We start from the raw sequence: 57671 nt of genomic DNA, 5'->3' as shown, positions 1-57671 counted from the left end.
TCGCCGCGGCGGCCATGGCGGGTGTCCCCTTGCTCAACGGCTTCCTGTCCAAGGAGATGTTCCTGGCCGAAGCGATCGCCCACACCGGCGGCCGCCACCTGAACCTGGCCCTGCCCGTCCTGGCCACGGTCGCCAGCCTGCTCAGCGTGCTCTATTCCGTGCGCTTCATCCACCAGACCTTCTTCGGCCCGCCTCCGGTCGATCTGCCCAAAGAGCCGCATGAGCCGCCGCGCTGGATGCGCTTTCCTATCGAGGTGCTGGTTGGCCTGTGCATCCTTGTCGGCGTCCTGCCGGCGATCACCATCGGGCCGGTGCTGGCCGTCGCCGTGCGCTCGGTGCTGGGCGAGGACGTCCCCTACTACAGCCTCGCCCTGTGGCACGGTTTCAACCTGCCGCTGCTGATGAGCGCCATCGCCCTGATCGGCGGGGTGGCGGCCTACAAACTGCTCGGCCCGCGCATCAATCGCAGCCATCGTCCCTGGCTGGTCGGCCGCTTCAACGGCGCGCGCGCCTATGACCGGGTCATGCGGGCGTTCAAGGGCGGCGCGGAATGGATCGTGCGCCGCTTAGGCGCCAGCCGCCAGCAGGCGCGCCTGCGCGCCGTCATCCTGACCTGCATGCTGGCCGCTGTCCTGGCCAGCGGCCTGGCGGGACTGGGCTTCAGCGAAGTGGGCATGACCATCCAGCGCCCCGGTCTGGGCTTCACCCTGCTCTGGATCATTGGCGCGTCCTGCGCCCTGGGGGCGGCCTGGCAGGCCAAGTATCATCGGCTGGCGGCCGTAGTGCTGGTCGGCGGCGCCGGTCTGGTCAGTTGCCTGACCTTCGTCTGGTTCTCGGCGCCGGATTTGGCGACCACCCAGATGCTGGTCGAAATCGTCACGACCGTCCTGTTGCTGCTGGGCCTGCGATGGCTGCCCAAGCGCCTGCCCGACCTCGCCTCGCCTCAACAGGAAGCCAAGGCGCGGCGACGGCGTTTGGCGGATATGGCGATCGCCGTCGCGGCAGGCGCCGGCGTCGCGCTGATCGCCTTCGCCGTCATGACCCGGCCTGCGGACTCGCCCTTGGCGCGCTACTTCCTCGACCATGCCTATTCGGAGGGCGGAGGGCGCAATGTCGTCAACGTCCTGCTGGTCGATTTCCGCGCCTTCGACACCCTGGGCGAAATCACCGTCCTGGGCATCGTGGGTCTGACGATATGGGCCCTGCTTCGGCGGTTCCGTCCGGCCGCGGACAGTCTCGGCGACACGGTGCAGAAGCAGGATCAGGACGACAGCGACGACCGTCACAAGGATCGCTCTGTCGGCGACACCCTGCCCGAGACCATGCTGATCCCGCGCGTGGTGATGCGCTGGCTGTTCCCCTTCATCGTCCTGCTGGCGGTGCATCTGTTCTTGCGGGGGCACGACCTGCCCGGCGGCGGTTTCGCGGCGGGCGTCACGCTCTCGATCGCCTTCATCCTGCAATATATGGCGTCCGGGGCGCGCTGGGTCGAAGAACGGCTGGAGATCCGGCCCCTGGTCTGGATCGGCGGCGGACTGCTGATCGCGGCGCTGTCGGGCGTCGCCTCCTGGCTGTTCGGCTATCCCCTGCTGACCTCGTGGTTCCGCTATGTGGACCTGCCGCTGATCGGCAAGACGCCGCTGGCGTCGGCGGTGGTGTTTGACGCCGGGGTGGCCCTGCTGGTGGTCGGCGCGACGGTCCTGATGCTGGTCGCCATCGCTCACCAGTCGTTGCGGAAGTCTCGCCCCGTGGCCCCCATCGCAGCAAAAGTCGCCGCAAAAGAGGAGACCTTCTGATGGAACTGGTTCTCGCTCTCGGCATCGGCGTCCTGACCGCCGCCGGCGTCTGGCTGCTGCTGCGCCCCCGCACCTTCCAGGTCATCATCGGCCTGTCGTTGCTGGGCTATGCCGTCAATCTCTTCATCTTCGCCATGGGGCGGCTGCGCAGCGGTTCTCCGCCGGTGCTTCGTGGCGAAGGTCACGTTGATCCCGCCGCCTATGCCGATCCTGTGCCTCAGGCCCTGGTCCTGACCGCCATCGTCATCAGCTTCGCCCTGACCGCCCTGTTTCTGGTCGTGCTGCTGACCAGTCGCGGCATCACCGGCAGCGACCACATCGACGGACGGGAGCCGGGCGAATGACCGACTGGCAAGACCACCTGATCGTCGTTCCCGTCGTCCTGCCGCTGATCGCGGCGGCGAGCATGCTGCTGCTCAAGGAACAGCGCTATGGCCTGAAGGCCATGATCAGCCTTTGCTGCCTGATCGCCCTGGTCGGCGTCGCCTTCGTCCTGTTGCATGAAGCTTCGGTGGGCGGGCCTGCGGGCGACGACACGGCGCGCATCTATAACCTTGGCTCATGGTCGGCGCCGTTCGGCATCACCCTGGTGGCGGACAGGCTGTCGACCCTGATGCTGGCGCTGACGGCGACGCTGGCCGCCGGCGGCCTGCTGTTCGCCTTCGCCCGCTGGGATCGGGCCGGGCCACGCTTCCACGCCCTCTATCTACTGCTGATCATGGGGGTGAACGGCGCGGTCCTGACCGGCGACCTGTTCAACCTGTTCGTCTTCTTCGAAGTCATGCTGGCCGCGTCATACGGGCTGTTGCTGCATGGATCGGGTGAGAGGCGGGTGCGGGCGGGGCTCGGCTATGTCGCCATCAACCTGACGGCGTCCCTATTCTTCCTGATCGGGGTCAGCCTGATCTACGGCGTCACCGGCGCCCTGAACATGGCCGACATCGCCGATCGGATCGCAACGATCCCGAGCCAGGATCGCGCTATGTTTCATATCGGCTGCGCCATTCTGGGCGTGGCCTTCCTGGTCAAGGCGGCGGCCTGGCCGCTCGGCTTCTGGCTGCCCGGCGCCTATGCCGCGGCCAGCGCCCCGGTCGCCGCCGTGTTCGCCATCCTCAGCAAGGTCGGGGTCTATGTGATCATCCGCCTGTCGACGCTGCTGTTCGGCGCCGAGGCGGGGGCTTCGACCGGGTTCGGCGACCTCTGGCTTCTGTCTGCGGGCGTCGCCACGGTCGTCTTCGGCGCGGCAGGCATGGTGGCGTCACGGCGCCTGGAACAGGCGGCGGGCTATGCCGTCATGGTTTCGTCTGGAACGGTTCTGGCCATTGCGGGGACCGCCAGTCCCGACGCCCTCGGCGGCGCCCTCTTCTATATGGCGGCGTCCACCCTGGCGGCGGGCGCCCTGTTCCTCATCGCCGAGATCCTGGCCAGAGGCGAAGATCAGGCCGTATCGCCAGAGGACGCCGTGTTTGACGACGAGTATGATGATCCCTTCGCCGCAGACGATGTGCATGAGGTGGGACGTATTCTACCCGCCTCGACCGCCTTCCTGGGCGGCGCCTTTATCCTGGCCGGTCTGGTGACGGTGAGCCTGCCCCCTCTGGCTGGGTTTGCCGGAAAGCTGAGCATCTTTGTCGCCCTGTTGTCTGGCGACGGCGTCCTGTCGGGCGCCAGCTGGACGCTGGTTGGGGTGCTGACCCTGTCCAGCTTCGCCGCCCTGATCGCGCTGACCCGGTTCGGCGTCGCGGGTTTCTGGCGCAGGGAAGACGCCGCTCCGCACAAGGTCAGAAGCCCCGAGTTCCTCGCCATCGGCGGTCTGGTTCTGTGCTGTCTGTGGCTGAGCATCGGCGCCGCAGCCGGTCTGACCTATGGCGAGAAGACGGGGGAATGGCTGGCCTCTCCGCGCACCTACATCAATGAAGTGCTGGGAGCCGGATCATGATCCGCGCCGTCCTTCCTCACCCCCTGCTCGCCGCCGGGCTGTTCGCGACCTGGCTCTTGCTCAACGGCCCCCTCTCGGCGGGCGACATGGTCGTCGCATTCCTGGTCGCCCTGATTATCCCGCAGGTCATGCGTCAGCTGGAGCCCGACCGATCGGGCGTGCGGTCTCCCGGTGCCATTCTGCGGCTGGCGAGCTATGTGGCCGTGGACGTAGTGCGCTCGAACTACGCGGTGGCGGCCATCATCATGGGGCGTCGCCGACACATCCGCCGGTCGGGCTTCATCCATGTGCCGCTTGATCTTCGCAATCGTTACGGACTGGCGGTTCTGGCCATCATCCTGACCAGCACGCCCGGAACCCTGTGGGTGCAATACGACCGCGCGACCGGCAGTCTGCTGCTGCACGTCCTCGACCTGATCGAGGAAGGCGAATGGATCGACCTGATCAAGGGTCGGTATGAACGTCTGTTGCTGGAGATCTTCCCGTGACCGCCTCGACCGTCCTGTTCTGGGGACTGGGCGTGGCCCAGGCGCTGCTGTTGCTGGCCATGCTGCTGGCGGCCTGGCGAATGATCCGCGGCCCGCGGGCGCAGGATCGTATTCTCGGCCTCGACACCCTCTACCTGAACGCCATGCTTCTGATCCTGGTTCAGGGGATGCGCAGCGGCGTCGGCCTCTATTTCGAAGCGGCGCTGATCATCGGCATGCTGGGCTTCACCGCCACGGTGGCCTTGGCCAAGTTCCTGATGCGCGGCGAGGTGATTGAATGAACCCCCTGATCGAACTCCCGCTCTGGGCGGCCTGGCTGGTCGTCGCCCTCGCCTTGTGCGGCGGCTTGCTGGCACTGACCGGATCAATCGGCCTGGTCGTGCTCAAGCGCTTCTATGAGCGCGTCCATGCGCCGACCCTGGGAGCCACCCTGGGCATGACCCTGATCGTCCTCGCCTCGATGGTGTTCTGGTCGCTTTCAGAGGGGAGGTTCGCGCTCAGAGACCTGCTGATCGGCGTCTTCCTGACCGTCACCACACCCGTGACCCTGATCCTGCTGGCCCGCGCCGCCGCCTATCGCGACCGCATCGAGGGCGACGCCCAGGTTCCACCGGAATAGTCGTGCAGCGGTCGGGCGACGCACCTGAACCTCTGCGATAGGGCGCTTTTTACGCAGGAGAGGCTTTCAGGCGAAGGCCGGGGTCGGCGCCCGCCTTGACCCGACCGTGTCGCCGCCCGAAGCTGCACGAAAGCGCAATACGAGAGAGTGCGATGAGCAAGCGAGTCACAGTGATCACCGGCGCCTCAGGCGTGCTCGGACGGGCCATCGCGGACGCCGCCCTGGCGCGCGGCGACGCCGTCGCCGCCATCGACTTCGGTCCCGTTGAGCGCGCTGACGGCGACGACTGGATGGGTCTGGGCGGCGTCGACCTGACTGATCCCGCCGCCGCCGGGAGCGCCATCGACGCCGTGGTTCAGCGGTTTGGCCGCATCGACTGCCTGCTGAACGCGGTCGGCGGTTTCGTCTGGCAGATGACCGACGGCCCGCTGGAGAACTGGGACCGGATGCACCGGATGAACCTGACGACGGTGCTGAACGCCTGTCGCGCGGCCCTGCCCCATCTGTCGCAATCGACCGCCGGACGCATCGTCAACGTCGGCGCCCTGGGCGCGCTTCAGGCCGGCGCCGGCATGGGCGCCTATGCCGCTTCAAAGGCCGGCGTGCATAAGCTGACCGAAGCCCTGGCCGAAGAGACCAAGGCGACCGCCCTGACTATCAACGCCGTCCTGCCCTCCATCATCGACACGCCCGCCAACCGCGCCGACATGGCCGACGCCGACTTCTCGACCTGGGTCCAGCCGAGTGAGCTGGCGGCGGCCATGCTGTTCCTCGCCAGCGACGCCGCCTCGGCGGTGACGGGCGCGCTCCTGCCGGTCAAGGGGCGCGTCTAAAGAGACCGGTCACCCACCTCTTCTCGGTCCCCGCAATACGGTACGGGTCCGACGACGCAAAAACAGAAACAGTTTCCTTTTCTCCTTGCGAGAACGCCAGCCATATGAAAATCTCCGGTTGGGGAAACACTCACAGGCGTTCTGGAGGGGGAAATCATGAAAATGCGCACATGGCTGCCGGTCGCAATGATGCTGATGCTGGGCGCCTGCGGGACGAAGCCGACCGAGAAGGGCACGGACCTCTCGAAGGCGAACACCACCTACCAGAATGAGCTGATGGAGCAGCTGATCGACGCCAAGCCAGGTACGGTGATCGAAATCCCAGCGGGCGTCTTCACTATCGACACGAGCCTGAGCCTGGCCGTCGACGGCGTGACCATTCGCGGTCAGGGCATGGACAAGACCATCCTGAACTTCCGCAATCAGGCGGCCGGCGCCCAGGGCCTGCTGGTCACGGCCAGCAACTTCACCATCGAGGACCTGGCGCTTGAAGACACCAAGGGCGACGCCCTGAAGATCAACGAGGGCGAGAACATCATCGTGCGCCGTATCCGCACGGAATGGACGCAAGGCCCCAAGACCGAGAACGGCGCCTATGGCATCTATCCGGTGCAGACGAAGAACGTCCTGATCGAGGACAGCGTGGCGATCGGCGCCTCCGACGCCGGCATCTATGTCGGCCAGTCGAAGAACGTCGTGGTCCGCCGCAACCGGGCCGAATTCAACGTCGCCGGGATCGAGATCGAGAACTGCATCGACGCCGACGTCTATGAAAATCTGGCCACCAACAACACCGGCGGCATTCTGGTCTTCAACATGCCCCAGCTGCAGCAGGCGGGCTATCGCACGCGCGTGTTCAACAACCGCGCCATCGCCAACAATACGCGGAACTTCGGCCACGCCGGCACCCCGGTCGCCAGCGTGCCGGCGGGGACCGGCGTGATCGTAAACTCCAATGATCAGGTCGAGATTTTCGACAATGAGATCGCCGACAACAAGACCGGCAACATCATCATCTCCGCCCTGTTCTCGGCCGGTTACTCCGACAGCGCCATGAGCGCCGATTTCGACCCCTATCCTGAGAGCATCCTGATCAAGGACAACCGCTTCAGCGGCGGCGGAAACGCGCCTGACGGCATGGATTTCCAGGCGCTGCGCATCGCCAAGTTCGGTCCCACGGGCCGCTTCCCCGACATCCTCTGGGACGGATATGTCAACCCCAAGCGCCTGGTGAACGGCCAGTTGCCCGCCGCTCTGCGCATCTGCATCGACAATGGCGAGGCCGGTATTCTGAATGTGGACGGACCGAACAAGTACGCCAATCCGAACACCGACATGACGCCGCACAAATGCACCCTGCCGCGCCTGTCGCCCGTCGTCCTGCCGGGAGCCTGACGCGGCCTCATGTCCCGGTTCACTCTGCTTACCCTTTGCCTGTCGCTCGTCGTCGGAGCGGCGGCCTGCACCAGGGCGCAACCTCCACAGGCCATGGTCGATCCGACCTATTTCGCCACCGAGAACCCCAAGTCTCTGCGCGACTGGGGCATGGTGCAGGTGTCCGGCGACGCCCTGGTCCTGGGCCAGCGTGTCACGCCCTATGACCTGACGACGCCGCTGTTCACAGACTATGCGCAGAAACTGCGGACCATCTGGATGCCGCCCGGCGCCGCGGCGGACTACAAGCCGGATCAGCCGGACGACGCTCTGGCCTTCCCGGTGGGAACCGTCATCACCAAGACCTTCTTCTATCAGACCGGACGCGGCGGTCGGGTGCTGCAACAGGCCGACCAAGCCGTGATCCATGACGGCGAAGGGCTAAACCTGAAGACGGTGCGCATGGTCGAGACCCGGCTGCTGATCCATCGGCCAGAGGGCTGGGCCGCGCTGACCTATCTGTGGAACGAGGCTCAGACTGAGGCGGTCCTGCACCGGGTCGGTGCGGTGGTCCCGCTGAAGTTGGCGCGCGAGGACGGCAAGGACCAAGCCTTCTCCTACATCGTGCCGAACGTGACCCAGTGTTCGGCCTGTCACGCGACCAATGTGGCCACGCGCGTCATCCAGCCGATCGGCCCCAAGGCCCGGCTGCTCAACCGCGAATTCGCCTATGCGGACGGGTCCGAGAACCAGCTGACGCGGCTGACCAAGACGGGCTATCTGCGCGGCCTCGCCGATCCGAAAGAGGCCCCGGCGGACGTGTCGTGGACCGACAAAAGCGCCTCGCTTGAGGCGCGGGTACGGGCCTATCTCGACGTCAACTGCGGCCATTGCCACAACCCGGAAGGTCCAGCCGACACCTCGGGCCTGTACCTGAACGCCGCCACGCCGGTGTCGGGGCCGTCCGGCGTCTGCAAGCTGCCGGTCGCCGCCGGCCCCGGCACCGGCAACCTTCGTTTCGACATCGTGCCAGGAGACGCCAAGGCGTCGATCCTGTCCTACCGCATGGCCTCTACGAACCCCGCCGTGATGATGCCCGAGATCGGCCGCTCGACCGCCCACGCCGAGGGCGTGACCCTCGTCGGCTTCTGGATCGATTCAATGGAGGGATCATGCCGGTAGAAACTGCGCTGCCCCCTGCCCCCGATGTCGCTGCGGTGGTCCAGACCCTGCGCGCAGCCTTTGACAGCGGCCTGACGCGCGATCTGGCCTGGCGAAAGAGTCAGCTCGCCGCGCTCGAACGGATGATGGTCGAGAACGAGCCCGAGATCGCCGGGGCCCTGAAGGCCGACCTGGGCAAGCCCTTCGGCGAGGCCTGCACGGCCGAGATCGATTTCGTCCGCAAGGAAGCGGCCCACGCGCAAAAGCACCTGCGTCGCTGGACCCGGCCGCAACGGACCGCGTCGCCGATCGCGATCCAGCCCGGCAAGAGCGTCATCGAGGCCGCGCCCTATGGCGTGACCCTGATCATCGGGGCGTGGAACTATCCCTTCCAGCTGGTGCTGGCGCCGCTGGTCGGGGCCATAGCCGCGGGCAACTGCGCCGTTATCAAGCCTTCGGAAATGACGGCCCAGTCGTCGGCCCTGCTGAAGCAACTGGTGGCGCGGTATCTGGACCCGCGCGCCGTCACCGTGGTCGAGGGCGATGCCGACGTATCGACCGCCCTGCTGGCCCAGAAGTTCGACCTGATCTTCTACACCGGCGGCGAACGCGTGGGCCGGGTCGTGATGGCGGCGGCGGCCAGACATCTGACCCCGGTCGTGCTGGAGCTGGGCGGCCAGAACCCCTGCATCGTCGATGAGACCGCCGACTTGGCGGTCGCCGCCCGGCGCATTGTCTGGGGCCGCTTCCTCAACGCCGGCCAGATCTGCGTGGCGCCCGATCACGTCTATGTCGCCGCCTCGGTCGAGGCCCGGCTGCTGGAAGAGCTGACGCGGGCGGTGACGACCATGTTCGGTCCCGATCCCAAGGAGAGCCCCGACTACGGCCGCATCATCAACCCGCGCCATGCCGCGCGGCTGCAGGCCCTGCTGGCTGATGGTCGCGCCGTCACGGGGGGCGTGGCCGATATCGACGCCTGCTATGTCGCACCCACCATCCTGACCGAGGTCTCGGCGGATGCGCCGGTGCTAGCCGAGGAAATCTTCGGGCCCATCCTGCCGGTCCTGCCCTATGACAGACTGGATGCGCCGCTGGCGGCCATCAACGCCCGGTCGCCGGCCCTGGCCCTCTATGCCTTCACCAGGAACAAGGCGACTGCCGACCGGATCATCGCCTCGACGCGATCAGGCTCCGTGACGATCAACGATGTCGTGGTCTTCATGGCCAACCCCAACCTGCCCTTCGGCGGCGTCGGGGCCAGCGGCATGGGCGCCTATCATGGACGCTACAGTTTCGAGACCTTCAGCCACCGCCGCGCCGTGCTGAGGCGCAGCTTCGCCCTGGACGCCAGCGTCCGCTATCCGCCCTTCTCCAAGTCCAAGCTGGCGCTGCTGCGGCGCGTGACCTGAGGTTGCGTCTCAGGCGGGGTCTTCCAGATAGAGCGAAAGATAGCGCTCCAGCGCCAGCGTGGCCTCGGCGAACAGGCTGTCGGTCCATTCCGACTGGGCCTCGCCGCTGGTCAGGGTTTCAAATGAGGTGAAGATCTCGGTGGCCATGCGTGCGACCGCCAGCGGCGCAGTGCCATGGAAGCCGTCCAGCCCCTTTTCCCACCGCGCCGCCAGATAGGCCGCGATCTGCGCATTGGCGTGTTCCTTGACGATCCGCAGCTCGCGGGTGGTCAGCATCAGGTGGAACAGCGGCCGATAGGCCGGGTCCTCGTTCAAGGTCCTTCTCAGGACCAGCATGACCTCAAGGTGACGCTCGCGCCAGGAGGTGTACTGCGGGTTCTCAAGAATCTCGGCGATTCGACCGTGGATCTGCGACACCAGGGTCTCGAACAGCTCCTTGTAGATGGCGAAGACGTTCGGGAAGTAGCGATAGATCGAGCTGACCGGCACATCGGCTTCGGCGGCGATGCTGCTGGTGGTGATGGTGTCCACAGAGGTGGTCGCCAGCAGGCGTTCGGTCGCCGCCAGGACGCTGTCGATCCGGTCGCGCGCACGTTGCTGCATCGGCGCCGTGCGCCGTTCCAAAGTCTTGGCCAGCGTGGCGGTGGTCTCTTGCGGCGTGCGCGGGGCCACTGACGTCGTCCTCTCCATCCGGTTCCACAGGCCGTCTAACACGACCTGACGCCCCTGCAAGGGCGCATAGGCGCACAGCCCCTTGTCAAACGGAATAATATTCTGTTTCGTAAAGTTCAGGGAACGGGGATTTGGGAGGGCGACTATGATCAAGATGGAATTCTGCCTGAAGGCGACGTTGGCTGCAGGCGTGGGCGCAGTCGCTCTGATGGGGCCTGATCTGGCCAGGGCGCAGGAGGCGACGTCGCTGGACGACGTCATCGTCACCGCCCAACGCCGCGAACAAAGTCTCCAGGAGGTGCCGATCACGGTCAGCGTGCTCACCGCCGCGACCTTGGAGGCGCTGGCCGCCGACGACATGGGCGACATGGCCGCCTTCGTGCCCGGCCTGTCGGTCTCGAACACCAGCCCGACCCAGGCGCGCTACAGCATTCGCGGCGTCGCGACCTCGGACTTCGGCGTCGGGACCGACCCGGCGGTCGGGGTCTATATCGACGGGGTCTATGCCGCCCGATCCGGCGCGGCCCTGCTGGCGTTCAGCGACGTGGCGCGGGTCGAGGTGCTGAAGGGGCCGCAGGGCACCCTGTTCGGCCGCAACAGCGCCGCAGGCGCCGTCTCCATCACCACCAACAAGCCCAGCGACGAGCTCGAGGCCCGGCTGGGTCTGCGGCTCGGCGAATATGACAAGCGCCGTCTTGAGGGCCTGATCAACGTGCCGATCAACGAGGCCATGGCCTTGCGGGTCAATGCGCTGGTGAACCGCCGCGACGGCTGGCTGATCGATAGCGCGACGGGCGAGGACTATGATCGCGAAGACAACTGGGCGGCCCGCGCGGCCCTGCGCTGGGACATCACGCCCCAGACCCAGGCGATCCTGAGCTGGACCCATGACGAGATCGATCAGGATGCGCGCCCGGCGATCGGCGTCGCGCCCATCCCGGCGGCGCCCGGCCTGCCCGCCTTCCCGTCCGACCCCGCCGACTACACCAATCCGTTCGAGCGACGCGTCTTCAACGACGTCATCGACAACCACGAGACGCGCCGCCTCGACGAGGGCGTGCTGACCATCACACACGCCTTTGGCGACATTGATTTCACCTCCCTGACCTCGGTCCGGCGCTTCACCACCGAGAACCGCGAGGACGAGGACGGCACTAACCGCCCGGACCTGTATTTCGACACCAACAACCGGGAAAAGAACCGATCCTGGTATCAGGAATTCCGCCTCGCCGGTGAAAGCGGCGCCTTCAACTGGATCGCCGGCGCCAGCTATTATTCCGAAAACGCCAAGCAGCGCAGCGACACCTACGCCACCACCGACAGCATCAACACCATCCTGACCAATGCGGCCGGCATGCCGCTGTTCTCGCTCGCCGACATGATCCTGGGCATGGCCGGCATTCCCGCCAGCACCCTGGGCCACAGCTGGCAGGAGGACATGATCAACGAGGGCGACTTCGAGGCCACGGCCCTCTTCGCCGACGTCATCTGGGCCGCCACGGATCGCCTGAACCTGACGTTCGGTCTGCGCTACACCCAAGACAAGAAGTCGTTCCAGTGGCTGAACGACCGCCGCGTCGCGCCCGGACTGGACGCGGTGCTCAATGACCCGACGATCAACTTCGTGCTCAGCGACAACATGGGTCCGGGCCTCGGCTATCTATACGCCGACTATGTCTTCGACCTGTCCGGTCTGGCCGGCGTGCCGTGCGAAAACGGCGTCACCGTTCAGGAAGGCGTGACTTGCAAGCTGTCGGATTCGTGGGAGGACCTCAGCCCGCGCTTCGTTGCAGACTACCACCTGACCGACAGCGCCATGGTCTTCTTCTCCTACGCCAAGGGCTACAAGGCCGGAGGCTTCAACAGCGTCGAGGTGGCCTCGCGTTTCGACAACGAAGACGTCCAGAACTTTGAAATCGGCCTGAAGAGCGACCTGGGCGCCAAGGCCCGCCTCAACATCTCGGCCTTCCAGTACGACTATGACGGCAAGCAATCGATCCGCCTGGTCGTACCGGCGGGCTCCAGCGTGCCGCAGTATCTGATCGAGACCAGCGACGACACGGCCTGGGGCCTCGACATGCAACTGGACGTGGAGCCGCTGGAAGGACTGAAGCTGTTCGCCAACGCCCAGTACATCGACGCCACCTACAATCGGAAAATCACCGACGACGGCGATCTGGCCGGGCAGCCTACCGGCGAGCCCCTGTGGTCGGCGGCCGCCGGCGCCTCCTATCGCCACAACCTGGGCGATATGGGCTCGCTCGACATGCAGGTGATCCACGCCTATCGCGGCGAGGGTCGGTGCAACACCACTTCGACGGGCCAGGGCTCTTGCCTGAAGACCCGCTGGTTCGACCCGTCCGAGGCTCAGAACCGGACGGACGCGCGCCTCTACTGGCGGACTGCGAACGCGCGCTATCAGCTCGGCGTCTACGTCAACAACCTGTTCGACAATCAGTATGTGACCGGCGTCAACAACATCACCGCCACGACACTGGGCACGCCGTTCGTGGGCCTGACCGAACCCCGGATGTGGGGCGTGGACCTGACCTACACCTACTGACCGAGCGTCGCCCGAGCCTGCGTCGGCTCGAAAAGGCCTCCAGCTAGGTGGCCGCTTCCAGTTGAACGGCAAGACGCAGGGGCTGGAGCATTCCAGACGGCGGCGGCGGCAATCGTCGTCCCTGCACCGACGTTTGAAGATCGGCGTCCGCCCCTGGGTCGCCCAAAGGAGCAAAGCCGACGCGCGACACCACGCCGTCAGAGGCGATCCAGAGCTTCAACTCCAGCGACGGCGTCGGCTGATCAGGCCCCGAACGAGTCTGGTCCAGGTAGAGACGCAGGTTGGACGCCGCCTCGTCGTCCTCCTCCAGCCAGGTCTTTAAGGTGTGCGTCGCCGCTTCGGCGTAGGCGACCCACGCAGCGGGCGCAGCCTCCGGCGACAGGCTTTGGGCCTGAACCGGCGCCGCAAGCCCGAGCGCGGCGGCCAGCCCGGTCGCCAGGGCGCGCCAGGACGACCGTCTGGGACGGGTTGCAGCGCCGGTCACGGCTCTATCGCGCCGGCTGGGCGGCGGCCTGGGGCAGGCGTTCGCGTTCGAAGGTGATGGTCGACAGGCGGCTGTCCAGCGCCTGCACCACCTCGGCGGTCAGGTCGTTGGCGAAATTGCCGCCCAGGGCCGAGTTGCGGTCCAGCAGCAGGCCGCACGACTTGGTGGCATAGACCTGGGCGATGGCGGGCTGGGCCTCGTTGGCGATCCGCTCCATCGCCTTGACGCGCGTGGCCTCGACTTCCTGACCGGCGTGGGCGGCCTTCTGTTGCAGGGTCTGCCACTGGCCGGCCAGGGCCTCGGCGCGTTGGCGGCGGGCGGTGTTGTCGGGCTGGCTTTCGAGGGCGCGCAGTTCGGCCTCCAGCGGCTGGCGCTCGGCCTCGATCTCGGTCTGGGCGGCGGCGGCCAGTTCCTGAAGACGGGCGCTGGCGGCCTTGCCCGCCGCGGCGTTGGCGAAGACCGCCTCGCGCGACAGCAGACAGACGCCCGGAATGACCGGGCCGCCCAGAGGTTGGGCCTGTTGCGCGGCGGCTGGCACGGCGGCGCCCGCGACGGCGGCCAGGACCAGGGTTTGGGTCAGGGCGGCGAGAATGGAGCGGGTGGTCATGGATCAGGCTTTCTTTGACTTGGTCGGCTTGGTCGCGGGTTCAGCGGTCGCAGCCGCCTGGGCTTGCAGGGTCAGCAGCGCGCCGAAACGCTCCAGCGAGGCCAGATGGAAGTGAACCAGCGCCAGCCAGCCCCTACGGTGCCAGTCCAGCACGACAGCCTCGTCAAGGTTTGCGAACCGTTCCGTGTCGATCACCTGGAAACCGTCGAGGCCGAGCTTGCGCCCGTCCGGCAGGGTGGCGTCGGCGCGGCGGTCGATCAGCAGGTTCTGGGCGCGCGGGGCCTCGCCGAAGGCGCGGGTGGCCGCGGCCTCGCCCTGGAAGGTGTTGCAGAAGGCCATGGCGTCCTGCGTCAGCTGGCTGGGCTGATCGCCGTCGAACAGGGCCGCTCCCTCTTCGCCGGACCGGGTCACGCGATCGGACGCGGCGTCGATGGCCAGGGCGAAGCCATCGGGATTGATCGTCGAGATGAAGCCGAACGGATAGCGGCGCACATAGGCGGGCACATAGGCTTCGTCCATCCAGCGGCCCTCGGCGACGAACAGGTTGCGCTGCTCCAGACCCAGGACGGCCACGGGCTGCGCCCCCTCCCCGGCTGAAAAGACGACGGGATAGCTGCGAGCGGCGGCGGCGATCTCGCCGACCACCACGGGCACGAAGGGGGTTTCGGCGGCGAAGGCGACGTCGCCGTCCTTCAGGCGCCAGGCGGCGTGCTGGGCGGCCGAGAGCGGCTGCGGGTCGCGATAAAACAGGGGCAGGGCAATGGCCTGGGACATGGGATACTCCAGTCAGAATGGGGAGCATGGAGGGAGGCGCGTCGGCCTCCCTCCCGCTGTCGGTTACTCGCCGAAGCCGAGGAAGCGGCTGGTGATGATGGCGGGGATGTCGCCGGTCTTGGGACGGGCCCGTTCGGCCAGACGGGCGGCCTCGGCCACCACCGAGCTGCTGGCCGAGGAGGCCGCCGTCAGGGCGCCGGTATTGACCGCCGCCACCGCCGGAATGCCCACGGCGTCGCCCTGGACCTCGATATTGGCGGCGTTGACCACCTGGAGCGCGGCCAGGTTGACGTCGCCCGAGACCCGGATGCCCGCCTCGCCCGCGTCGATCGTGCCCAGAGGCGCGATCAGGTCCACGTCGCCCGCCTGGATTTCCGGGATCGGGTTCAGGGTGGCGATGCCGGCGCCGGTGTTCTGGGTCGGCGGCGACAGGGTGACATTGCCGTAGCCGTCATAGACCCGGCGCGGCGGCTGATAGACGGCGGTCGACTTGGACCCCCGCCCGGCGTTGATGTCGCCTTCGGCCGACCACATCAGCAGGTCGCCGCCGAAGGTGGTGAAGACCCGGCTCTGGCCCAGCAGCACCGACTTCAACGAATAGATGTCGATATCGCCCGAGCCCATGGACAGGATGCCCGCCGTCGAAGGCGGCGCCACCCCGCCGACGCCGACTACCGTCTGGCCGCCGGCCACCAGCATCTCGATGTCGCCGCCGAACAGGGTGCGCACGCCCGAGCCGCCGAACAGGGTCAGATCCCCGGCGTAGGAGATGGCCTGACCTTGGGCGTCCTTCTCGGGGAAGAGGGCGGCGATGGCGTTGCGGCCGCGCAGATAGCTGCTGAAACGCGGACCATTGGGGTCGTTGTATTCGCGACCGCCCGCCTTCAGCTCGTCGAAATAGACCTGTCGGGCGAAGACGCCGCGCTGCTGGCGATCCAGACCGTTGAAGTAGGTCAGGGCGTCTTCGGAGCCGGACGCCTCGTAGCCGAAGCGATCCTTCAGCCACTGGACCAGTTCGACGTCGTAGGTCTTGACCACCTTGCCGGCCTGATCAGCCAGGGGCCGCCCGACCTCGGCCAGATTGGCCGGGTCCAGATACAGATCGGTGAAGACGTCATAGTTGGGACCGCCCGCCCCGACCCCGGTCAGGATCGAGATTCCGGCCCCGCCGTTGCGGGTCGAGGGCGACAGGTCGAACAGCGGGCCGACGCTGGTGAAGCGACCGTTGTCCGCCTGATAGATGTTGCGCCCCGCCTCGACGACCAGGTTGCCCGGACCGGCCACCGTCATGTTGCCGTAGATGATGTCCCGGCCCGCCGAGATCAGCGAGATGTCGGCGGGGTCGTTGTGCACCACAAGACCGCCCTGGTTAAAGACGCCGAACAGGTAGGCGGCGGCGCGGCATTCCGCCGGACCACCCGGCGGGCAACCCAGACCCGTGCCGGTGCCGAGGTTGACGATGTCGCGCGAGGCCCGCAGATCGACCGGACCCGAGTTCACATAGAGCTGCGACTGCCCCTCATAGGTCATGAAGCCGAAGCTCACGTTGCTGATGTCGCCGTTCGCCGCATAGAAGAGCGCAGGCGCCTTGCGACCGGCGATCAGGGTTCCCGTGGCCGTGTCCTTCTGGAAGGCGGTCAGTCCGCCGATGCTCATGGCGTTGCCCTGGACAGGCTTCACCGCGTTCGGGTCCGCCGTCACGAAGTTGCGCCATTCCGTGATCCACACCGGACGGAACGGATTGGGCAGCAGGTCCAGGGCGTTGGACATCCCCGACAGGGCGATCGGTCGACCGGCGGCGAACGGGCCGGCGCTGTCCGTGACCCGGAAGCCGCCGCCCAGGATCGACACCCCGGCCAGGAACTCGACCTGGCCCAGCGGCGACGGCGCCAGCTCCAACGGCAGGATGCCTGCGCTGCAGTTGTAGTCGTCGCATCGACCGGCGTTCCAGTAGATGTTGCCCTGGGCCGCCGTGACCCGAAGGATCGGCGGATACCAGTAACGGCCTTCACGACCGCCCGCATCGCCGTCGCCCCCGGTGATCGGCGTCACGTCGCCGCCGGCGCTGAACAGGTCGATGCGAGTGTCGTCACGCCACAGCGAGAAGCTGGTCTGCATGATCAGGCCGTCAGGGCGAATGAACTGACCCGAAGCATCCACATAGCCGACCGAGACGCCCGCGATAGAGGTGACGGTCGAGCCGGGATCGCCGACGCCGGTCAGGACCAGATCGCCCCGCGTGTTGAGGCTGGCGTTCCCGTCCCCCAGAACCAGGGTGATGCCGCCATAGGCGTCCTGGAACGGCGTCCGCAGCGGATCAAAGCGACGCGGGTCCAGTTCATCCCGCCCGCCGACGTAGGCCGTGGCGCCTACGCCCCCCGCCATGACGGCCGTATCGCCGCGCAGGTTGACGACGCCGCCCGCCAGGGGCGAAGGCGCGCCCGCGCCCGCTCCGGCGTTCAGCGTGCCGCCCAGGCGAATGTCGATGTCGCCGCCGCCGGTCTGAACCACCGTACCGTCCACGACGACGCCGGCGTTGCGGATGACCGAAGTCACACGCCCGGTACCGCCGACGGCGAAGTTCAGCGCCGTGCTGGCGATCCGGCCCAGGTTGCTGTCGGGATAGCCGGCCGAGTTCAGGGCCCAGTTTTGATGCACCCCTGCGTCGCCGCCTGCGCGCACGATCAGATTGCCGCCGCCCAGGGCCCCGATGCCCATGAAGCCTTCCAGCAGGGGAGCGTTGAAGTTGACGTAGTCGTTGAAGCTGCCGGCGTTGTTCGGGACATAGCCGCCGAAGTTGATCCACCAGGCGGTGGGCACGTCCTGCCCCAGTTGCGCCGACTGACCGTCGGTGACGCCATAGCCGCCCTGACGCCACAGCCAGTTGCCGACCGAGCCGCTGCCGACCCGCTGGTAGCCAGAGTCGCGATCCGTAGCGTAGCCGGTCAGCCGCCCCTGAACCGCCAGGGTCAGGTCGCCGCCGTGCTCGGGATACCAGGCCTGATAGTCCTGGATCGAGGCGGCGTAGCCGTCGAAGTTCTGACCGATCCACGGATTGGCCATGCCGCTGGACCCCGCCAGCGTCCCGCGCGGCTGGTTGTAGACGTTATGACCGTCCAGCGTCAGCCCGCCGATCTCCGCCGAAGGCGTGCCCGCCGTATAGACGCCAAACAGCGACATCTGCTCGTAGTCGCCGCCCGCCAGTAGGTCCAGCGAGCCGACCCCGGTGCGGATGACGCTGAAGTTCTGCATCAGCTTCATGCCGGTCAGCCAGTTGGGCGAGAAGCCGTCCGCCGTCGTGGCCTGCGGATTGACGTAGTGACGGTCCGACAGGGTCAGGTCGCCCGAATGGCCTGCATTGGCCAGGTCGGTCGCCGCACGCAGGGTGCGCCCGTCCGATGAACCGATGTCGGCGCCCGCGACGAAGCGCATCGACCAGGACTGCGATCCCGCCGCCAGCATGGGCGCCACGGCCCAGATTCGGCCCTGCGTCCCGTCAGCCTGAACCGGACGAGTGTTGTGCAAGGTCTGACCAAGCGGCTGCAGGTTGACGCCCGCCGGCACGGTCACGCCTGCCGCAAGGGTGATGTTGCGGTTCAGCGCGACCTCGCCCTCGAACACATTGATCGGGGTCCCGGCAGGCACCCGCGAAGCCAGGATGCCGAAGCTGTCGCCCACGTCGGTCGGAATGACGGTTCCCGAGCCGTAATAGGCCCCCGGCTCGATATAGCTGGTGACGGTCGCGCCTGCCGCATAGAGGGGCGCCGACCCCGCCTCGAAGGCTGCGCGGCTGGCCCAGATGGGCGCCGTCGCCGTCCAACCCGTGGCGAAAATGTAGTCGTACTCGCTGCTGACGAAGTCGAAGGGAATGGTCGTCCCCGAGAAAATGCGGCTGTTGTCGCGCACCTCGATCTCGAAACCCAGCACCAGGTCGGAATCCCGCCCGCCGAGGAAGGTGGTGACGCCCGGCGCGATCGGATCGCCGCGCATGACATAGGCCGCGTCCAGCACCACCGGATCGCGCATCAGGCCAAACAGACCCGCGATGGCGATATTGGTGTTGCGCGGCAGGATGTCGCCGGCCTGAAGCTGCGTCGCCTCGGACAGCTTCAACAGCGCCGGCAAGGGCGTGTCCTTGGGCCAGGTCGTCGCCTGCAACGCCACCGTCATCGGGAACATGGCGCCCTGCTCCAGCCGCGCATCGGCGGGCAGGATCGTGCCGGCTTCGAGGATCGACCCGCGTGCAATGACGCTGCCGTCCGGCAGATGGATAGCCGAGGTCGCCACCCAATCCTGCGGCAGGGTTACGGCCTGGGCCAGACGCGTCTCCGCGCCGATCACCGTATTGCCCAGGACGCTGAAGCCGTCGACCGGCGCGTCGAAGGTCAGCTTGACGCCGGTCGGGAAACTGGCGCCGGCGGCCAGCTTGACCGGGGCCGACAGCTGATGGTCCGCCGGCCAGACGCCGACGCCGCCCGCATCGCTGGTTGAATAGAGCACCCAGCCGTTGTCGTCCGGCGTGCGCGCAGGCTCGCCGAAGCCGTCGGTGATGCTGCCGTAGATGTTCAGGTCGTCGGCGGCGCGAACCAGCAGGACGCCGGCCTCGCCCGAGCCATAGACGCCGGTCATCTGCGTGTCGGCGTTCAGGCTGGCGTAGCGATAGCCGGCCAGGTTCAGATCGCCCGATACGCTCAGGCTCTGACCCGGCGCGCTGGCCAGCTCCACGCCCGGACGCAGATGGAAGGCGTCCTGATAGGCGCGCAGTCCGGCCAGACGCTCCAACAGGGCCTGGTTGGCGATAGCGGCGTTGATGAAGGCCGTGCTGTCCAGATGGATGTCATCCATCAGGGCCTGACTGATGACGCCGCCCGCCGGTTGATAGGTGCGGAAGCCGTTGACCGACAGGCTGTCGGCGCCCTTGATCGTCAGCGCGCCGCCCGCCTGAATGGCGATGTCATTGCCGCCCAGACGCGGGGCGTTCAGCTCGACCCGGCCCCGGTTCACGCCGTCCGGCGACGACAGATCCAGCGTCGCCCCCGACGCCAGGGTCAGGGTTCCGGCTCCGCTGGCCAGTTCTATGTTGGCGCGGTTGGACGCCTCGATCGGCGCGCCATAGCCGTCGATCACAACAGTGTCGGCGCTGGCGTCCAGCACCGCCGTCGCAGCCAGGGTCAGATCGTCGCGCGCCGACAGGCGGATCGTGCCGGGGCGTGCGCCGCTGGCGTCGATGCGGCCGTTGACGATCAGATCGCCGCCGTCCGCCGCGATCGTCACCTGACGCGCCTTGACCTCGTCGCCGATGACCAGGTCGCCGGTCTTGATGACGAAGCTGCGGCTCTCGGTGACGCCGCTTTCGGTCAGGCGCTCGTTCAGGTCCTTGAAGTCGCTGACCACGTTGGCGCGGATGTCGATGGAGCCGTTGCGCAGCGAGGCGTCAGGCGCCTTGTCGCCGTTGCGGGCGTGGGCCTCGATGACCCCGTCCAGGGTCGCCGCGCCGTTCAGCGCCGTGACCCTCAACGTGCCCGCATGGTTGTAGTCGGCGCTCAGGTCGATCTTGGACCCCGAGGATAGGACGACGTCGCCCTTGGCGCTTTCCAGCTCGACGTCGCCGCCCCAGCTGTAGCGGGTCTCATCGAAGAAGTCGGTCGCCTTGCCCGCCATGTCGAGGCGTGCATTCTGACCGAGGACGATATCGCCCTCGGTCGCCGTCAGGACCAGTCGGCCGCTGGGCAGGGCGATGGTGGTGTCCGCCGTGATGCTGGCGGCGGTCATCTTGATCTCGGCGCCCAGCTGCGGCTTGGCGGCATCGACCGCCGTGGCGCCCGCAGGCGCGCTCAGGTTGATCGCGCCGCCCGCCTTGTAGTGCAGGCTGGACCCGGCCTGTCCGGTCAGCAGCGGCGTGGTCAGGTTCAGCGTGCCGCCCTGCCCCGCCTGACCATAGACGGCCTGCGACTGATAGACGGCCAGGTCGCCCTTGTGGTTGGCCTCGATGCGCTGCGTCGCCGTCAGGTTGACGGTGCTGAAACCCAGGGCCAGCCGGTTCAGCGGCAGGTTGGCGCTGATCGCCAGCCCGTCCTGGTAGCCCAGGACGATGCGGTCGGCGATCAGGTTAAGCGTCCCCAGCCCCTCGCCCGGCCCGCCGTGGATCGGCGCGCCCGGCAGGCCGGTGATGACGGCCGAGTTCCACTGGTCGCCCTGGACGCCCAGAACGCCATTCCACACCAGGGTTCCGGTCGTGATCTGGGCCACGTCGCCCGCGTCGCCTGCGCCGTAGAGGGCCGGCGTGTTCAGCACCAGTTGCAGCTTCGAAACGCCGGTGGTCGCGTCGCGGGTGTCCAGGCTGACCGAGCCATAGAAGTTGACCGACTGGCTGGCCGACAGGATCAGCCGCTCCAGCTTGGGCGCGCCCGCGCTCTGGTCGCCCGCCATCAGGCGGTCCAGCACAGATTGGTTCAAGGCGATGCCCGAGGGCAGAACGCCGTCCGTCGCCGCCTCGGCCAGGGCCGCGCTGGTCCCGATGTTCACAGCGCCCGAGGCGAAGGCCAGGTAGCGAGCGCCATAGTTGACGTTCTCGCCCAGGCTGACCGCGCCGGGGGTGACGAAGCTGAGCGTGCCGTCGGAATAGAGGGACGCGCCGTCCTGAACGGTGATGACGCCCGTGCTGCCGGCGGCGGCCGTATTGCTGGTGAACTCCAGCAGGCCGTTCGACACGGCCAGCAGGTTCACATTGTTGGCCATCAGCGTGTAGCCCATGGTCGAGTCAAAGGCCGGGTCGCCCTTGCCCAGGGTCGTGATCCGTGCGCCGGTTTCGACCAGGATGTCGGCGTTGCGGTCGGCGACCAGCAGGACCTGCGGCCCCTCCAGAACTGCGCCTTCGCGCACGACGACGCCAGCGAAGCCGCTGTAGCTGAAGTTGGGCTGGTTGGGCATGCCGGCGCCGACCAGCACCTGGATGCTGTTCGACAGGCTGGTCGAGACCCGGTGCGACACCCCGCCCAGGGTCATGATCCGCGCGCCGACCGCATTCAGGTCGGACGCATAGAGGGACAGGGACTTCTCGGAGCCCGTCGCGCCGTCGGCCAGGATCTCCAGGGTGTAGTCGCCGCTGCTGTAGTAGGAGCCGGCGACGACGGCGAGCGCGCCGCCCAGGCCGCCCTCGGCTGCATCAAACAGACCCTTGCCCTTGAAGGAGAAGGCCGGACGATCACTGTCGGCCTTGGGCGGGGTCAGGGCCAGAAGGAAGGTCTTGCCGTCCTCGGGCAGGATCGGCAGCGGATTATTGAACTGAGCCGACGCCGGCGCCTTGAGCAGGAATTCGCCGAAGCTGGTCTCATTGTACTGGGAATAGGTGCGGACCACCTTGGCCGGCGTCAGGATGGCCTCGACCTTCAGGGCGCTGCGGATGTCGGTGTTGGCGATCGAGGTGGTCACGTCCAGGTGGGTCGACCCATCCGCCAGATGCGTCAGGTTTCCGCTGCCCGCCGGCAGGTTGGACCCCAGCTCCACCCGGAAGGCGCCGTTCATCAGCGCGTATTCGGCGGGCAGCAGGGTATAGACGCCCGCCGCCAGACCCTCGATTCCGGCCGGAATGACGATCTGCTGGCCGACGCCCGGCTGGGCGTGACCGTCAATGGTCGTCGGCGCGACCGAACCGCCATAGGACGGCACGATGGCGTAGACCTTGTTGTCGGCGTGGCTCAGACCCTCGAAGGCCGGGCTCAGATTGGCCAGCGCCGTCTTCAGGACGTCGACCGAGCCGCCGCGACCGGGAACGAAGCCCGCGCCCGCCGGCGTGCCGCCGCCCGACAGGTCAAGCACCGAACCTTCATCGGCCCGCAGCGAACCCACGACGGTGACGCCCTGACTGTTCAGGGTGGACTTGAGGTCGGCGCCGTTCAGACGCCAGATCAGGCCGTCGATGGTCCCGCCGTAAGGAATGACCAGATCCTTGGCGCTGGCCGAGGTCAGGCTGCCGGGCAGCAGGTTCACTTCCGAGGTCGTGACCGATACTTCGGTCCAGTAGTTTTGGCCGGGCTCCAGCTGGTCGAGGCCGGGAACAAACTTGTCGCCGCCGACGCCCAGAACGATCGAGCCGAGCGGCGCACGCAGAACCCCACCCTGATTGATGATGTCGGCGCCCACGGTCAGCGAACCATAGAGCGACAACGGCGCGGCGGGCGTCACCCCCTCCAGCTTGTGGAAGCTGACGACGCCTCCGGGCACCAGGGAGATGTAGGAGTTGGTCGTGCCGGGAATGGTGTAGACGTACTTGCCCGCATAGATGGCCGCGGTCGCGCCGGTCGTCGGATAGATCTGGGCGGCGGTCAGCGAGATGTTGCTGATCGCATTGACCTCGCCGCCGGTCATGCGGATGTCGCTGCGGCTGACCACGTCGATCTGGCCGTGCGCGGCGTATTCGTAGTCAAGCTGGCGACCGCCCGACAGGCCGATCGAGCCGTTGACGCCGAAACGGGCCCCGCCCATGTCGACCAGACCGCCCGTGATCGTCAGCCGGCCCGCGCCGATCTCCGGCATCTTGAACAGGGCGGGACGGCCGTCTTCCGAGCGGACCAGGTTGTTGCCGTTCATCGACCCGGCGGCGACGAAGCGGACGTAGGCGGCGCTCAGGCTGGAATCGAGGTCTGCGCTGTCGCCCATCGCGCCGATGGTCCCCGACAGGGTCAGGTTGCGCGCCAGCTTCAGGTTCACCGCCCCGTCCAGCAGGACGACGTCCGACGAGTCCAGGGTCAGGCTGCCGAAGCCCCCCGCCGTGATCTGGTCCACCCCTATACGCGCCTGACCGACCACATCGGCCATGCCGTCCTTGGCGGCCATGGCGTCGGCGACCAGTTGGCCCGGCGTCCAGCAGCCGGTGACGCAGTCGCCGTATTGCAGGTCCGCCGTCAGACCGCTGTCCTGTTCCTGGCCCAGGATGATGCTGCGCAGACGGCGCATGTAGTCGGGCATGTCGCGCGAGCCGAGGCCCAGCTGCGCCACATAGGGCGTGTTCAAAGTGACCGACAGCAGCCCGCCCGAGACGCCGGCGCCGCCCGCATGGGCCCGCATGTCGCCGTCGAGGAAGACGCCGTACTGCGACTGGAAGCGGATCGCGCCGCCGTCGCTGGCGACCGTCAGGGTCCCCTTGTCGCCCGTCAGCGCCGAGGTCAGATAGTCGATCTCGGTCGAGGCGCCCGAGGCGTCCAGAACGGCGCCGGGACGCACCACCACATAGGCCGCGCGCTTGCCGCCGACCGTGATCTCGCCGCCCTTGGAGACGTGGCCGTAGCGCGCGCCGTCGGCGCCCAGGGCGCTCACGCCCCGACCCGAAACGTCGATGACGCTGTTCTCGCCCAGCCACAGGGCGGTGGTCGGGTTGTAGACGATTTCCGACGGCTGATAGTCGCGCCGTTCGTTCTCTTCGCGACCCGCGAGCAGCGTCACCTTGCCGCCGCGCGCCTCGATACGGCCGTCGATCCTCATGCCCTCCATCGCGGTCAGGCTGACCGACTGACCGTCGTCGACGCGGATGCTCGCGCCCTCGGCCAGGACCAGTTCGCCGATCGGGCGGGGGTCCGTCATGGGGTTGCCATAGCCGGTCATCCAGTTGCGCTCGCTGAGGCCGTGGGCCGTCAGATTGAGGCTGGCCCCCTGACGCTGGACGAACCGGCCGTTGGCCGCGTCCTCGCGCAGCATGTCCGGCGTCCACAGCTCCATGGCGTCCTGCGGCGCGGCGCCGCTGGCGATGTTGACGCTGTCGGCCGTAAAGCGACGCACCGGCGCGCTGACGTCCAGTTGGCCGCCGACATGCAGGTCGCCGCCTGCGCGGATGTCGTAGCGAGAGAAGCCGGTCTGGAAGAGGTCAGCCTCAAGGTGCAGAGGCTTGGCGACCTTGATCGCCGTCTGGAACACGGTCCCGGCGGCGATGGTCCGCCCCGCCGGCAGGATCAGATCGGCCTGGAGAATCTCCCCCTTGGCGTAGGTGTAGGCGACCGGCGGAATGCTGATACCGTCCGGCCAGATTTCGGCCGGAACGATCGTGCCCCCTGGCAACTGCCCATAGCCCAGCTCGATATAGAAGCCGGCCGGCAACACCGTCCCGCCGAAATACATATTGTAGTCGGCGTCATAGACCTCCACCCCATCCGGGATCGTCCATTCGCCGGTCAGGGTGATGCCGGTGAACTCGACATTGGTCGTGCCCGGCAGGGGCTGCCCGGCGGCGATCCGATCCACCGTATAGCTGTAGTCGAACGGCAGGGCCTCGCCGGCCTTCAGCACCAGTTCTTCCAGAAGCTGCAGGTCCATGGGCGCGGGCTCGCCCGCAGCCAGTTCCTCGCCGCCGCCCAGCAAGGCCTCGCCGATGGTGATCGGCCGACCAGCAGCCGAGACCGTCAGCGTGCCGCCTGCCTTCTCGCCTGAGCCATAGGCGTGAATGGCGCCGTCCAGCGTCAGTTGGCCCATGACGGCGCGCAGCTCGGCGCCGACGGCCAGGCCGACCGAGCCGCCCTTGGCGCCGACCGTCTTGCCGTCCAGCAGGACAGCCCCGCCCGCCGAGACGTCGATCAGGCTGTCCTTCGACAGGGTCAGGTTGCCCTGGCGGCTTTCCAGCATGACCGAGCCGCCTTCGAGGTGCGCCAGGTCGCGGATGTCGCCGCCGGTCTTCACATTGACCCACAGGCCGCTGGCGTCCAGCGTCACCCCCTCGCCGACCGTCAGGTCCGTCACGGCGGTGCAGCCCGCGCTGCAAGGCGGAACCGCGGCCAGTGAGATCGAGCCGCTGCGCGCCGTGATATCGGCCTCGACGTCGATGGTCTGAGCCCGCATGGCCACGTCGCCGCCGGGGCTCAGGGTCAGGTCGCCCTCAATCTTGATGGCGCCGCCGTTGACGCGCAGCGAACCCAGTCCGGCCTCACTCAGGGCTTCGGCCGACAGGAGCACGGTGTTCAGCAGGTCCGGCGTCAGCGCAGCCCCCGCCTCGACCCCGACCGCGCCGCCGCCTTCGCCCAAGATCACCGTGTTGGCGAACGGAACTTCCTGCGTCAGGACGGGCGCATAGGTCTGGTGCAGCTTGTTGCCGACATAGAGGCCGCCCGCCAGCGGGGTGACGTTCTGAGGCAGGTCATAGCCGTCGAGCCGTTGCGGGAAGTCACCTGAGATCACGCCGTCCTTGATGACCGGCGGGGTCGTCGGGCGCACGCCCGTCTGGCGGTCGCCGACCACCACGTCAGCGACGATCTGGCCGTCGAACAGGACGGTCGGCGCCGACAGCGACAGGACGCCCGCGTCGCGCCCGACCGTATAGCCCGCCTCCCAGCGCACGCTGCGCGCCGAGTTGAACAGGGGCTGGGCATAGACCTCCTGGAAGGCTGCGCCCCAGCGGTCATGATTGACGACGAAGGCGTTGCCGACGGCCAGCATCTTCACGCCCGCCGGCGCCTTGCCGAGGTCGTACAGCTTGCCGTCCGAGCCCAGCATCCGCGTCGATTGGATATAGCCGGCGGCGTAGTCCAGCGACCCGCCTGAGATGTCGAACACCGCCCCCTTGTGAGCCACGATCTCCTTGCTTGAGATGGCGATGGTCCCGCCCTGGGCCGCCCACTCGCCTATGCCGTGAGCGGTGTTGCCCAGATGGCCGCCGACCTCGATCAGGCCGCCCGGCGTATAGTAGCGATCCCCCTCATGACCGCCCGTGCCGCTGGGTAGCAGGATCAGGTCGCGGATATCGATCCAGACGTCGTTGTTCTTGAGACCCTCGCCCTCGCGGTTCAGCGGCGAGTCGCGCAGCTCGAACGGCTGAATGTTCACCTTCAGATTGTTGGAAGCCATGTCCATGGCCACGTCGCGCACGCCCGAGACGTTCAGTTCGGCGCCGTCGTGGACCGTGGTGCGCTTCATCGCCACAACGGCGATCTGGCCGCCCTGGGCGATGGTCTGGGACGCCCCCTGGAACTCGACCGAGCCGCCGGTGGAGATCTCGACCCGCGACATGTCCTTGCGGTCCGGCAGCATGTAGCTGAGCCGGTTGATGCCCTGGTTGTTCAACAAGATGGTGCTGCCGACGCCAAGGGCCGATTCCGCCAACAGGGCGTCACGCTGGGCGTTGGTCGCCGTGGCGTCGCTGTCCAGTTCCGGCAGGATCAGGGTCAGGCTGTCGTCGGTCAGGGTGACGCTGGACTCGGCGTCGCTCAGGTCCGTCAGCAGGTGAACGGTGCCGCGCGTATTGACCGAGGTGGTGGCGATGGCCACGCCGTCCTGAACCACGTGACGCCCGGCTAGGGTGATGTCGCCCTCGGTCGCTTCGACCACGCCGCTGTTGACCACCCGGCCGGCGTCGCTGCCGGCGTTCAGGGTAATGGCGACTTCCTGACCGCGCGTGGTCGAACTCGGATTGCCCGCCGTGCCGTATCCCGGACGCAGGATGAAGTTGTCGCCCGCCGCCAGAAGGGTCTGGCCCCGCGCCGTGACGATGGAGCCGGCGTTCTCGACCTCGGACCCCATCAGGGCGACAAAGCCGCCGCCCTCGACGACCGTGGCCGGCTTGGTCGTGGTGATCCGCGCGCCTGCCTCGACCTTCACCGCGCCGCCGGCGTTGGTGAAGGCCGGCATCAGGATCGGCGGCTCCCACCAGTTGGGGCTGGGCGTCTCGGTCGCGTAGATGCCGCGCTCACGAAACTGGATGTCCGAGATATTGGCCGTGGAGGCGATCAGGTTGCGGACGTTGACCTGCGAGGCGCCGCTGAAAATGATGCCGTTGCGGTTGATGATGTAGACCGAGCCGTCAGCCTTGATGCTGCCCAGGATCTTGGTCGGATCAGCGCTCGCGTCGGTGACGCGGTTCAGGGCGACCCAGTCGGAACGGCCCTGCTGGTTGAAGACCAGGTCCGTCTCGCGACCGACGTTGAAGCTGTCCCAGGTCAGGATGGCCTTCTGCTCGGTCTGGCCGACAGTGACCGTGGTGCGGCCATCCGCCTCCGTCGTCTGGGTCGGACCATTGGCGCCGATCCACAGATTGGGGTCCAGGGTCACGCCGTCGGCGACCTGAAGCCCGCCCTGCCCCAGGCCGTTGGGGATATGGCTCTGGGCCGCCTGGGCGGCGGCGCGAGCAGCGTTCTGAGCCGCGCTCATGGCGCTGCGCGTGGCGGCGGCGCGGGCGAAGGAGGCGATGGCGCGCTGGCTGGCGGACGACGCCTGAGCCGCGCGACCGGCCTCGGCCTGGATGGCCTGGCTGACGGCGGCGGTCGGATTGGCGCCCGCCCCGCCCCGGCTGCCGAAGGCGCCCCGGTTCTGGGCCTCGGCGGCGCCGGCGACGATCAGGGAGCCGAGCGAGGCGCCGACCAGCAGACGGCGGCGCAGCGAACGCGAGTCGAGACGGATCATCGGGCGATCTCCAGAGGAGCAGAGGCCGCGAGCGCGGCTGTCTGGCGAATGAGGGAGCAGACGGGGCGCGGGGCGCCCTCGGCCTGAGAAAGGGAAAGGTCGGAGCGGCTCATGGGCGTCCTCCCGGTCGCGGCGTCGGCGCGGGCCGCACGGGACGCTGGGGATGGACGGACTGACCGAAGTTCGAGCCCAGCCGCTGACGCACAGCGGTCTGGCTGACGACGCCGACGGTCAGGTCGGACGAGCGCGCGTCCGGCGTCGGCGCCTCGAAGGCGGCGCGGGCCTGGCTCTGGGCGATGCGGGCGGCGCGTTGCAACGCCTCGGCGGCGCAATCCAGATGACCGGCGCGATCACCGCCGACATCGACCTGGACGCAAAGACTGGCGAACGGCGACGCGGGCGCAGGCTCCTGAGCCAGGGCCGTTGCGGGCGCAAGCGCCAGCAGCGGAAGAAGACGGGGCGCCTTGACAGGGGATATGCCAAGGCGGCCCGCCCGCATCGCCTCGCCCCGGAACGGGCGTGAACCGGGCGAGACGACGAACCGAGAGCGCATGACGACAGCGTCCGCACAGGCGCGACCGATCGACCCGTCGAAGGCGACGCGGCGAAGGATCGAGCGCAGAAGGGCGAAAACCGTCATCATGGCGCGGATCAGAACCGGGTCAGCAGGTCGATCAGCAGGCGATCCGCCGACAGGGGCGCGCCGGCGATCTCCTCGGCCGAGAGCCAGCGGGCGCTGACCGCCGTGTTCTTGCCGAAGGCATAGGCGCCGCCGACCATCCAGCCCTGCGAGTTGGTCCCGCCGAGGTGGAAATCGCTGTCGGTGAAGGCGTCCAGAACCGCGTCGGATTCCAGATGGCGATAGCCGGCGTGAACATTCCAGTCGCCGCGCGACGCCAGGTCAAGCCTGCCCGCCGTCAGCTTGACCGACCAGCCCGACGAACCGCCGTCCCAGGCGCCGGGCAGAGTAACGGTCCCGTTGGCGTTGGTCGGGTCAGGAACGGTCGTCGACGGGCCGAGGTTGTTGACCGCGCGCAGACGCATCATGGCGTCGTCGAGACCTAGGTTCTCGACATAGTCGCCCTCGACCCGGAAGCCGACGCCGTCAAAGGCGTTGAAGTCCAGGCTGGCGCGGACGTTCAGCACCTCATAGGCCGAGGCCAGGCCGAAATACTGGTTCTCGGGGCTGGTGATCGGGTTCAGCGGATCGGCGACCACGTTGCGGATCGGGAACATGGTGTTGCCGAACTGCTGGAACTGCGGACGCGTCGGGTCGGTGTCGCACACAGTTTCGTAGAACTGGCAGGGCTTGGAGACCTCGCCCTCCACGCCGTCGAAGTTGAAGTAGCCGACGGCGGCGCGCACGCGCACGTCGTCGCGCGGCGTCCAGTCCAGACCCAGCTGGGCCGCCAGCAGGTACTTGTCCCGGCTCTCGAACGGCCCGCCCTTGCCTTCCGGCGCATTGCGCGAGCCGAAGTTGAAGTCGGTGTTGAAAATGGGGAAGGCGCCGGCCGTGCCGAAGACGGCGAACTCCGAGTTCAGCGCATGGCGCGCCGAGACAGCCACCCCGTCGAAGTTCAGGTCGTCGTCAAACACCAGATCGCCGGTCCAGAAGGGATTGGCGAAGCGGCCGAAATCCAGAGCCACGTCCTGAACCGGGGTCAGGCGGATGGCCGCGCGATCCAGCCACAGGGCGTATTTGCCGAACTCGTCGCCGCCGCCGAGCGTCTGGTTGGTCGAGACGGGCGAGCTGTCATTGCCGGTGGCCACGCGCACCTCGGCCGAGATCCAGCTGTCGATCTGGGCCTTCAGGCCGAAGCGGGCGCGGATGCGGGCGCGCTGGCGGTCTTCCAGGGTGTTGAGGTAGGGCGGGCCGACATAGCCCGGCGTCTTGTCGTTGATGTTCTGGCCGGGCCCGCCGTTGATCGCGCCGTAATCGACGAAGATGTCGGCGTTATTGTCGTCCATGAAGACGCCTTCGCCGCGCACGCGAATGTCGCCCGACAGGGTGATGCCGCGCGTCCATTCCGGCGTCTGGCCGGGCGCCGACCAGCCCTGGGCCTGAGCCTGCGTCCCCAGTTCGGCGCGCAGTTCTTCCTTGATCTGATCGCGGACGACCTGCGGGATATAGGGGATGGTCTGCACCCCGTTGGCCACACCGCCGGCCGGGACCGGCGCCGGGGTCGGCGCCACGGTCGCCTGGGCCAGCAGGCCGTCGGCCTCCTCGCGAGTGACCAGGCCCTTGGCGACCATCAGCTCCAGCAGCTTGGCGGAGTCGACGGTCTGGGCGAAGGCCGGCTGGGCGGCCAGCAGGCTGAGACCTGCGGCGCAGGCCATCAGGGCCGGTTTGAGGCGGTTAGGACGGTTCATTACGGTAATCCCCAGGGAGGTCAGGCGCCGCTTCGGGCGTTCAGTTCGATACGCATGACGGGCAGGCCGTCGGGCGGACGGCGGGAAAGTCTCAGGCCGGTCAGGGCGCGTTGCAGGGCGGCGTCGCGACGAGCGTCGCCGGTGCCGCGCAGCAGGCGGACCGAGGTGATGCGGCCCTCGGCATCGACCGTGACCGCCAGCTGGGCGGAGTAGCGGCCCCGGCTCAGGTCGCGTTCGCCCTGGACGGCCTGGGTCACTTCACGACGGGCCAGTTCGCCATAGGCGCCGAAACCGCCGTCGCCGCCGCCGGGACGCCCGCCGATGCGGGTTCCCGAGCCGTCGCCGCGCGCCAGACCGTAGTTGGACGGCCCGGCCCCTTCGCGGGCGGTCAGGGCGCTGTCCCCGACCGTCGGCTCGGACGGCGCATCCGGCGGCGGAGGCGCAGCCTCGACCGGCTGATCCATCGGGGTCGGCGTCGGTTCGGGCGGCTTCTCTTGCACCACCTCAGGCGGCGGCGGCGGAGGCGGCGGGGGCGGCAGGACCACCCGCACCGTCTTGTCCTCGCGCTGACGCTCGCTGACCGAGGCGGGCCGCAGGAAGGTCGCGGCCAGCACGGCGGCCAGCACGGCGACCGCTCCGACCACCGGCCAGTTGATCCTGCGCCGACGAGGCGGCGGCGGCGGATCGTCCGCCAGATAGGCGTAGGTCATGGCGCTCAGGTCCCCGCGCCGGGCGGGCGGGTCGAGGCCATGCCCAGGCTGCCGACGCCGACCTTGGAGCAGAGGTCCAGCACCTGCATGATCTGGTCGTACTGCACCGCCCGGTCGCCGCGCAGGATCACCGGGAGGTCCGGCGTCGAGGCGATGGAAGCGCGCAGTTCCTGCTCCAGCTCGGCCATCGAGACGGGAACGGCGTCGATCGACACCGTGCCGTCGTTGGCGACCGCGATGACCCGCGACTTGGGCTGATCCAGCACCTGGGAGGCCGAGGCCGACGGCAGGTCGACCTTGATGCCCTGCACCGCCGCCGTGGTCAGCAGGATGAAGATGATCAGCAGCACGAAGGTCAGGTCGACCAGCGGCGTGATGTTGATCTCGTTATAGGGTTTCTTGCCCTGAACCTGCATGGGTCAGCGCTCCCTATTCCGCCGCGAGGGCGGCGGCGGGAACATCCTGCCAAGTTTCGGCGATGCGCTTTTCCAGCTCGTCGACGAAGATCTGGTTGTCGGCGGTGACGTCCTCGACCCGGCTCAGCAAGTAGTTGTAGCCAAACAGAGCCGGGATCGCGACGGCCAGACCGGCGACCGTGGCCAGCAGGGCCGCGGCGATGCCGGGGGCGATGGCGTTGATGTTGACCTCGCCCGCCGCCGCCACCGAGGCGAAGGTGATCATGACGCCCAGCACCGTGCCCAGCAGGCCGATGAAGGGACCGCCCGAGATGGCGATGGTCAGCAGCACCATCCACTTGTTCAGCTTCTGGCTCTCGCGCACCTGACCGGCGTCCAGGGCCGAGCGGATGGCGGCGATGGACTGCGGACGGATGGCGAATCGGCTACCCGACGCCCTGCCCTCGGCCAGACGCAGGCCCAGTTCGCGCCGACCGATCTGATAGAGGCGAGCCAACGGCGAATGCGCGTTCAGGCTGGCGGGCAGATCGCCCAGACCGTCATGACCGTTCGAGGCGCGGGCCGACTGGCGATAGGCGTCCAGGAACTCCTCATTGGCGCGCGTGGTGCGGCCCAACATCAGACCCTTGGAGATCATGACCCAGATGGCCAGGGCCAGCATGAAGCCCAGGATGATGATGACCACCCAGGCGTCGACCGTCAGCGCCTTGAACAGGATGCCGAAGTAGTTGTGGCCGCCGCTTTCGGTCTGCTCGGCCGTGTCGAAGGTCAGTAGCTTGGCGCCCTGCCCTTCGCTGGCGGCCGCCAACTGGAAGGCGGCCTGCGGCAGGGCCACGCCCGCCACGCGGAACTCGTCGATCTCGCCGGCGAAGCCCTGACCCAGAACCGCCGGACCGGAAGCCAGCGCACCGGCGACCTCGCCGGCCGGTTGACCGTTGACGAACAGGGTCGACTTCTGGCCGTCGTTGACCAGGGCGACATGGGCCCAGGTTCCGGCGGGAAGCGCCGCGCCTGCGCTGCGCTGGCCGGCGGCGTCGAGGAAGAGGGTCGCGCCTTCCGACGTCAGGGCCAGACCCGGCAGGGCCAGCAACTGACCGTCCGAACCCGGCTTGACCCAGAAGCTGACCGAGACCGGCCCTTGCGCAAAGGCTTCGGTCGGCGCCGAGACAGCAGCAGCGCCGTCCAGCGTCAGGCTCTGGCCGATCAGACCGCCCGTATTGCGGCCCTCGCCGCCGACGCCGTTCAGGCCGTTGGACGTGGCGTCCTGCGGCGCGCCGGCGCCGTCGAAGTGCCAGACCAGCTTGTAGTCGGCGCCGAAGGTCCCGGCGGCGTTCTGGCCGGCCTCGGCTTTCTCATTACCATAGTAGGCGTAGATGGCCGAGGCGGCGCCCGGCTTCAGGTTCGACACATCGACCCAGACCAAGGCCTGCTGTTCAGCCGGCGCCCACTTCTCGATGTGGAAGGCCAGAGGCGTGCGGTCGTCGCCCGCCACGAAGCGCAGGTCCGAGCCGTCCGCCTTGACGTCCGCGAAGTCGAAATTGCCGGTGTGCAGGCGGATCAGGACGGGGGCGCGGGCCACCTCGCCCGTCACGCCCGCCGCCTGGGCGTTCAGGTTGATCTTGGTGCGGTAGGCATAGTCCGCCTGCCACCAGCCCGCTGCGGCGGCCGGGGCCGCGGCCCCGATCAGCACGGCGGCGGCGAGGCCGCCGAGCAGCCCCTTCTTGGTCATCGTCAAAGCCATCAGAATTCCCCCCAGATGCGGAAGCGAACGGAAACCAGGCCCGCATCGCGGCCCGGCATGGAGATCAGGGGCGTGCCGACATCGACGGCCCCGTTGAGGTATTGGAAGAGGCGCAGCCGCCCGCCGACGCCGGCGCTCATCAGCAGGGTCTCGCCCTTCTGACCCGGCAGCGGATCGTGGATGCCGACGAAGCCCGCATCCCAGAAGCCGTAGAGACGCAGCTCATCTACGCCCGGCCAGTCGGCCAGCAGCGGCGGCGAACGCATCTCCAGCTGCGTGGCCAGACCGTAGTCGCCCATGGCCTCGCTTTCGCGATAGGCGCGGACCGAGTTCTGGCCGCCGATGCCGAACTGCTCGTTGGAAATCAGCGGGCGGTCGGTCCACTGGGCTGACAGCTTGGCCGTCAGTTGCAGGTCGTGGACCATCTCCTCGGTGTGCGAGGCGTCGATCTTGACCGTGAAGAAGCTCTGGCGCGCGTTGTAGCGCTTGGCGTCAAAGGCCCACTTGTCGTCACCCAGGCCGCGCACGCCCAGGACGCCGCTGAAGGTCAGGTCGCTGCGCCGCGCCTCGCCGCTCCAGTCGCCGCGCCACGAGGCCATCAGCGGGAAATACTCGATGGGCGCGGCGGCCCGGTCCGAGCCCAGGATCACGTCTTCCTTGAAGCTCTTCCAGTCGAACCCGAGCGTCAGCGAATGATAGAAGCCGTCGCCGCCGCCCAGTGCGCGGATCAGACGCAGTCCCGCCAGGTCGCCCTTGCCGATGACGTTGGTGCCGCCGACCACGGCGATGTCGCTGTCGGAATGGACCGCATAGGCCAGCAACTGCGTGCCGACGCCGAGGCGCATCAGATAGTTGCCGGAATAGACAGTGCCGTCCGTCGTCCGTTCGGGCGCCGTCTGGGCCGACAGGCTGAGGCTGTCGCCTCGGCCCCACATATTGTCATGACGCAGCGACGCCGCCGCCCGCAGCTGGGTGGTCGAGGCGCTGGAATAGTTGTTCAGCTCCAGCGAGCCGTGCCAGGGCGAGCTTTCCTCGACCGCCAGCACCACGTCCAGCGTGCCCGGCGCCACGCCTGCGCGCAGTTCCGGCGTCACCCGCCGCGACGGGTTCTGGTTCAGCGCCACCACGTCTCGCTGGAAGGCCGGCAGGTTCGGCGTCTGACCCGGCGTCAGCGAGGGCGCCTGGGCGCGCACGGCGTCGGGGTTCTTCGCCCCCTCGACCAGCACCTGACCGATGGCCTGTTCGGCCACCTCCAGCATCAGGACGCCGCCCTCGACCGACTGTTCGGGAATGAAGACCGACACGGCGATGAAGCCGCGCTCTTCATAGACCGCCTGAAGCGCGGCGCGCGCCGCCTCCACGTCGTCCGAGGTCCGCCCGGGCCCCATGAAGGGATAGACGGCCCGCTCCACCGCCTCAGGCGGCAGGACGGTGTTGCCCTTCACCTGAAAGGCGCGAACCTCGAAGCTCGCCGTCTCCTGCGCCGTCGCGGGCGAGGCGTGAACAGCCAGAACAGCGGCCAGCGCCAGGGCGCTCGCCGCGCCTCTCAGCGCGCAATGTCTCTTGTAAACCAGCATCAATCCCCCGTGACGCGACGGCCGCTGCTGCGACCGACGCCCCGCACTTGGTCGTCAGGGGAGAGACACGTGCGCCCGACACAGGCGCAAAGATTTAGCGTGAAGATTTCGCGACGTTTTCCAGTCGCTTATGTGCTGTTTCGTCAGGCCACGAGGACCACATCGCCGGGCAGGCGCGTGGCCCGAACCCCATAGGCCAGGCGCATCTGGTCGATGACCTGATCGATCCGATCCGTGTGGAAGGCGCCGTTGACGCGACGGTTTCTCAGACGCGGATCGGCGATGACGATGCGCCCGGTGCGATAGCGATTGATCTCCTCGATCACGTCGCCGAGGCGCTGGTCGCGGAAGACCAGAAGACCGCGACGCCAGGCTGCCTCGGCCTCGAGGTCGATGGCCGTCGGCGGCTGCAGCCGGGTCTGATCATAGGTCACGCTGTGCCGCGCGGGCAAAGCCGCCGCCTGCCCCGCCGAGCGCACCTGGGCCGCGCCTTCCAGACAGGAGACCCGCACCTGACCGTCCAGACAGCGCAGCGCCAGCCGCGCCTGCGACGCCGTGGTCTCGCCGTCCTGGGCGAAGATCGACAGGGGGGCGTCAGGCCGCTCGATAGTGACCACCGCTTCCCCCGTTAGCAGTTCAAACGCGCCCTCTCCCGCCTGAGGCCGCAGGGCGATCCGCGTCAGGGTGTTCATCTCAATCGACACCCCCGCCGCCAGGTCAACGCGCCGCGTCTCGCCCTTGGCCGTGATGAAGTCGGCGGGCGGCGGCGCAAAGCGCGTCGCGCCTGACCGTTCCGCGAGAATGGCGACGCCAGCGGCCGAGGCGGCGATGGCCCCGCCCACCACCATGCGACGGCTGAGCCCCCTCTGGGCCTTCATCGGCTGTTTCGCCTGCTCGTCGCGCAACTCCAAGGCCGCCTGTCGCGCCGCCTTGTGCAGCCGCGCCGCCTGAACAAAGGCCCGCTCATGGCGCGCGTCGGCCTGGCGCCAGACGGCCAGATCCAGGGCGTCGTCCTGCGTCGCCTCGCCTGACATCAGGCGGTGCACCCAGGCTTGGGCCTGCTCGGCGATTGCGTCGCTCACCTGCTGATCTCGCCGCTCATGTCCGGCCTCTGAGCCGCCCCTGTAATTCATGACACGCCATCTTCGGAACGGCGCAAGGATATGACCTTGGGTTGAGAAAGAATGCGCTGCAACGCCTCCGTCGCCTGTTTCAGTTCGTGCTGCACCGTGCGCTGGGCGACGCCGTGACGCTCGGCGATCTCGACCGTCGACAGGCCGTCCAGCCAGGCGTCGGTGCAGATGGCCAGACGTCGCGCCGGCATCCGCGCCATCGCCGCCTTGACCGTCGCCAGATCTGACCGCGCCTCGGCCACGGTCGCCGGGTCAGGGCTCTCGTCCGGCACGTCCAGCAGGGCCGCGACCTCGTCAAAGCCCAGCAGCCGCCGGTCGCGTCGTCGCGCATTGGCGGCGATGTTCAGCGCCATACGGTACAGATAGGCGGTCGGGTGGCGCACCTCGTCCTGCGGCCCGCTGCTCGACAGCTTCACATAGGCGTCCTGAAGCGCATCGCGCGCCTGCTCGCGCGAGCCCAGCCGCGCGCTGAGGCCGCTCAGCAGGGTCTCGTACTTCTCGACCAGATGGCCCCGCAGACGGGCGGCGGCGTCCGTCACCACGACCGCGCGCTCATTCGCCGGTCCGCGCGCCGCTGGCCTTCGTCGAGGCGGCGTAACGCAAAGGCACGATCAGATCGATCGCCCCCGGCAGGGTCGCGGGCAGTCCCGGCAGAGGCTCGGCGCGCCGCAGGGTCTGCAGCGCCGCTTCGTCCAGAGGGGCAACGCCCGAGCTGGTCTCGATCCAGGCGTCCATGACCCGCCCGTCGCGCTGGACGATCAGACCGACCCGCACCACGCCGGTCGGACGCGCGCCGGACAAAGCGGCCGGATAGGCGTGAAAACGCGCCAGATGGCTCTCGACCCGGCGGTAGTAGTCTGACATCGCGCCGGGATCGGGGGCCGCCGCCGGCATGGCCGCTTCGCCTCCACTGGGCGCCCTCGCTGGGTCGGCGGCTGCTGCGCCGGTCGCGGACGGCGCCAGCGCCTCCTCCGGCGCGCTGACCGCCTCGCTGGCGCTGGACTGTCTTTCGATCCGGTCGCTGTCGCCGCTCTGTCGCCGAGACGCGTCGATCAGTTCCACGTTGATCGCGTGCGGCTGGGCCTCGGGCGCCGGCGCGCCTTGCGGGATCGCCGCCGACGCCAGCAGAACAGCCGCCGCCCCGCCGTGCAGGGCCGCCGACGTCATAGCGCCAAGAAGCCAGTTTCGCGTCATGGATGGAGGTCGAGCCGTCAGAGCCGCTGGAACCCCGCCTCCCTAAACCGTCACCGGCGACAGAACGGTGACGCTGATATGTCAGTGACGCCGGCGGACGCGAAACTCGATCCGCATCGGCTGCGGCAGGTCCGGCGGCGGGACTGGAAACCGCAACCCCGAGGCCAGAGCCATAAAGTCGGCGTCGCGCCCTGCGTCGCCCGAACCGCGCAAAACCTCAACGCGCCGCGCCGCGCCCTGGTCGCTCACCCACAAGCGCACGCTCAAGGCATAGTCGCCGCCCGACAGCCCCGCGTCCTGACGCAGAGCTTCGACCGTTTGCCGCTGCACCGCCTCGGCATAGGCCCGCGCCTCTGGGCTCACGCCCGCCCGGCCGACGACCGGCGCCGCCGTCGCCGTGATCGGATTCAACGTCACCGCCGAGGTCGATCCCGCGTAGATCACCACCGCCCCCGCCGAGGTGAACCGCGCCGTCAGCCCTGTCCCCGCAAGCATCAGAACCAGCGCCTCGCGCGGCTGCATCGCACCCGAAACCGGCGACGACCGCCGACCAGCCGCCAGTGAACTATCATAGAGCATCTGCAGCCCGGTCGAGACCGAGAAGGCCGCGAGCGCCTGATCCAGCGGCTGGGCGGGTATGACAAAGGTCTGACCCGCCGCGTTTTCAGCCACGGCCGAACACGCGATCAGCGCCGCCGCCACCCCGCCGAAAATGCTGACGATCTTGTTCACGACACGGACACGATGAGCCTAGGCTTCCAAGCCGACTGTTATCGCTCTACAGTAAAAAACACGATCAACAACTTGTTTTTGCGATATTTTCAAACATCTCCAGAAATCACCTAGCAGGCAGACGTCGCTATAACCCGTGAGCCATGCCGATGACGAGCTTGCCACGGAGCAAGCCTCACGGTCGACGCCGCACCTCCCAGTCGAGCGTCCATCGCCCCGCTCCGGCCGGCTTGAGCTCCGACGCGGCGGCCGGAACCTGGCGATCCAGACCATCCAGCAGCAATGACCCGCCAGAGACCGAAGCCACCGTGGCGTTGGTCTGCCAGAACGGCCCTGACATTCCGCGCATGGAAAAGCGGATGTGAACCGTGTCGTTGACCTTGGGCATGGGCTTCTTCTTCTCAGCCGACTGTCGGCCTTCTTGCGGCGTCTTCTACACGGCGGAGGCGCCGGCGCCTCCTCCTCACTTTGATCGGCGTCAGCAAGAGCGTGCTATAGACGCCCGAGGGCGTTTCACTCCCGGCAAAAGGACCTCATGGCGCGACAATCTCGGATCTCGACCCGGCTTTCCGCAGCCAGCCTCGTCCATCTCGGCGCGCCCCGGCTGGCGGACCTGCTGATCGAGGCCGGCGCCGGAAACGCCAATCTCAAGCGCCGCCTTCGCCTCGAACTGGCGGCTGAGGCTGGCCCCGACCTCCTCGCCCTCGAGATCGCCAAGCGCATCACCGCCGTCTCTGTGGCCGGCACGCGCGTATCCTGGCGCAAGCGCGGCGAGTTGATCGATGACCTGAACGCGCACCGCGAGATGATCGTCGCGCGGCTGGCGCCCGAAGCGCCCGGCGAGGCGCTGGCCGTCCTTGTTCGCTGGTTCGACCTCTACCCCGGCCTCGCCGCCCGCGTGAAGGACACCAAGGGCGAACTGCCCGCCGCCTTCGAGGCCGCTGCGCCCGATCTGTTTGCCCTCGCTGAAGCCGCCGGAGACGAGGCCCTGCGCGATCTGGTCGACGCGCTCCACCGACGTCCGCAGGACTATGCGCGCTGGATTTCTGCGTCCGGCGACGCCCTGGGTCCGGTCACGGCGCGCCGGCTGCTGGACAGCCTGGACGCATCAGCCCGGAAGATCCCGGCGGGTCGCAACCTGCTGCGCCGCCTCGCGGATCGGGCCGACGACCTCGACCTCTGGCTCTCGCTCGTCACGCCCGAGCAGGCCGGATCACCGGATACGGCCGCCGACATCGCCCGCCGCCTCCTTGGCGCCGGCCGCGTCAGCGAAGCCCGCGCGGCTCTGGAAGCGGCACTCAGTCCATCCCCGCTCAACCGCCCCAGGACCTTCGGTCGCCACCAGAAGGATGGCGCGCCTCGACTGACGCCCGCCTGGGAAACGGTTTCCATCGACGTGCTCGACGCCGAAGGCGACCGCGACGAAGCCCAAGCGCTCCGCTGGAGCCTGTTCGAGCGCGACCTGTCGGCGCCGGTTCTTCGGGACTACCTCTCACGCCTTCCCGATTTCGAAGATGTCGAGGCCCTCGACCTGGCCTTCGCTCACGCTACGGCCCACCCAGACTTCGAGGCGGCCATGCGGTTCCTGATGGACTGGCCTGCTCATCGGGAAGCGGCCGCCCTTGTCCTGGCGCGACCACGAGAAGCCCGGCAGCCTCGCCCCCTGTCAGCGGCCTGGGCGTCACGCCTTGCCCAGCGCTTTCCCGAAGCCTCAGAAATCCTGACAAGTTAGTTTCGTAAATATACACAAATTATTGAAAAATATTACAATTAATGCCCCAGAATGAGACATAAACCTACCGAAGAAACGCCTAAGCTTCCAGCTTTCTGAACGGTCGGATCAGCCCACACAGGAGTATGACCGCGACACTGGCGACCACGCCCATCAAAGCGAAATAGGCGCTCGGCGACATGGCGCTCCAGGTCGAGCCGACGAGGCCCGCCAGCAGGTTGCCGGCAAAGGCCGCCAGGAACCAGGCGGCGATCATGGTCGCCGTCATCTGCGCCGGCGCAAGGCGACCAAACAGGCCCAGGCCAACGGGAAGAATGAACAGCTCTCCGCTGGTCAGCAGGAGGAAGAAGGCGGCGAGCCAGAGCCAGTGGACGGCGCCCTGCCCCGAAACCGCCACGACGAGAGCCAAACCGAAGAAGGCGCCCGCCACCAGGGCCGCGCCCGTCGCCATGCGGGCCAGCGACGACATCCCCCGCCCCTTCCGGGCCGAGCGGTCCCAGGCCGTGACCAGGATCGGCGTCAGCAAGAAGACCAGCAGAGGGTTCAGGGATTGGAACCAGGTCATCGGAATGGACCAGTCGCCCAGCGAGCGGTCCACATCGCTGCCGATCCACAGGGCCAGGGTATTGCCCACCTGCTCATAGGCGACGCGGAAGACCACCACCGCCAGAATCACGCCGCCGAACAGCCACAGCGACGAACGGTCCAGCCCGCCGCCCTTGACCTTTTCGCCCCGCGCCGCACGCGGCGGATCGGCCGGCAGGTAGCGTCCGCCCAACAGATAGATGGCCAGGCCCGCCGCCATGCCGACACCCGCCAGGGCGAAGCCCCAGTGCCAGCCGTAGATCTCGCCCACCGCACCGCAGACCAGAGGCGCCATGAAGGCCCCCAGGTTCACGCCCATGTAGTAGATATTGTAGGCGCTGCCTCGCCGCGGATCATCGGGCTTGTATAGCCCAGCCACCTGCCCCGGCAGATTGGGCAGGAACAGGCCGTTGCCGATCGCGATGACCGCCAGGGCCGGATAGAAGAGCGCCTCCGAAGCCATCATGAAGTGGCCCAGGATCATGATCGACGCGCCAAAGACCACCGAGCGTCGGCGCCCCAGCCAGCGGTCCGCCAGCACCCCGCCGAAGATGGGCGTCAGATAGATGACCGCCGTGTAGAGCCCATAAATGATCGAGGCTCGGCCCTGCTCGATCAGCAGGGTGGTGGTCATGTAGTAGACCAGCAGGGTCCGCATGCCGAAGAAGGAGAACTTCTCCCACATCTCGGTCAGGAACAGGACGGTCAGTCCGCGCGGCTGACCCAGAAAGCTCTTTTCGCTGGCGGCGATGCTCATGACGCTCGGCTTTCCCCTTGGCCGTGGTGGCGATGCGACGTCTCGCCCATTCGAGGCAAGACGTCGCGTCCAGGTTTAGAAATAGGCCTGGATGGTAAAGCCCATGGTGCGTGGCTGGACCGTGATCCAGCTTTCCGGCCCCGTGATGCTGACCGGGCTGGCCAGAACGCGGCCGTCGTCGTCGAACAGGTTGCGCACGAAGATCGACGCCTCGATCGGACGACCCGGCAGGCGAACCCCGGCCGTCAGATTGACCAGATGATAGTCGCCATATTCGCGGTTGTTGGCGTTCTCGACGTCGAAGCGCGTGTTCATCTTGCCGGTGTAGCTGTAATCGACCCGGGCGAAGGCGTCGCGCGGTTCGAACACCGTAAAGGCCTGACGCAGACCCGCGCTGACCTGCTCGCGCGCCACGCCGGGCACGTGATCTCCGTCCGACCAGGTGGTGAAGGGCACGTCCTCGGTCAGGGTGGAATCGGTCAGCCCCACCGTGGCGTAGACATCCAGGGCGTCGTTGACGGCGAAACGGGTCTCGATCTCGGTCCCGATGCTGCGCGCCTTGCCCGCATTGGTGCGGAACGAGAAGGAGCAGGACGGCAGACTCATCGTCGTCTGGATGTCGGTCCAGTCGATGTAATAGGCGCTGGCGTTCACGGTCAGGCGACGGTCCATGAACTGGTTCTTGGAACCGATCTCATAGTTCCACACCGAGTCGGAACCGAAGCTGCCGGGCGTCTCCGACAGGCCCAGCTTGTCCAGGTCGGCGCGACACAGATCGGCGGGAACCGTGGTGTTGACCCCGCCCAGGCGGAAGCCCTTGGACGCCTGGACATAGACCATGCTGTCGCGCGTGGCGTCGAACGACAGGTTGAACTTGGGCGTGAACCCATCTTCCGAAAACTCGCCGGAGTAACGCGACACGCCGCCGTTCAGCAGACCCGACGAGAAGGTCTCATACTCCTCGCTGAAGTCGAAATAGCGCAGGCCCGCCGTCGCCGTCAGGCGCGGCGTGATCTTGTAGGAGACCTCGCCGAACACCGTCTTCTGCTTCTGGCGAATGTTCTGGAAGCCGTAGAAGACCTGATCCACGCCCGGCGCGCCGAAGTCCGACGACGGAGCGCCGACGTGGGCGTCCAGACCCGGCACGACGCCGTCCTGCGTATAGTCGCGCTTGCGGTCCTGATAGAAGACGCCGGCGATATAGTTCAGGCGGCCCTCGCCGCTGGAGGCGATCCTCAGCTCCTGCGAGAAGTCCTCGATCTCGGTCGTGTCGACCAGGGGCGCGGGCGAATCCAGCCCCAGGGCCGCCTCGGTCAGGAACTCCAGGCTGGTGCGGTTGGTGTTCTTCTTCTTCAGGAAGGAGGTCGAGGAATTGATCGAGGCCCAGCCCAGGTCATAGTCGAGAGCGGCGTTGAAGATGTTGATCCGGTCGGTCAGGCCGTCGAAGGCGCGGATGTTGCGCTGATACGGCGCCGACTGGCTGGCCCGCGAGCCCGTCTCCAGGTCGTGATACATATAGGTCAGGTTGGCGCGCAGGTCGGGGCTGAGCTGCGCCCCCAGCTGCAGACGGGCCCCGGTCGTCGTGGCGTCGTTCTGGTTGTCCTCGCCCGTCGCCGTATTGTCGATATAGCCGCCCTGATAGGTATGATAGGCGACCGCGCGCAGGGCCACGATGTCTGTGACCAGAGGCAGGTTGATCATGCCCTTGGCGCTGTAGTTGGCCTCGCCATGACGGGTGTGCGAGGCAGAGCCTTCGGCTGAGCCCGAGAAGGTCGTCAGGTTCGGCTTGTTGGTGATAATGCGGATGGCGCCGCCCATGGCGCCCGATCCATACAGGGTGCCTTGCGGTCCGCGCAGAACCTCGACCCGCGACAGGTCATACAGGCCCAGGTCCGGGTTGAAGCCGTTCACCGAGATCGGCGTCTCGTCGATATAGACCCCGACCGTCTCCTTGTTCTGGGGCTCGTCGTTGCGCACGCCGCCCGTTGAAATCCCCCGCAGGGCGATGGTGGACAGCCCCGGCCCCTGGGACACCATGGACAGGCTGGGCACCGACGCCACCATGTCGGCCAGACCGTTCTTGCCCGTCTCCATGATCTCGGCGGCGGACAGGGCGGCGACCGAGTTGGCCACGTCCTGCAGGTTCTGCGACCGCTTCTGCGCCGTGACCACGATGTCGTCGACCGTCGTGGCGGGGTCCGCAGCCCCCGGAGCCGATTGCGCCGCCGCCGACGACGCCGTCAGCGCCAGAACGACCGCCAGGGAACTCACGCCCAGATACTTGTTCTTGCCGCTCATCTTGGTTCTCCCTCCCGATTTCATCATGTCCTCAACCCCACACGGCCCGGTCGAACAGGCTCAGCCGGCGCCCGTCATGGCGCACGGCGGCGTCCGCCGGGTTCTTCAACAGCAGGGACACGTCCAGATCGACGACCTCGCACAACGTGCCGACCAGGTAGGCCGGCGCCATCGCCAGGCCGGACCCCATCATGCAGCCGACCATCAGCCTCATGCCCCGCGCCTCGGCCTCGCGGGCCAGGGCCAGGGCCTCGGTCAGGCCGCCGGTCTTGTCGAGCTTGATGTTGACGTAGGCATAGCGGCTCTCCAGCCGGTCCAGATCGGCTCGATCCTGACAGGACTCGTCGGCGCACAGCGGCACAGGGCCGGTGTAGCCGTCCAGCTGCTCGTCCTGACCACGCGGCAGAGGCTGCTCGATCATGAAGACGTCCAGCGCGGCCAGTTCCGGGGCCAGGGCGTTCAACTGCTCCAGCGTCCAGCCGCCGTTGACGTCCACGAACAGCCGGGTCGTCGGCAGGACGGCACGCACCGCGCGCACACAGGCCATGTCGTCCGGCCCGCCCAGCTTCAGTTTGATCATCCCCGCGTGGCGGTGCGTCGCGGCCAGGCGCGCGCTCTCCTCCGGCGTCTCGATCCCGATCGTGACGTCCGACGCCAGATGAGCCGGCGCCGTCAGCCCGGTCAGTTCCCAGATCGAGCGGCCCGTGCGCTTGGCTTCATGATCCCAGAAGGCGCAGTCAAGAGCGTTTCTGGCCGGCCCCGCCGACAGGCGCGTCTGCAACTCAAGCCGATCAACGGCGCCGCTCTCGATGTCAGGCGCGATAAGGGCGAGCTCGTTCTGCACCGCCTCAGCCGTATGTCCGAACATCGGCATCGGACAGGCCTCGCCCCGGCCGACGACGCCCCCGCCTTCGAGAGCCACGGCGACCACGTCCATGCCGGAGATTTCGCCAAAGGACACACGGAACGGCGTCGTCAGATCCAGACGGCGCCTCAAGGCTGTGAGCTTCACGATCCCTCCCAGAATTCGTTTTGCAGTCACAGCAATATTCGTGAAATTTTGCACAAGGCAAGAATGAAATTTGCAAAATCGGCACAACTCACCATGTGCAATTGCAAATTTACGCCCACCTCCTACCAGGAAGCGGCTTAAGTCACCCGGAAATAACGAAAAAACGGGGCGCTAATGCGCACGCTCGCCCGTATCGGCACACAACGGCCTATTCGGCGCCGACCCCGGAAAACGCGGCCCAGGCCTCGCGCGAGAAAACCCGGCTTTCGAAGGCGTCGTATCCCCGTCCCCCGCCGTGGAAATAGGTCACCAGCACCTCGGCGGGCTGATTCACCGCGACGACGCTGTGCCAGGCGGAGGAGTCCATGTGCATGGCGTCGCCTTCCTCGAGCAGGACAGGTTCCTGCCCCTCGACATAGGCCACGGCCGTACCCTTGACGACGTAGACGACCTTCTCGCCCGGGTGACGGACGAACTCGGATTCCCAAACGCTCACCGGCTGAAAATGGAAATGGCCGCAGTCGAGCGCGCGGGTTTCGTCCGCTCCGAACAGATAGTGGACCATGGCGTCGCAGAAGCGCTCGGGCCGGCGATCAGGCGCACGGTCCACCGTCATCCGTCCCGCGCCCGTTCGGATCGTCGACGACCGGGCAGCACCGCCCGGCGCATCATCAGCCCCAGCCGACGGCTCGCCCAACAGATGCTCGACGGGCACGTCCAGCGCCTTGGCCAGCAGATGCATCTTGTCGACCGTGAGCCGCAGCCGCGTGTTCTCGATGCGCGAAAGGGAAGACGTCGGTATCCCCGTCAGCTGCGACAACTGCTCCAGCGTCAGCTTGCGACTCTTGCGGATGCGGCGCAGGGCGGCGCCGCCCGTCGCGGCTTCGTCGTCGCTGGCAGGGGGGGCGTAGGGACGCGTCATCTCTCTTCCCTACGGCTGCTTCGCTGCCCTGACCAGACGCAGGTCTCTGAAATTGAACGACGGGTCTGTGCGCGCCGACACGGGGGCCATTTCGATGTCGCGAACCTGGCCGCGCGGGTCGAGGCGGAAGTTGACATAGGCGTCGGCATTCAGCGCCCGATCCCGCCAGACGGCGATGAAACGGTCGCCGTCGACATGGCGCAGCCGCCCGCTCATCGCCTCCGACCCCAGGTCCATGATCAGGTCCTCTCCGTCCAGCCGCACCTCGACGGGGCCGAACCAGGCGTCGTCATAGCGACCGGCATACTGCTCCAGCGGCAGGGCCGGACGCGGGGCGTCGCCCGCCGCCGCAGCCTCAGAGCCTGCGACAGCCGTGTCCGCCTGAGCGGCGCGAATGGCGGCCATCTCCGCCCTGCCCTGATCGGCGATGGCGCGAACCGGATTGGGGCTGAACTTCAAGGCAGCAAGCTGCTGGGCGATAGCGCGGGCCGCGCCGCTGGTCTTGTTGGTCATGACCATGACGCCGAAGCCGTCGTCGGGATACAGGCTCAAATAGCTGACCATGCCGGGCAGACCGCCGCCGTGCTGGACCTCGCGTCGACCAAAGCTGTCCTGCACCATCCAGCCCAGACCATAGGCGCTGAAGGTCGTGCCCGCCTGATAGGGCGAGGCCGCGCGCCCGAGCGGCATCAGGGTCACCGGGCTGAACAGGTCGGCGCGGCGCGCGGCGTCCAGTTCAGGCCCCTTGGCCGGATCAAGATTAAAGGCCATCCACTGGGCCATGCCGCGCGCATTGCAGAAGATGCCGCCCGCCGCCAGGGTGATGTCCGGCAGAGGGAAGTCCACCGTGGTCAGTTGGCCGTCGGCATAGTCGTGGGCCAGTGATCGCGCGACGCCCTGCGCCAATTGCTTCTGGTCCGGCACGCAGCCGCTCATGTCCAGACGGGTCAGGAAACGACTCTGGATCTCATCCTGCCAGGACCGACCCGACACCCGTTCAATCAGGTCACCGGCGACGATGTAGAGCAGGTTGTCATAGGCGAATTCGGTTCGGAAGCTGGACTTGGGCTCCAGGTGCGCCAGCGCCTGATAGACTTGGGCGCGGTTGGCCTTGCCCTCGGTCAACATCACCAGATCACCGGCATAGGGCGCCAGGCCCGAACGGTGGCTGACCAGATCGCGGATGGTGAATTCGCGCGTCACCCAGGGATCAGACAGGCGGAACTCGGGTACGTAGTCGATGACAGGATCATCCCAGTCCAGCCGCCCCTCCTGCTCGAGAAGGGCGATCTCCGTCGTGGTGAAGGCCTTGGAGATCGAACCGATGCCGAACAAGGTATCCGCATTGACCGGCACATTCGTCCGATGATCCACGACGCCGTAGCCCTTCAGATAGGGGGCCTGCCCCGGCTGAATCACGGCGATGGCGACGCCCGGAATCTCGAAAGACGCGATCGCCGTCTCAACGACCTGATCGATCTGCCGTTCGCTGAGACGAACCGGCTCGGCGGCTTCCGCCCATCCACCGACCGCCAATACCGCCAGCCCAATAAGCGGGCCATAGTTCCGTAGCCGTGACAACATGATCGCCTCCCTTGCTCCGAACTCTGATTTCGTTTTGCTGTTTCTGCAAGAAATTTGTGCCGAACGCCAAAAACGGCGGGCGCATTGAGAACGCTCTGAGTTCGCTGGAAACTCCGCCTTGCAGGCGCGCACCCGGCGCAGCCATTGGCGTCCGCCCCATCAGACAGCCTCGGACCGCTTTGACATCACCGACTATTCCATTATCTTGGAATTATGGAATCAGAAGTCGCCATCCTCGCTCTCGCCGCCTTGGCGCAGCCGACGCGCCTGGAGACCTTCCGCCTCCTGGTGCGGCATGAGCCCGAAGGCCTGCCCGCCGGCGAGATCGCGGACGCTCTGGCGGTGCCGGCCAACACCATGTCGGCCCACCTCGGAGTCCTGACCCGCGCCGGCCTGATCAGTTCCAAGCGTCACAGCCGGTCGATCATCTATCGCGCCGACCTGGCCCGCCTCCAGGCGCTGGTTCTGTTCCTGCTGAAGGACTGCTGCCAGGGCCGCGCCGAAATTTGCGAACCGCTATTGGCCGAACTCTCGCTCTCGCCCTGCCGCACCTGAGGCTCTCATGGACGTCGTTATCTATCACAATCCCGCTTGCGGGACGTCGCGCAACACCCTGGCCCTGATCCGCCACGTCGGCATCGAGCCCCACGTCGTCGAGTATCTGAAGACGCCGCCCAGCCGCGCCATGATCCGGGGGTTGGTCGAGCGCATGGGCGTTCCGCTGCGCAGCCTGCTGCGCGAGAAGGGTACGCCCTTCGCCGAGTTGGGCCTCGGCGACCCCGCCCTGACGGACGATCAGCTGCTGGACGCCATCGAGGCGCATCCGATCCTGCTGAACCGTCCCATCGTCGTCTCGCCGCTGGGCGTGAAGCTGTGCCGACCGTCCGAGGCGGTGCTGGACCTTCTGCCGTCAGAGAACCTGAAGCCCTTCACTAAGGAGGACGGCGAGGTCGTCATCGACGCCGAGGGCCGGAGGGTCCGCTGATGGTCGACGTCGCCATGACTGAACAGCCGCCGCGTCGCCTGTCCTTCCTCGACCGTTGGCTGACATTGTGGATTTTCGCCGCCATGGCGCTGGGCGTGCTGCTGGGCACGGTCGTGCCGGGGTTGCCCGGCTGGATCGACGGCCTGTCGGTCGGGACGACCAACATCCCCATCGCCATCGGCCTGATCCTGATGATGTATCCGCCGCTGGCGCGGGTGAAGTACGAGGAACTGCCGCGCGTCTTCGCCGACAAGCGGGTGCTGCTGCTGTCCCTGTTCCAGAACTGGGTGCTGGGGCCGGTGCTGATGTTCGCCCTGGCGGTCCTCTTCCTGCGCGACCAGCCGGAATACATGACCGGCGTCATCCTGATCGGCTTGGCGCGCTGCATCGCCATGGTCCTGGTCTGGAACCAGCTGGCGCGCGGCGACAACCAGTATGTGGCGGGTCTGGTCGCCTTCAACTCGTTGTTCCAGATCGCCTTCTTCAGCCTCTACGCCTGGCTGTTCCTGACCGTGCTGCCGCCCCTGTTCGGACTGGAGAGCAGCGTGGTGGACGTCAGCGTCTGGACCATAGCCGGGGCCGTCCTGGTCTATCTCGGCCTGCCCTTCCTGGGCGGCTTCCTGACCCGGCGAGCCCTGGTCTCAAGGAAGGGGAACGACTGGTACGAGACGCGCTTCCTGCCGCGCATTGCGCCGATCACCCTGATCGCCTTGTTGTTCACCATCGTCGCCATGTTCAGCCTGAAGGGCGGCGAGGTGGTCGCCCTGCCGCTGGACGCCCTGCGCATCGCCATCCCGCTGACGATCTACTTCTTCGTCATGTTCGTGGTCAGCTTCCTGATGGGGCGGCTGATCGAGGCGGACTATCCGCGCACCACGGCCCTGGCCTTCACCGCCGCCTCCAACAATTTCGAACTGGCCATCGCCGTCGCCATCGCGGCCTTCGGACTGGCCTCGCCGGTCGCCTTCGCCGCGGTCATCGGCCCGCTGGTCGAGGTGCCGGTGCTGATCCTGCTGGTCTCGGTCGCCCTGTGGCTGGGGCGCCGCTACTTCCCCGCGACCGCGCCCAAGAAAGACGTCTGCTGATGAGCCGCCTTCGCGACCTGCCCGATCCCGACCACCTGCCCGCACTCGACCCGGCCTACCTGTCCAGCCAGCCGGCGCTCGGCCTCGGCCCGAACGATCATCCGCCTCGCATCCTGCTGCTCTACGGCTCGCTGAGGGATCGATCCTTTTCCCGCCTGTGCGTCGAGGAGGCGGCTCGCCTTCTGCGCTTCATGGGCTGCGAGACCCGCATCTTCGATCCGTCCGATCTGCCGCTGACGGATCAGGTCGACTACGACGACCACCCCGCCGTCCACGAACTGCGCGAACACGCCCTGTGGTCGGAAGGCATGGTCTGGAGCAGCCCCGAGCGCCACGGTCAAATTTCCGGGATCATGAAACTTCAGATCGATCACCTGCCGCTGAACATGGGCGGCATGCGCCCGACCCAGGGCCGGACCCTGGCCGTCATGCAGGTCTCCGGCGGGTCGCAGAGTTTCAACGCGGTCAACACCCTGCGCCTGCTGGGCCGCTGGATGCGGATGATCACCATCCCCAATCAATCGAGCGTGGCCAAGGCCTTCATGGAGTTCGACGACAACGGCCGCATGAAGCCGTCCAGCTACTATGACCGCATCGTCGACGTGATGGAGGAGCTGGTGCGCTTCACCGTCCTGACCCGCGTCCATGCCGGACAGCTGGTCGACCGCTACTCCGAACGGAAGGCGTCAGGCACGCCCATCGACGCCGCCAATGACCTGTCCGCCATCGCGATCGGGTCGGCCTGACGCCTGCATCAGGCATCGGCCGAGGCGCCGTTGATGGCATGGAAGGGAAGCCATACTGCTCCACCGTGGTTCAAGGGTCGTATCGATTGACGGAAGCCAGATGATGTCCGAAGGCCCTGACGATCTGCGCCCCCCGCATCTGAGCTATGGCGCCCTCTTCCTGCAGTTCCTGCGGTTCGGCGCCCTGGCCTTCGGCGGACCCGTCGCCCAGATCGCCATGATCCGGCACAGGCTGATCGACGAAGGTCGATGGATGTCGAGCGAGCGCTTCAACCGCCTGCTCGCCGTGCTTCAGGTCCTGCCCGGCCCGGAGGCCCACGAACTCTGCGTCCACCTGGGCATGAGGGCGCGCGGCCGGATCGGCGGCGTCCTGGCCGGTCTGGGCTTCATGCTGCCCGGCTTCGTCCTGATGTTGGGCCTGGCCTGGCTCTATTTCTTGATCGGCGTGCAGTCAGGCTGGATGACCAGCGCCTTCATCGGGGTTCAGATCGCTGTCCTGGCCGTGATCGTGAGAGCCGCCCACAGAATCGGCCGGCACGTCATGATCGACCGCAGCCTCTGGACCATTGGCGCCGCCAGTTGTGCAGCCTCGTTGCTGGGCGTGAGTTTCTGGCTGATCCTGCCGGCCGCCGGTCTGGCCTACGCCCTTGTCCAGGGCGGTCGCCGTTTTGAAGCCGCCGCCATCTTAATCGTGACGCTCTCGGCGGGTCTGGCGGCGCGCTACTGGCTCGACGACCACAGCGCGCCCCTTGTCACGACGGCGGCTCTCGCGCCGATGAGCGCGTCAGCCGCCGTTCTTTTCTTCACCGGCCTGAAAGCGGGACTTCTGACCTTCGGCGGCGCCTACACCGCCATCCCGGTTATGCGGGCCGACGCCGCAAGCGGCGGCTGGATCAGCGACGGCCAGTTCCTGGACGGCGTCGCCCTGGCCCAGGTGATCCCGGCGCCCCTCATCATCTTCGGAACCTTCGTCGGCTACGCCGGCGGCGGTTTTCCGGGCGCGCTGGCGCTGACAGCCGGCATCTTCCTTCCGGCCTTCGCCTTCTCCCTCCTCTTTTATGACCGCTTGGAACTGGTCCTCGAAAACAAGGCGCTGCACGCCCTGCTGGACGGCGTCGCCGCCGCCGTGGTCGGCCTGATTGTCGCCACCGTCCTTCAACTGGGAGCCTCCCTGGTCGACGCAGCGCCCTACTGGCCGCTCGCACTGGCGATCTTCGTCGCCGCCCTCGTCGCCGCCTACCGCTGGCGCGCGCAACTAGCCGTACCCGCCATACTGGTTCTGGCCGGCATGGCGGGCGCCCTTGCCTTCTGAGGACCTCGCACCGGGCGCTTCAGACGCGGTGCAGTTCGGGACTGTCAGGAGCCAGAGCAAAGCTGGCGATCCTTGATATCTGCCCCCCAGACTTCTGAACCTGATCCATCACCATGACGTCGGTGCGCCACTCGCGAGCCGTGATGTCATAGGTCTGGTAGCCACGCAGATCATTGCAGAGCGCGAGGTGTGGATTGTCCGCATCCAGGAAGCGGGCGACATTCGGCGAGCGAAGAGCGCCGTCGCCGTTGGAGGTGATGGAGGAGCACAGGAACTCGGCCCCGACCGAGGGGCCGTCAGGCTCGTCATCGCGCAGAGGCACAGAGCCGACCGCGTGCATGTGGGCGTCGCCGCCAGAGAAGACGACATTGGTCAGCTTCAGGTCGGAAATCGTCTGGACCAGCCTGCGACGCGACGCGGGATAGCCGTCCCATTTGTCATTGAAGGCCGGCAAGGCCTGCCCTTGAGCATTGACGCCCTTCAGCGGCATGATGAAGACCTGCTGGGCGATCAGATTCCAGACGGCGTCGTTACGCAGGCCCTGGTTCAGCCAGGCCTCCTGAGGTTGGCCGAGAATGGTGGCTTCCGCCTCCCCTCCTGTCCGGCAGTTCTTCTGTCCCGAGCGCACGCACAGCTGATCATCGCGATAGCTGCGCGTGTCGAGCACATGCATCCGCATCAGGCCGCCGTAATCGAGGCGGCGGTACATGGTCACTTCGCCCAGTCGGGGGAATTGGGAACGACGCACAGGCATGTGCTCGTACCAAGCCTGCATCGCCGCCTGTCTTCTCAGCGCGAACACCTCCGGCGGCGTGCCGTCCTGATCATAGGCCGACGCCCAGTCGTTATCGACCTCGTGATCGTCGAAGGAAGAGATGAAGGCGAAGGCCGCCTGGGCCGCCTGCAGGTCCGGATCGCTCTGATACTGGGCGTAGCGTCGGCGATAGTCGTCGAGGCTGTAGATTTCGCCCCCGACATGAGTGCGGCCGTCAACGACCGCGCCCGATGCGTCACGGATGTCGTAACGGCCTGCGCCGTGAGAGGCGCCGCCTTCGTAAATATAGTCGCCGTAGTGGAAAACCACGTCCAGGTCGGCGTCACGGCTCATGTGGCGATAGGCGTCAAACCAGCCATGATAGAGGGCCTGGCATCCGGCCACCGCCATTCGCATCCGATCCGGCGTCTGGCCTCGCGCGGGCGCGGTGCGGACGCGGCCAACCGGACTGGCCTCGGCGCCCTCGACCAGGAATCGGTACCAGTAGTGGCGGAAGGGCTGGAGGCCCTCGACCTCGACGTGGACCGAGTGGGCCAATTCGGGCCGCGCGTGTGTTTCGCCGGCCTGGACGATGCGCCCGAAGCGCTCGTCTTCGGCCACTTCCCACCGCACCGGGACGACGGCCAGCGGCATGCCGCCGTGGGGTTCGAGCGGCTGCGGCGCCAGACGGGTCCACAGGACGAAGCCGTCGGGCCAAGGGTCGCCCGAGGCGACCCCCAGCGCGAAGGGATAGCCGCTGAAGCGATTCGCGCCCCAGGCCCGGGTTTGCAAGCTGACCCCGCCGACGAAGGCCAGGCCGCCCGCGGCGGCCAGAAGTTTGCGCCGATCCATTGCACAGCCGGTCATCAGAAACGCACCCGGATGCCGGTGGTCAGGTTTCTGCCCCCGTGGATGTAGATGGCGCTGTGATCCTGGAGGTCACCCGCCGGCGCCAATTCTCCCGGCACGATCACGTTGCGCGCATTGTCGAACAGGTTCCGCACCGAGAAGAAGGCTTCCCACCCGCCTTCCAGGCGATAGCTGCCGGACAGGTTGGTGTCCCAATAGGCGTCGAACCAGGAGGGCGTGGTCGAGCGGTATTTCTGGTCCGTCCAGACATTGTTCATGAACAGCTTCACCGGCCCCTTGCGATAGGACAGGGACAGGGTGGCCAGTTTGTCGGCCACCCGCACGATGGGGATGTCGGGATCATTCTTCATGAACGAGCCGCGGACAGACAGGCCGTCCAGCACGCCCGGCAGATAGCTCATCTCGTGGCTGAATTCGAACTCATAGCCCTGGATATTGATGGCTTCGCCGTCGAGGGTGCGGGTGGTTTCAAAGATATAGTCGGCGTAGTCGTCGCCGGTGTAGCCAAACTCCTCCGCGGTCAGCTCCACCGTCTGGAACAGGCCCTTGATCTTGTTGCGATAGTATCCGACGGCGATCATGCCGACGGGCTCAAAATAGTGCGATACGCGCACCGAGTAGTTGTCGGAAAGCTCCGGCTCCAGCCCTGGGTTCGGCGCGCGCACGACCCGGTTCACATCGTCGATGCTCCAGACGCCGGCCAGTTGGCTGACTTCCGGCCTGCGAATGGTGCGGCTGAAGCCCACCTGCAGATCCGTATTATCGGTAACGGCGAACTTGGCTGAGGCGCTGGGGAAGAAGTGATCATACTCGCCCCGCCGATCCGCCATCGGCAGGCTCAAATACTGATACTTCAACCCCTCGATCGTCGTGGCGCGCCCCGTGGTTGCGCTGACGGCATAGCCGGCGGCCGCGACCTCCTCCGGCGACCGGGCGTCAGCCTCGCGCGCGGAGGTCTCTGTTCGCTCCCAGCGCAGGCCGGCGCGCAGCTTGAGCCGGGGCGTCAGTTCCGCCGTAGCCATGGCGTAGGCCGCGTCGGTCGCCTCTTCAAAGTGACGACGGTTGGCGACGTTGGCGTTGTACCAGTTGGTCGGAGACAGCACCTGGGCCCAATCGCCCGGATTGTTCAGATACATCTGACCCAGCTTGTACATGCTGGGCAGATAGAACGCGCTGTAGCCGTTCAACGTCGTGATCGAGATCCCGCTGTCCGCGTAGGAGCCCTGGTTGGTACTCTGTATGGCCTGCAACAACTGGCCGTTCGAGAGCGCGCCGACGTACTTGTACAGATAGTTGTCCGACTGATTGTCATAGTCGTACTCGCCCGTCTGGCTCTTTATGCCGGTCTTGAACACGACGGGAACGGCGCCGATGTCGGTCGCATAGGTCAGGTTCAAGGCCCCGCCGGTCATCTTCACCTCGGCTGAGCTGGCGTTGCGCAGGCGGATCGTCGGCGTACCGGCAATGCTGAACGACGAGGCCTGGCTCCAGTCCGGTCCGCTCACCTGCTGAATCCGCCACGCCTGCCCGAAGTAGTCGCCCGGTGCGCGTGTCGCCGAGAAGTCGCCGGTGGAAACCGGCAGCGTGGTCATGGTGTAGACCGCCCCCTTCTCGCCGAGCGGATCATAGGTGCTGGTCGAGCTGGAATAGGCCAGATGGCCATCGACCCTCAGCCCGCCGCGTTGATACTCGAAGCCGGGCACCAGATTGCGCCCCTGCCCCTTCTTGAAGGTGACGGTGTTTTCCGCCGTCATCGTCGTGGCGCCGGCCGGCTGCCGGGTCGTAAAATCAAAGACGGAATCCCCCTCAACGCCGCGCGTGCGAGAGCCCGTGGTGAACAACGGCGAGGTCGATCCCGCCCAGATCGTTCCCCGGTTCAGCATGGCGACCATGGAGAGGGTCAGGTTGTCGGTCGCTCGGAAATCTACGTTCAGCGACGCCGACGCCCGCGAAATCTCGCGCGTTCCCATGGCCGTCTCGATGCTGTTGATCGCCAGCGGCGCAGGGTTCGCCGCCGTCTTCACATAGTTGCGGCTGAGCGTGATCTGCTCCTGCTCGGCGTACATGTTGGACACGCTGGCCGAGGCCACCACCCCCAGGCGACGACCGAAGAAGACATCCGAATACTCGACCTGCGCATTGGGCAGGAAACGCTGATTGCCGTAGCCGCCCTCCGCCGGTCCGGTGCGGCGGCTGTCGTCCCACTGGTTCGAATGGGTGGTCGCACTGACCTGGGCCATGATCCGACGCCCACGACGGTCGAAGGCGCGCTTGGTGCGGACATTGATGGTGCCTGCGGGAGCATTGGCGTCGACATCGGCGCTGACGGTCTTGGATATTTCGATCGAGTCCAGGCCGCTCAGCGACATCTGTTCGAAGCTGAACGAACGAGACGCGCCTGCGCCGTCATTGGCGTCGGCCGAGGCCAGACTGACCCCGTTCAGCGTCACCCCCGTATAGGCCGACGGCATGCCCCTCAGCGAAACCGTCCGTACTGTGCCGTCGCCTATGCTGTCGGTATCGACGCCAGGCATGAACTTGATGAACTCGCCCGGATTTCCCTCCGAGATGTCGCCGTAGGATTCGGCGGACAGGCTGTTCTTGATGTCCATCGACTGGCGCTGGGACATGATGGCCCGCGCATCGCCCTCTCGCACGCCGACAACGACGACGTCGCTGACCTGCACCGCGTCGCTCATCCGCGCCATGGCGACATTCAGGCGCGCCGCTTGCCCGTCAGACACCACGACCTCGGACACCTGATCAGGATAGCCGGAGAAGCTGACCGTTATCTGCGCCGGGCCGGCGGCCAGGTCCGTCAGCCGAAAGGCGCCGCCCTCCCCCGAGGTCACGGTGCGCTTGACGCCTTCGGCGTCCACAACCTGCACGCTGGCGTTGCGCATATACTCGCCCGTCGCCGGGTCGATCACCGCGCCCGTGATCTGGCCCCTGCCCGCGCGAGCCTGCGCCGCGCTGACGCCGAGCGTCAGGGTGCGGCCCGTGTCGGAAGTGATGACCAGGCCGGACCCTCGCAGCGCCAGACGGACGCCTTCGCGGGCGTCATAGGCGCCGGTGACGGCAGACACTCGCCGGCCGACGAGATCCGCCCGAGCCGCCAGAATCTGCAGTTCGGCCTGACGACCCAATTCGGGCACGCCGCTTTGCGCGGCCTGCGCCTCGACATTGAACCGGCGGCTTTGGGCGGACGCCGGGTCCGACGCCATGATCGCCATCACTGAAACGCTTGCGGCCAGCACGGCCTTAACACCAACCATCGAACTCATTCCGCATCCCCGAGCATCAACCACACTCGACGGACCACGATGAGCCAGACGGGGCTCCCCTCCACTTTAGAGCCGAAGTTTATTGTGAATATTTGACGACCGATGATAGGTCGCCGAGGACAATTTTGTCCGGGTACACGTCAATATTCACATTAAGTACTTGAGCGCTCGCACGCGCAAAGCCTTCGGCGTCGCGCGCATTGAATACGCCGACGACACGCTCATCAGAAATGGCTGGAGCAACCTGGATGACCTTTTGGCTGTAGCGATTAAACTCTTCCGCGGCTTCGCCCAGGCGCTCGCCGTCCAGCATGATCAGGCCGTCGCGCCAGGCGAGACGACGCTGCAACTGCTCATCCTTTAACCGCGAGACTTGAAGTCCCTGGGCAGAGGTCAGGCGCATGGTCTCGCCCTGGCGCAAGATGGTCCTTGCGCCCGCCGGACCCCGCACCTTCACAACGCCCTCCGACACCATGACGTCGGTGAAGCCGCGCTCTTTTCGCACGGAGAAGGCGGTGCCGACGGCCGTGACGGTGGCCGCTCCAGCCGTCACGACGAAGGGTCGCACGACATCCTTTTCGACCTGGAACCAGGCCTCGCCCTCTCGCAGTTCGACACTCCGCTTCTGCTCGGAATACCTCACGGCGATTTCAGCGTCGGCGTTCATCACCGTGCGCGAACCGTCCTCCAACGCCAGACGCCGCACTTCTTCGCGCGTCGTGCGATATGTGCGGCGATTGATCAGCGCCACGCCGACGCCGGTCAGAGCCACACTGGCGGCCAGCGCCCCTCCCGCCAGAAAACCTCGACGCGCCAGTTGGGGCGAAAAGCTGCCGGACTGATCCTCTGGCGCCCTCGGCCTCTGCACGCCGACCGCCGTCGCCCATACCGCGCTGGCTCGCACGAAGGCTGCGTCGTGGCGGGGGTCCAGCGCGCGCCACTGTTCGAGGCTCGCACGTTCGCTATCCGTCAGTCCTCGGTCGTCGGCCACGACCCAGTCCGCCGCGCGGCGCTCGATTTCTATATCGCCGTTCACCACCATGCGCGGCGCTTCCCTCGCCCCAGACGCTCAGCCTCGGCGCCGTTCTGATCCGCAGCCTCCCTCAGCGCGGCCAGGAGCAGGCGCAAGGCCGTGGCCGCGCGCTTCTCGATCGTGCTCTCCGGGACGCCCAGCCGACGAGCGATCTCCTTTTGCGACAGGCCTTCTATCCGACGCATCCACAGCACCTGGCGGGGTTTCTCAGGCAGGGACTGAATCATTTTGACGACATGCCGCAGTTCATCCCGATCCGCCGCAACCCGCTCCGGGTCAGGCTCCTCATCTACGATGAACGTCTCGCCGATATCCGCCACGACCGTCATGGGCGTCAAACGCGCCCGTCGCATGTGCTCGAGCACGATGCTGCGCGCGACGGTGAAGAAATAGGCGCGCGGTTCCCGGATGGCGTCGACGCAAGCCAGGGCGGAGAACCTGGCGTAGGCCTCCTGAATGACGTCATCCTCATCGACCACCGACAGCGACGAATGACGCAGCCAACGGCGGACGTCGCCTTCATGAGGCGTGATGCTGGCGGCGATCCACGCAATCCTGTCCGGCACAACCCGCTCCGATCAAAGAAGGCTGGCCTCTAGGCGGCGGTCGCAATGGTTTTGCGACAAAACCAAAGGTATCGAAATTTGGATCGGGAGGCGCCTTCGCTTAACGATTACACGGAGAGCCGGGCTAGGTGGTGTGGACAAAGTGCCTGACCCACAAGCGGATTGAAGCGACGAGGA

42 protein-coding genes (1 of these 42 running past the window's edge) are annotated in these 57671 nt (G+C 67.1%); 17 read left to right on the top strand and 25 right to left on the bottom strand.

Annotation, left to right across the window (positions count from 1 at the left end):
* The 10 genes from DXK21_RS10565 to DXK21_RS10520 all read left to right on the top strand — a co-directional run.
* Positions 1–1796: the 3' portion of a monovalent cation/H+ antiporter subunit A gene (locus DXK21_RS10565; RefSeq protein ID WP_114817745.1), read on the top strand. 1132 nt of this gene lie to the left of the window's left edge; 1796 of the gene's 2928 nt are visible here — the last part of the coding sequence; its start codon lies beyond the left edge, outside the window; it ends in the stop codon at positions 1794–1796.
* Complete coding sequence (locus DXK21_RS10560; RefSeq protein ID WP_114817744.1) at positions 1796–2140, top strand: Na+/H+ antiporter subunit C; 345 nt, start codon at positions 1796–1798, stop codon at positions 2138–2140. The genes DXK21_RS10565 and DXK21_RS10560 overlap by 1 nt, the downstream gene beginning before the upstream one ends.
* Positions 2137–3735, top strand: a complete 1599-nt coding sequence (locus tag DXK21_RS10555) for a monovalent cation/H+ antiporter subunit D (RefSeq protein ID WP_114817743.1) — start codon at positions 2137–2139, stop codon at positions 3733–3735. The genes DXK21_RS10560 and DXK21_RS10555 overlap by 4 nt, the downstream gene beginning before the upstream one ends.
* Entirely contained in the window at positions 3732–4223 is a 492-nt protein-coding gene (locus DXK21_RS10550) for a Na+/H+ antiporter subunit E (protein ID WP_211306015.1), read from the top strand. Before DXK21_RS10555 ends, DXK21_RS10550 begins: the two co-directional genes overlap by 4 nt.
* A complete protein-coding gene (locus DXK21_RS10545) occupies positions 4220–4504 on the top strand; it encodes a K+/H+ antiporter subunit F (RefSeq protein WP_114817742.1) in 285 nt (94 codons plus the stop codon). The genes DXK21_RS10550 and DXK21_RS10545 overlap by 4 nt, the downstream gene beginning before the upstream one ends.
* A complete protein-coding gene (gene mnhG / locus DXK21_RS10540; protein WP_114817741.1) occupies positions 4501–4842 on the top strand; it encodes a monovalent cation/H(+) antiporter subunit G in 342 nt (113 codons plus the stop codon). The genes DXK21_RS10545 and mnhG overlap by 4 nt, the downstream gene beginning before the upstream one ends.
* 152 nt (positions 4843–4994) lie before the next feature.
* Positions 4995–5675: an SDR family oxidoreductase gene (locus tag DXK21_RS10535; protein ID WP_114817740.1), complete on the top strand. Its 681-nt coding sequence runs from the start codon at positions 4995–4997 to the stop codon at positions 5673–5675.
* A gap of 156 nt (positions 5676–5831) precedes the next feature.
* On the top strand, positions 5832–7070 hold the full coding sequence (locus tag DXK21_RS10530) for a parallel beta-helix domain-containing protein (RefSeq protein WP_114817739.1): 1239 nt from the start codon (positions 5832–5834) through the stop codon (positions 7068–7070).
* 9 nt (positions 7071–7079) lie between these two features.
* The gene (locus tag DXK21_RS10525) at positions 7080–8231 is read left to right on the top strand and encodes an SO2930 family diheme c-type cytochrome (protein ID WP_114817738.1); all 1152 of its coding nucleotides are present in this window, start codon (positions 7080–7082) and stop codon (positions 8229–8231) included.
* A complete protein-coding gene (locus DXK21_RS10520; protein ID WP_114817737.1) occupies positions 8222–9619 on the top strand; it encodes an aldehyde dehydrogenase family protein in 1398 nt (465 codons plus the stop codon). Before DXK21_RS10525 ends, DXK21_RS10520 begins: the two co-directional genes overlap by 10 nt.
* Positions 9620–9628: 9 nt before the next feature.
* Here the strand turns inward: DXK21_RS10520 and DXK21_RS10515 are convergent, their stop codons facing one another.
* A complete protein-coding gene (locus tag DXK21_RS10515) occupies positions 9629–10291 on the bottom strand; it encodes a TetR/AcrR family transcriptional regulator (protein WP_162790641.1) in 663 nt (220 codons plus the stop codon).
* Between the two features lie 145 nt (positions 10292–10436).
* On the opposite strand from DXK21_RS10515, the gene DXK21_RS10510 reads away from it, so the two are divergent.
* Positions 10437–12854: a TonB-dependent receptor gene (locus tag DXK21_RS10510; protein ID WP_114817735.1), complete on the top strand. Its 2418-nt coding sequence runs from the start codon at positions 10437–10439 to the stop codon at positions 12852–12854.
* 43 nt (positions 12855–12897) lie between these two features.
* Here DXK21_RS10510 and DXK21_RS10505 read toward each other — a convergent pair whose 3' ends face one another.
* From DXK21_RS10505 to DXK21_RS10435, 15 genes are all read right to left on the bottom strand, one after another.
* Complete coding sequence (locus DXK21_RS10505) at positions 12898–13338, bottom strand: hypothetical protein (protein ID WP_114817734.1); 441 nt, start codon at positions 13336–13338, stop codon at positions 12898–12900.
* Positions 13339–13342: 4 nt separating this feature from the next.
* On the bottom strand, positions 13343–13945 hold the full coding sequence (locus DXK21_RS10500) for an OmpH family outer membrane protein (RefSeq protein ID WP_114817733.1): 603 nt from the start codon (positions 13943–13945) through the stop codon (positions 13343–13345).
* A 3-nt stretch (positions 13946–13948) separates the two neighbouring features.
* Entirely contained in the window at positions 13949–14719 is a 771-nt protein-coding gene (locus DXK21_RS10495) for a SapC family protein (protein ID WP_114817732.1), read from the bottom strand.
* Positions 14720–14782: 63 nt separating this feature from the next.
* A complete protein-coding gene (locus tag DXK21_RS10490; RefSeq protein ID WP_114817731.1) occupies positions 14783–28096 on the bottom strand; it encodes a filamentous hemagglutinin family protein in 13314 nt (4437 codons plus the stop codon).
* Between the two features lie 109 nt (positions 28097–28205).
* Positions 28206–28739 carry a hypothetical protein gene (locus DXK21_RS10485; protein ID WP_114817730.1) on the bottom strand — a complete coding sequence of 178 codons (534 nt, stop codon included), beginning with the start codon at positions 28737–28739 and terminating at the stop codon, positions 28206–28208.
* A gap of 8 nt (positions 28740–28747) precedes the next feature.
* Positions 28748–30466 carry a putative porin gene (locus tag DXK21_RS10480; protein ID WP_114817729.1) on the bottom strand — a complete coding sequence of 573 codons (1719 nt, stop codon included), beginning with the start codon at positions 30464–30466 and terminating at the stop codon, positions 28748–28750.
* 20 nt (positions 30467–30486) lie between these two features.
* Entirely contained in the window at positions 30487–31176 is a 690-nt protein-coding gene (locus tag DXK21_RS10475) for a TonB C-terminal domain-containing protein (protein ID WP_114817728.1), read from the bottom strand.
* Positions 31177–31181: 5 nt separating this feature from the next.
* The gene (locus DXK21_RS10470) at positions 31182–31592 is read right to left on the bottom strand and encodes an ExbD/TolR family protein (protein WP_114817727.1); all 411 of its coding nucleotides are present in this window, start codon (positions 31590–31592) and stop codon (positions 31182–31184) included.
* Between the two features lie 13 nt (positions 31593–31605).
* Positions 31606–33333: a DUF2341 domain-containing protein gene (locus DXK21_RS10465; protein WP_170136959.1), complete on the bottom strand. Its 1728-nt coding sequence runs from the start codon at positions 33331–33333 to the stop codon at positions 31606–31608.
* Complete coding sequence (locus tag DXK21_RS10460) at positions 33333–34910, bottom strand: ShlB/FhaC/HecB family hemolysin secretion/activation protein (RefSeq protein WP_114817725.1); 1578 nt, start codon at positions 34908–34910, stop codon at positions 33333–33335. The genes DXK21_RS10465 and DXK21_RS10460 overlap by 1 nt, the downstream gene beginning before the upstream one ends.
* Before the next feature lie 143 nt (positions 34911–35053).
* On the bottom strand, positions 35054–35992 hold the full coding sequence (locus tag DXK21_RS10455; RefSeq protein WP_162790640.1) for a FecR family protein: 939 nt from the start codon (positions 35990–35992) through the stop codon (positions 35054–35056).
* 47 nt (positions 35993–36039) lie between these two features.
* The gene (locus DXK21_RS10450; protein ID WP_114817723.1) at positions 36040–36585 is read right to left on the bottom strand and encodes an RNA polymerase sigma factor; all 546 of its coding nucleotides are present in this window, start codon (positions 36583–36585) and stop codon (positions 36040–36042) included.
* Between the two features lie 10 nt (positions 36586–36595).
* Positions 36596–37210 carry an energy transducer TonB family protein gene (locus DXK21_RS10445; RefSeq protein WP_114817722.1) on the bottom strand — a complete coding sequence of 205 codons (615 nt, stop codon included), beginning with the start codon at positions 37208–37210 and terminating at the stop codon, positions 36596–36598.
* 108 nt (positions 37211–37318) lie between these two features.
* The gene (locus DXK21_RS10440) at positions 37319–37969 is read right to left on the bottom strand and encodes an STN domain-containing protein (RefSeq protein ID WP_114817721.1); all 651 of its coding nucleotides are present in this window, start codon (positions 37967–37969) and stop codon (positions 37319–37321) included.
* Between the two features lie 175 nt (positions 37970–38144).
* Entirely contained in the window at positions 38145–38357 is a 213-nt protein-coding gene (locus tag DXK21_RS10435) for a hypothetical protein (protein WP_114817720.1), read from the bottom strand.
* Between the two features lie 147 nt (positions 38358–38504).
* Here DXK21_RS10435 and DXK21_RS10430 point away from each other — a divergent pair, with 147 nt between their 5' ends.
* Positions 38505–39701: a DUF6880 family protein gene (locus DXK21_RS10430; protein ID WP_114817719.1), complete on the top strand. Its 1197-nt coding sequence runs from the start codon at positions 38505–38507 to the stop codon at positions 39699–39701.
* Between the two features lie 79 nt (positions 39702–39780).
* Here the strand turns inward: DXK21_RS10430 and DXK21_RS10425 are convergent, their stop codons facing one another.
* The 5 genes from DXK21_RS10425 to DXK21_RS10405 all read right to left on the bottom strand — a co-directional run bounded on the left by DXK21_RS10425 (position 39781) and on the right by DXK21_RS10405 (position 46859).
* Positions 39781–41043 carry a peptide MFS transporter gene (locus DXK21_RS10425; RefSeq protein WP_114817718.1) on the bottom strand — a complete coding sequence of 421 codons (1263 nt, stop codon included), beginning with the start codon at positions 41041–41043 and terminating at the stop codon, positions 39781–39783.
* Positions 41044–41118: 75 nt separating this feature from the next.
* Positions 41119–43341 carry a TonB-dependent receptor gene (locus DXK21_RS10420; protein WP_162790639.1) on the bottom strand — a complete coding sequence of 741 codons (2223 nt, stop codon included), beginning with the start codon at positions 43339–43341 and terminating at the stop codon, positions 41119–41121.
* A gap of 31 nt (positions 43342–43372) precedes the next feature.
* Positions 43373–44353 (bottom strand): dipeptide epimerase, encoded by a 981-nt coding sequence (locus tag DXK21_RS10415; protein WP_162790638.1) that lies wholly within the window; start codon positions 44351–44353, stop codon positions 43373–43375.
* A gap of 208 nt (positions 44354–44561) precedes the next feature.
* A complete protein-coding gene (locus tag DXK21_RS10410) occupies positions 44562–45275 on the bottom strand; it encodes a helix-turn-helix domain-containing protein (protein ID WP_114817715.1) in 714 nt (237 codons plus the stop codon).
* Positions 45276–45284: 9 nt separating this feature from the next.
* Positions 45285–46859: a serine hydrolase gene (locus tag DXK21_RS10405; RefSeq protein WP_114817714.1), complete on the bottom strand. Its 1575-nt coding sequence runs from the start codon at positions 46857–46859 to the stop codon at positions 45285–45287.
* A 213-nt stretch (positions 46860–47072) separates the two neighbouring features.
* On the opposite strand from DXK21_RS10405, the gene DXK21_RS10400 reads away from it, so the two are divergent.
* The 5 genes from DXK21_RS10400 to chrA all read left to right on the top strand — a co-directional run bounded on the left by DXK21_RS10400 (position 47073) and on the right by chrA (position 50987).
* Positions 47073–47414 (top strand): ArsR/SmtB family transcription factor, encoded by a 342-nt coding sequence (locus DXK21_RS10400; RefSeq protein WP_114817713.1) that lies wholly within the window; start codon positions 47073–47075, stop codon positions 47412–47414.
* A gap of 7 nt (positions 47415–47421) precedes the next feature.
* The gene (gene arsC, locus DXK21_RS10395; protein WP_114817712.1) at positions 47422–47844 is read left to right on the top strand and encodes an arsenate reductase (glutaredoxin); all 423 of its coding nucleotides are present in this window, start codon (positions 47422–47424) and stop codon (positions 47842–47844) included.
* On the top strand, positions 47844–48929 hold the full coding sequence (gene arsB / locus DXK21_RS10390; RefSeq protein ID WP_162790637.1) for an ACR3 family arsenite efflux transporter: 1086 nt from the start codon (positions 47844–47846) through the stop codon (positions 48927–48929). The genes arsC and arsB overlap by 1 nt, the downstream gene beginning before the upstream one ends.
* On the top strand, positions 48929–49675 hold the full coding sequence (arsH, locus tag DXK21_RS10385; protein ID WP_114817711.1) for an arsenical resistance protein ArsH: 747 nt from the start codon (positions 48929–48931) through the stop codon (positions 49673–49675). The genes arsB and arsH overlap by 1 nt, the downstream gene beginning before the upstream one ends.
* A gap of 103 nt (positions 49676–49778) precedes the next feature.
* The gene (gene chrA / locus DXK21_RS10380; protein WP_114817756.1) at positions 49779–50987 is read left to right on the top strand and encodes a chromate efflux transporter; all 1209 of its coding nucleotides are present in this window, start codon (positions 49779–49781) and stop codon (positions 50985–50987) included.
* A 19-nt stretch (positions 50988–51006) separates the two neighbouring features.
* On the opposite strand, the gene DXK21_RS10375 is transcribed toward chrA, so the two are convergent.
* From DXK21_RS10375 to DXK21_RS10360, 4 genes are all read right to left on the bottom strand, one after another.
* Positions 51007–52593, bottom strand: a complete 1587-nt coding sequence (locus tag DXK21_RS10375; RefSeq protein WP_162790636.1) for an alkaline phosphatase D family protein — start codon at positions 52591–52593, stop codon at positions 51007–51009.
* Between the two features lie 14 nt (positions 52594–52607).
* On the bottom strand, positions 52608–55895 hold the full coding sequence (locus DXK21_RS10370; RefSeq protein WP_114817709.1) for a TonB-dependent receptor domain-containing protein: 3288 nt from the start codon (positions 55893–55895) through the stop codon (positions 52608–52610).
* A 79-nt stretch (positions 55896–55974) separates the two neighbouring features.
* Positions 55975–56937, bottom strand: a complete 963-nt coding sequence (locus tag DXK21_RS10365; protein WP_114817708.1) for a FecR family protein — start codon at positions 56935–56937, stop codon at positions 55975–55977.
* Entirely contained in the window at positions 56928–57494 is a 567-nt protein-coding gene (locus DXK21_RS10360; RefSeq protein WP_114817707.1) for an RNA polymerase sigma factor, read from the bottom strand. The genes DXK21_RS10365 and DXK21_RS10360 overlap by 10 nt, the downstream gene beginning before the upstream one ends.
* Positions 57495–57671: the final 177 nt, after the last annotated feature.

It is taken from the genome of Brevundimonas bullata (assembly GCF_003350205.1).
Classification (GTDB): domain Bacteria; phylum Pseudomonadota; class Alphaproteobacteria; order Caulobacterales; family Caulobacteraceae; genus Brevundimonas; species Brevundimonas bullata.
This window is presented reverse-complemented; position numbering and strand designations above follow the sequence as displayed.

Excerpts from the sequence above, each read along its gene's own strand:
- DXK21_RS10560 (WP_114817744.1), top strand. The coding sequence starts at position 1,796 with ATGGAACTGGTTCTCGCTCTCGGCATCGGCGTCCTGACCGCCGCCGGC.
- DXK21_RS10555 (WP_114817743.1), top strand. The coding sequence starts at position 2,137 with ATGACCGACTGGCAAGACCACCTGATCGTCGTTCCCGTCGTCCTGCCG.
- DXK21_RS10550 (WP_211306015.1), top strand. The coding sequence starts at position 3,732 with ATGATCCGCGCCGTCCTTCCTCACCCCCTGCTCGCCGCCGGGCTGTTC.
- mnhG (WP_114817741.1), top strand. The coding sequence starts at position 4,501 with ATGAACCCCCTGATCGAACTCCCGCTCTGGGCGGCCTGGCTGGTCGTC.
- DXK21_RS10535 (WP_114817740.1), top strand. The coding sequence starts at position 4,995 with ATGAGCAAGCGAGTCACAGTGATCACCGGCGCCTCAGGCGTGCTCGGA.
- DXK21_RS10530 (WP_114817739.1), top strand. The coding sequence starts at position 5,832 with ATGAAAATGCGCACATGGCTGCCGGTCGCAATGATGCTGATGCTGGGC.
- DXK21_RS10525 (WP_114817738.1), top strand. The coding sequence starts at position 7,080 with ATGTCCCGGTTCACTCTGCTTACCCTTTGCCTGTCGCTCGTCGTCGGA.
- DXK21_RS10520 (WP_114817737.1), top strand. The coding sequence starts at position 8,222 with ATGCCGGTAGAAACTGCGCTGCCCCCTGCCCCCGATGTCGCTGCGGTG.
- DXK21_RS10510 (WP_114817735.1), top strand. The coding sequence starts at position 10,437 with ATGATCAAGATGGAATTCTGCCTGAAGGCGACGTTGGCTGCAGGCGTG.
- DXK21_RS10500 (WP_114817733.1), bottom strand. The coding sequence starts at position 13,945 with ATGACCACCCGCTCCATTCTCGCCGCCCTGACCCAAACCCTGGTCCTG.
- DXK21_RS10495 (WP_114817732.1), bottom strand. The coding sequence starts at position 14,719 with ATGTCCCAGGCCATTGCCCTGCCCCTGTTTTATCGCGACCCGCAGCCG.
- DXK21_RS10490 (WP_114817731.1), bottom strand. The coding sequence starts at position 28,096 with ATGATCCGTCTCGACTCGCGTTCGCTGCGCCGCCGTCTGCTGGTCGGC.
- DXK21_RS10485 (WP_114817730.1), bottom strand. The coding sequence starts at position 28,739 with ATGATGACGGTTTTCGCCCTTCTGCGCTCGATCCTTCGCCGCGTCGCC.
- DXK21_RS10480 (WP_114817729.1), bottom strand. The coding sequence starts at position 30,466 with ATGAACCGTCCTAACCGCCTCAAACCGGCCCTGATGGCCTGCGCCGCA.
- DXK21_RS10475 (WP_114817728.1), bottom strand. The coding sequence starts at position 31,176 with ATGACCTACGCCTATCTGGCGGACGATCCGCCGCCGCCGCCTCGTCGG.
- DXK21_RS10470 (WP_114817727.1), bottom strand. The coding sequence starts at position 31,592 with ATGCAGGTTCAGGGCAAGAAACCCTATAACGAGATCAACATCACGCCG.
- DXK21_RS10465 (WP_170136959.1), bottom strand. The coding sequence starts at position 33,333 with ATGGCTTTGACGATGACCAAGAAGGGGCTGCTCGGCGGCCTCGCCGCC.
- DXK21_RS10460 (WP_114817725.1), bottom strand. The coding sequence starts at position 34,910 with ATGCTGGTTTACAAGAGACATTGCGCGCTGAGAGGCGCGGCGAGCGCC.
- DXK21_RS10445 (WP_114817722.1), bottom strand. The coding sequence starts at position 37,210 with ATGACGTCGGCGGCCCTGCACGGCGGGGCGGCGGCTGTTCTGCTGGCG.
- DXK21_RS10435 (WP_114817720.1), bottom strand. The coding sequence starts at position 38,357 with ATGCCCAAGGTCAACGACACGGTTCACATCCGCTTTTCCATGCGCGGA.
- DXK21_RS10430 (WP_114817719.1), top strand. The coding sequence starts at position 38,505 with ATGGCGCGACAATCTCGGATCTCGACCCGGCTTTCCGCAGCCAGCCTC.
- DXK21_RS10425 (WP_114817718.1), bottom strand. The coding sequence starts at position 41,043 with ATGAGCATCGCCGCCAGCGAAAAGAGCTTTCTGGGTCAGCCGCGCGGA.
- DXK21_RS10420 (WP_162790639.1), bottom strand. The coding sequence starts at position 43,341 with ATGAGCGGCAAGAACAAGTATCTGGGCGTGAGTTCCCTGGCGGTCGTT.
- DXK21_RS10410 (WP_114817715.1), bottom strand. The coding sequence starts at position 45,275 with ATGACGCGTCCCTACGCCCCCCCTGCCAGCGACGACGAAGCCGCGACG.
- DXK21_RS10405 (WP_114817714.1), bottom strand. The coding sequence starts at position 46,859 with ATGTTGTCACGGCTACGGAACTATGGCCCGCTTATTGGGCTGGCGGTA.
- DXK21_RS10400 (WP_114817713.1), top strand. The coding sequence starts at position 47,073 with ATGGAATCAGAAGTCGCCATCCTCGCTCTCGCCGCCTTGGCGCAGCCG.
- arsC (WP_114817712.1), top strand. The coding sequence starts at position 47,422 with ATGGACGTCGTTATCTATCACAATCCCGCTTGCGGGACGTCGCGCAAC.
- arsB (WP_162790637.1), top strand. The coding sequence starts at position 47,844 with ATGGTCGACGTCGCCATGACTGAACAGCCGCCGCGTCGCCTGTCCTTC.
- arsH (WP_114817711.1), top strand. The coding sequence starts at position 48,929 with ATGAGCCGCCTTCGCGACCTGCCCGATCCCGACCACCTGCCCGCACTC.
- chrA (WP_114817756.1), top strand. The coding sequence starts at position 49,779 with ATGTCCGAAGGCCCTGACGATCTGCGCCCCCCGCATCTGAGCTATGGC.
- DXK21_RS10375 (WP_162790636.1), bottom strand. The coding sequence starts at position 52,593 with ATGGATCGGCGCAAACTTCTGGCCGCCGCGGGCGGCCTGGCCTTCGTC.
- DXK21_RS10370 (WP_114817709.1), bottom strand. The coding sequence starts at position 55,895 with ATGAGTTCGATGGTTGGTGTTAAGGCCGTGCTGGCCGCAAGCGTTTCA.
- DXK21_RS10365 (WP_114817708.1), bottom strand. The coding sequence starts at position 56,937 with ATGGTGGTGAACGGCGATATAGAAATCGAGCGCCGCGCGGCGGACTGG.